The 57671-nt window shown below is 58.6% G+C and carries 47 protein-coding genes and 1 other RNA gene; 36 read left to right on the plus strand and 12 right to left on the minus strand.

The window, feature by feature from the left end:
- A partial coding sequence (locus tag HMPREF2971_RS01330; RefSeq protein ID WP_141755845.1) for an S-layer homology domain-containing protein occupies positions 1-821 on the plus strand: 821 nt, incomplete at its 5' end.
- Positions 822-941: 120 nt separating this feature from the next.
- Here HMPREF2971_RS01330 and HMPREF2971_RS01335 read toward each other — a convergent pair.
- From HMPREF2971_RS01335 to HMPREF2971_RS09285, 4 genes are all read right to left on the minus strand, one after another.
- Positions 942-1706 (minus strand): PspA/IM30 family protein, encoded by a 765-nt coding sequence (locus HMPREF2971_RS01335; protein ID WP_070507597.1) that lies wholly within the window; start codon positions 1704-1706, stop codon positions 942-944.
- Between the two features lie 281 nt (positions 1707-1987).
- Positions 1988-4054, minus strand: coding sequence for a TPM domain-containing protein (locus HMPREF2971_RS01340; RefSeq protein WP_070690784.1), 2067 nt, complete (start codon positions 4052-4054; stop codon positions 1988-1990).
- Between the two features lie 268 nt (positions 4055-4322).
- The gene (locus tag HMPREF2971_RS01345) at positions 4323-6746 is read right to left on the minus strand and encodes a non-ribosomal peptide synthetase subunit (protein WP_070690787.1); all 2424 of its coding nucleotides are present in this window, start codon (positions 6744-6746) and stop codon (positions 4323-4325) included.
- A gap of 302 nt (positions 6747-7048) precedes the next feature.
- A complete protein-coding gene (locus tag HMPREF2971_RS09285; RefSeq protein WP_162837313.1) occupies positions 7049-7216 on the minus strand; it encodes a hypothetical protein in 168 nt (55 codons plus the stop codon).
- A 375-nt stretch (positions 7217-7591) separates the two neighbouring features.
- Between HMPREF2971_RS09285 and HMPREF2971_RS01350 the strand changes: the two genes are divergently transcribed.
- A complete protein-coding gene (locus HMPREF2971_RS01350) occupies positions 7592-8920 on the plus strand; it encodes a S1C family serine protease (protein ID WP_012903198.1) in 1329 nt (442 codons plus the stop codon).
- Between the two features lie 201 nt (positions 8921-9121).
- On the opposite strand, the gene HMPREF2971_RS01355 is transcribed toward HMPREF2971_RS01350, so the two are convergent.
- Together HMPREF2971_RS01355 and HMPREF2971_RS01360 are read right to left on the minus strand one after the other, a co-directional pair.
- On the minus strand, positions 9122-9769 hold the full coding sequence (locus HMPREF2971_RS01355) for a uracil-DNA glycosylase family protein (protein ID WP_044150284.1): 648 nt from the start codon (positions 9767-9769) through the stop codon (positions 9122-9124).
- Position 9770: 1 nt separating this feature from the next.
- The gene (locus HMPREF2971_RS01360; protein ID WP_070507585.1) at positions 9771-10238 is read right to left on the minus strand and encodes a tRNA (cytidine(34)-2'-O)-methyltransferase; all 468 of its coding nucleotides are present in this window, start codon (positions 10236-10238) and stop codon (positions 9771-9773) included.
- Between the two features lie 179 nt (positions 10239-10417).
- Here HMPREF2971_RS01360 and HMPREF2971_RS01365 point away from each other — a divergent pair, with 179 nt between their 5' ends.
- From HMPREF2971_RS01365 to secA, 10 genes are all read left to right on the plus strand, one after another.
- Entirely contained in the window at positions 10418-11665 is a 1248-nt protein-coding gene (locus HMPREF2971_RS01365) for a cysteine desulfurase family protein (RefSeq protein WP_070690790.1), read from the plus strand.
- 188 nt (positions 11666-11853) lie between these two features.
- Positions 11854-13077 (plus strand): tRNA 2-thiouridine(34) synthase MnmA, encoded by a 1224-nt coding sequence (gene mnmA, locus HMPREF2971_RS01370; protein ID WP_049358409.1) that lies wholly within the window; start codon positions 11854-11856, stop codon positions 13075-13077.
- Between the two features lie 101 nt (positions 13078-13178).
- Entirely contained in the window at positions 13179-13568 is a 390-nt protein-coding gene (locus HMPREF2971_RS01375; RefSeq protein WP_049342203.1) for a chorismate mutase, read from the plus strand.
- A 150-nt stretch (positions 13569-13718) separates the two neighbouring features.
- The gene (locus HMPREF2971_RS01380) at positions 13719-15023 is read left to right on the plus strand and encodes a uroporphyrinogen decarboxylase/cobalamine-independent methonine synthase family protein (protein ID WP_049358411.1); all 1305 of its coding nucleotides are present in this window, start codon (positions 13719-13721) and stop codon (positions 15021-15023) included.
- Positions 15024-15078: 55 nt separating this feature from the next.
- Positions 15079-15780: an MtrAB system response regulator MtrA gene (gene mtrA, locus HMPREF2971_RS01385; protein ID WP_012903206.1), complete on the plus strand. Its 702-nt coding sequence runs from the start codon at positions 15079-15081 to the stop codon at positions 15778-15780.
- 34 nt (positions 15781-15814) lie between these two features.
- A complete protein-coding gene (mtrB, locus tag HMPREF2971_RS01390) occupies positions 15815-17566 on the plus strand; it encodes an MtrAB system histidine kinase MtrB (RefSeq protein WP_070676001.1) in 1752 nt (583 codons plus the stop codon).
- Positions 17567-17794: 228 nt separating this feature from the next.
- Positions 17795-19501: an LpqB family beta-propeller domain-containing protein gene (locus HMPREF2971_RS01395; RefSeq protein ID WP_070690792.1), complete on the plus strand. Its 1707-nt coding sequence runs from the start codon at positions 17795-17797 to the stop codon at positions 19499-19501.
- A 244-nt stretch (positions 19502-19745) separates the two neighbouring features.
- Positions 19746-20414 carry a ComF family protein gene (locus HMPREF2971_RS01400; RefSeq protein ID WP_246825010.1) on the plus strand — a complete coding sequence of 223 codons (669 nt, stop codon included), beginning with the start codon at positions 19746-19748 and terminating at the stop codon, positions 20412-20414.
- 209 nt (positions 20415-20623) lie between these two features.
- On the plus strand, positions 20624-21265 hold the full coding sequence (gene hpf / locus HMPREF2971_RS01405; RefSeq protein ID WP_239665130.1) for a ribosome hibernation-promoting factor, HPF/YfiA family: 642 nt from the start codon (positions 20624-20626) through the stop codon (positions 21263-21265).
- Positions 21266-21616: 351 nt separating this feature from the next.
- Positions 21617-24232, plus strand: a complete 2616-nt coding sequence (gene secA, locus HMPREF2971_RS01410; RefSeq protein WP_070690800.1) for a preprotein translocase subunit SecA — start codon at positions 21617-21619, stop codon at positions 24230-24232.
- 113 nt (positions 24233-24345) lie between these two features.
- Here secA and HMPREF2971_RS01415 read toward each other — a convergent pair whose 3' ends face one another.
- Positions 24346-24999, minus strand: coding sequence for an Rv3235 family protein (locus HMPREF2971_RS01415; protein WP_070690803.1), 654 nt, complete (start codon positions 24997-24999; stop codon positions 24346-24348).
- Positions 25000-25108: 109 nt separating this feature from the next.
- Positions 25109-26041, minus strand: coding sequence for a LysM peptidoglycan-binding domain-containing protein (locus tag HMPREF2971_RS01420; protein WP_070507664.1), 933 nt, complete (start codon positions 26039-26041; stop codon positions 25109-25111).
- Positions 26042-26249: 208 nt separating this feature from the next.
- Here HMPREF2971_RS01420 and HMPREF2971_RS01425 point away from each other — a divergent pair, with 208 nt between their 5' ends.
- On the plus strand, positions 26250-26918 hold the full coding sequence (locus HMPREF2971_RS01425) for a histidine kinase (RefSeq protein WP_070507572.1): 669 nt from the start codon (positions 26250-26252) through the stop codon (positions 26916-26918).
- Between the two features lie 191 nt (positions 26919-27109).
- Here HMPREF2971_RS01425 and HMPREF2971_RS01430 read toward each other — a convergent pair whose 3' ends face one another.
- A complete protein-coding gene (locus HMPREF2971_RS01430; RefSeq protein ID WP_044150292.1) occupies positions 27110-27343 on the minus strand; it encodes a helix-turn-helix domain-containing protein in 234 nt (77 codons plus the stop codon).
- A gap of 363 nt (positions 27344-27706) precedes the next feature.
- Between HMPREF2971_RS01430 and HMPREF2971_RS01435 the strand changes: the two genes are divergently transcribed.
- From HMPREF2971_RS01435 to HMPREF2971_RS01445, 3 genes are all read left to right on the plus strand, one after another.
- Positions 27707-28399, plus strand: a complete 693-nt coding sequence (locus tag HMPREF2971_RS01435) for an SAF domain-containing protein (protein WP_012903218.1) — start codon at positions 27707-27709, stop codon at positions 28397-28399.
- Entirely contained in the window at positions 28396-30084 is a 1689-nt protein-coding gene (locus tag HMPREF2971_RS01440) for a nucleotide-binding protein (protein ID WP_070690806.1), read from the plus strand. Before HMPREF2971_RS01435 ends, HMPREF2971_RS01440 begins: the two co-directional genes overlap by 4 nt.
- 381 nt (positions 30085-30465) lie before the next feature.
- Positions 30466-32040, plus strand: coding sequence for a sensor histidine kinase (locus HMPREF2971_RS01445; protein ID WP_070690809.1), 1575 nt, complete (start codon positions 30466-30468; stop codon positions 32038-32040).
- Between the two features lie 154 nt (positions 32041-32194).
- Here HMPREF2971_RS01445 and HMPREF2971_RS01450 read toward each other — a convergent pair whose 3' ends face one another.
- The gene (locus HMPREF2971_RS01450) at positions 32195-32443 is read right to left on the minus strand and encodes a WhiB family transcriptional regulator (RefSeq protein ID WP_005505386.1); all 249 of its coding nucleotides are present in this window, start codon (positions 32441-32443) and stop codon (positions 32195-32197) included.
- 472 nt (positions 32444-32915) lie between these two features.
- Between HMPREF2971_RS01450 and HMPREF2971_RS01455 the strand changes: the two genes are divergently transcribed.
- Positions 32916-33356: an alpha-N-acetylglucosamine transferase gene (locus tag HMPREF2971_RS01455; protein ID WP_070690813.1), complete on the plus strand. Its 441-nt coding sequence runs from the start codon at positions 32916-32918 to the stop codon at positions 33354-33356.
- A gap of 51 nt (positions 33357-33407) precedes the next feature.
- On the opposite strand, the gene HMPREF2971_RS01460 is transcribed toward HMPREF2971_RS01455, so the two are convergent.
- Positions 33408-37940, minus strand: coding sequence for an FtsK/SpoIIIE domain-containing protein (locus HMPREF2971_RS01460; RefSeq protein ID WP_246825011.1), 4533 nt, complete (start codon positions 37938-37940; stop codon positions 33408-33410).
- Positions 37941-38561: 621 nt separating this feature from the next.
- Between HMPREF2971_RS01460 and glf the strand changes: the two genes are divergently transcribed.
- From glf to ssrA, 16 genes are all read left to right on the plus strand, one after another.
- On the plus strand, positions 38562-39749 hold the full coding sequence (gene glf / locus HMPREF2971_RS01465) for a UDP-galactopyranose mutase (RefSeq protein ID WP_005508581.1): 1188 nt from the start codon (positions 38562-38564) through the stop codon (positions 39747-39749).
- A 2-nt stretch (positions 39750-39751) separates the two neighbouring features.
- On the plus strand, positions 39752-41758 hold the full coding sequence (locus HMPREF2971_RS01470) for a glycosyltransferase (RefSeq protein WP_070690820.1): 2007 nt from the start codon (positions 39752-39754) through the stop codon (positions 41756-41758).
- A complete protein-coding gene (locus tag HMPREF2971_RS01475) occupies positions 41755-42636 on the plus strand; it encodes an ABC transporter permease (protein WP_070690823.1) in 882 nt (293 codons plus the stop codon). Before HMPREF2971_RS01470 ends, HMPREF2971_RS01475 begins: the two co-directional genes overlap by 4 nt.
- A 4-nt stretch (positions 42637-42640) precedes the next feature.
- A complete protein-coding gene (locus HMPREF2971_RS01480) occupies positions 42641-43414 on the plus strand; it encodes an ABC transporter ATP-binding protein (protein ID WP_044150294.1) in 774 nt (257 codons plus the stop codon).
- A gap of 466 nt (positions 43415-43880) precedes the next feature.
- The gene (locus HMPREF2971_RS01485; protein WP_070642731.1) at positions 43881-45143 is read left to right on the plus strand and encodes a TadA family conjugal transfer-associated ATPase; all 1263 of its coding nucleotides are present in this window, start codon (positions 43881-43883) and stop codon (positions 45141-45143) included.
- A complete protein-coding gene (locus tag HMPREF2971_RS01490) occupies positions 45143-45997 on the plus strand; it encodes a type II secretion system F family protein (protein ID WP_049356545.1) in 855 nt (284 codons plus the stop codon). The genes HMPREF2971_RS01485 and HMPREF2971_RS01490 overlap by 1 nt, the downstream gene beginning before the upstream one ends.
- Positions 45994-46926, plus strand: a complete 933-nt coding sequence (locus tag HMPREF2971_RS01495) for a type II secretion system F family protein (RefSeq protein WP_049345773.1) — start codon at positions 45994-45996, stop codon at positions 46924-46926. Before HMPREF2971_RS01490 ends, HMPREF2971_RS01495 begins: the two co-directional genes overlap by 4 nt.
- A gap of 108 nt (positions 46927-47034) precedes the next feature.
- Complete coding sequence (locus tag HMPREF2971_RS01500) at positions 47035-47262, plus strand: hypothetical protein (protein WP_005505403.1); 228 nt, start codon at positions 47035-47037, stop codon at positions 47260-47262.
- The gene (locus HMPREF2971_RS01505) at positions 47262-47717 is read left to right on the plus strand and encodes a TadE family protein (RefSeq protein WP_049345771.1); all 456 of its coding nucleotides are present in this window, start codon (positions 47262-47264) and stop codon (positions 47715-47717) included. Before HMPREF2971_RS01500 ends, HMPREF2971_RS01505 begins: the two co-directional genes overlap by 1 nt.
- A 37-nt stretch (positions 47718-47754) precedes the next feature.
- Positions 47755-48204 carry a pilus assembly protein TadE gene (locus HMPREF2971_RS01510; RefSeq protein ID WP_239663307.1) on the plus strand — a complete coding sequence of 150 codons (450 nt, stop codon included), beginning with the start codon at positions 47755-47757 and terminating at the stop codon, positions 48202-48204.
- Positions 48167-48742 carry a pilus assembly protein TadG-related protein gene (locus HMPREF2971_RS01515; protein WP_083314068.1) on the plus strand — a complete coding sequence of 192 codons (576 nt, stop codon included), beginning with the start codon at positions 48167-48169 and terminating at the stop codon, positions 48740-48742. Before HMPREF2971_RS01510 ends, HMPREF2971_RS01515 begins: the two co-directional genes overlap by 38 nt.
- Before the next feature lie 261 nt (positions 48743-49003).
- Positions 49004-50131, plus strand: a complete 1128-nt coding sequence (prfB, locus tag HMPREF2971_RS01520; RefSeq protein WP_049362115.1) for a peptide chain release factor 2 — start codon at positions 49004-49006, stop codon at positions 50129-50131.
- 18 nt (positions 50132-50149) lie between these two features.
- Positions 50150-50644: an SsrA-binding protein SmpB gene (smpB, locus tag HMPREF2971_RS01525; protein WP_005508591.1), complete on the plus strand. Its 495-nt coding sequence runs from the start codon at positions 50150-50152 to the stop codon at positions 50642-50644.
- A 130-nt stretch (positions 50645-50774) separates the two neighbouring features.
- Positions 50775-51242 carry a DUF4190 domain-containing protein gene (locus tag HMPREF2971_RS01530; protein WP_060824559.1) on the plus strand — a complete coding sequence of 156 codons (468 nt, stop codon included), beginning with the start codon at positions 50775-50777 and terminating at the stop codon, positions 51240-51242.
- A 238-nt stretch (positions 51243-51480) separates the two neighbouring features.
- Positions 51481-52377: a DUF4190 domain-containing protein gene (locus tag HMPREF2971_RS01535; RefSeq protein WP_070690826.1), complete on the plus strand. Its 897-nt coding sequence runs from the start codon at positions 51481-51483 to the stop codon at positions 52375-52377.
- Positions 52378-52701: 324 nt separating this feature from the next.
- Positions 52702-53074, plus strand: a transfer-messenger RNA (tmRNA) gene (gene ssrA / locus HMPREF2971_RS01540).
- Between the two features lie 708 nt (positions 53075-53782).
- Here the strand turns inward: ssrA and HMPREF2971_RS01545 are convergent.
- Positions 53783-54058 carry a hypothetical protein gene (locus HMPREF2971_RS01545; protein WP_049342183.1) on the minus strand — a complete coding sequence of 92 codons (276 nt, stop codon included), beginning with the start codon at positions 54056-54058 and terminating at the stop codon, positions 53783-53785.
- A gap of 134 nt (positions 54059-54192) precedes the next feature.
- Here HMPREF2971_RS01545 and HMPREF2971_RS09290 point away from each other — a divergent pair, with 134 nt between their 5' ends.
- Genes HMPREF2971_RS09290 through HMPREF2971_RS01555 form a run of 3 tightly spaced genes read left to right on the plus strand, consistent with a single transcriptional unit; the run spans position 54193 to position 57408 of the window.
- Positions 54193-54369: a hypothetical protein gene (locus tag HMPREF2971_RS09290; RefSeq protein WP_161799357.1), complete on the plus strand. Its 177-nt coding sequence runs from the start codon at positions 54193-54195 to the stop codon at positions 54367-54369.
- Positions 54369-56333, plus strand: a complete 1965-nt coding sequence (locus HMPREF2971_RS01550; RefSeq protein WP_049342182.1) for an HsdM family class I SAM-dependent methyltransferase — start codon at positions 54369-54371, stop codon at positions 56331-56333. The genes HMPREF2971_RS09290 and HMPREF2971_RS01550 overlap by 1 nt, the downstream gene beginning before the upstream one ends.
- Positions 56314-57408 carry a restriction endonuclease subunit S gene (locus HMPREF2971_RS01555; protein ID WP_210398867.1) on the plus strand — a complete coding sequence of 365 codons (1095 nt, stop codon included), beginning with the start codon at positions 56314-56316 and terminating at the stop codon, positions 57406-57408. Before HMPREF2971_RS01550 ends, HMPREF2971_RS01555 begins: the two co-directional genes overlap by 20 nt.
- The last annotated feature ends 263 nt before the right edge of the window (positions 57409-57671 follow it).

Here is a 57671-nt window from a genome sequence, read left to right on the forward strand (position 1 = left end):
GTGGCGCTGAGTTCATCACCTACGAGCTGACCGACCACAACACCGCATGGCGTAACGGCGGCGGCTCCATCATGGTTGCAGGCGGTGACTCGGACGGCTCCGTGGACGCTGACGCAACCACCAAGGCATCCCCGATGTACTGGTGGGTTGGCGCGAACGACACCTCCGGTAACACCTACCCCGTCACCTGGAGCGCACGTGGCGCAGTCGAGTCTGGCTACAACGCATACCTGGGCGCTGGCTTCTCTGACGCCCGCGTGAAGCTGATTGACGGCTTCAGCCACCACGACTACGACCTGCCACACATCCTGGCGTCCTCCCTGGACTTCGCCGGTAAGACCCCCGCACTGGGCTACAGCGACCTGTCCGACTCGAACCCGAACTACAACGAGATCAGCTGGAACTCTGATCGCCGCATCATGCTCGGCTTCGCGGACGGCACCTTCCGCCCGAACGCATCGGTCAACCGTGCGCAGCTGGCAACCTATCTGTACCGCGTGGCTGGTCGCCCCGCCGTGAACGCACCGGCTGTTTCGCCGTTCAGCGACGTTCCGGCCAACCACCCCGCGTACAAGGAGATTTTCTGGCTGAGCCAGCAGGGCATCAACGGTAGCGACTTCCGCCCCCTGGAGGCCGTCACCGAGTCCACCATGGCTGAGTTCATGTACCGTGCAGCTGGCTCCCCGGCACAGGCTCAGGGCGGCTACGCATCCCAGGCTCTGGCATGGGCTGCCTCCAACGGCATCGGTACCGGCTCCACCTCTTCGGACGCGGTCACCCGCTCCGCGATGGCAGGCTACCTGTACATCTACGCTAACTAAGGCGCACGGCCCCTAACGCATAAAGATCCGCCCCGTTCCTGAAATTCAGGAACGGGGCGGTTCTTTCTATAGGTTTAGCTCAAGAAGCTATGCGCTAGACCAGGCTTGAGAATCCCCGGCTTAGAGAGTCTGGGTGGGGGTTTCCACAGCCAGGGGAGCCGGAGCTGCCGGAGCGTTCTTTGCCTTCAGAGCAGCCAGGCGAGCGTCCAGCTCGGTGTCGCGCTCCATCTGGTCCAGGGTGTTGAACTGTGCGTCCAGGGAGGAAGCTGCCAGCTCCTGCTGACCGATGACGCGTGCCTCTTCGCGGCGAACCTTCTCTTCGAAGCGGCTCATCTCGCTGGTCGGGTCCAGAACGTCGAACGCCTTCAGAGCGTCGTTCACCTGGGTCTGAGCTGCTGCAGTCTTCTGACGTGCGGTCAGCTCATCGCGCTTGTACTTGACCTCTTCAAGCTTGGAGCGCATCTTCTCCAGGCCGTCCTTGAGCTGGTTGACAACCTGAGTCTGGGAAGCCAGCTGAGGCTCAACAGCCTGTGCAGCCTTCTCAGCCAGCAGCTGCTTGTTCAGAGCAATCTTCGCGAGGTTATCGAACTTGTCAGCGTTGGCAACGTCGCCAGCTGCGCGGAACTCATCAGCCTTGTTAGAAGCTGCCAGAGCCTTGGTGCCCCACTCCTGAGCGGCCTTGACGTCCTCAGCGTGGTCCTTCTCGAGCAGACGCAGGTTGCCGATGGTCTGTGCTACTGCAGCCTCCGCCTCGCGGATGTTGTTGGTGTAGTCACGAACCATCTGGTCCAGCATCTTCTCCGGGTCCTCAGCTGCATCAATCAGAGCGTTGATGTTTGCCTTAGTGAGCTGTGCAATACGGCCGAAGATGGTCTGCTTAGCCATAATCTCCTACTTTCTGTTCACGGGCTGCGGGGGAGCACTACGCTCCTCGTGAGCCGTGCCCGTATAACTAATTATGTGGCAGATTTCTGGGTGCATGCTGTGAAAATGATGCACGCCTGATTTCTGTTACCTAAACTTTTGGTAAATTGCCTCGGGTGTTTTCCGACTGGGGAAAAACCGGTGAGGTAAGCTACGTGCCCCGCCGGTCAGACTGTAGAAAAATCTGCAGAAACCGACCGGCAGGATCGCCAGCACCGGCAGGACAGCCAGTGCGGAGGCGGTTAGAAGCTGCCGCCGTCACCGCCGCCGCTACCCCAGTCGCCACCGCCGCTGAAGCCGCCGCCCCAGCTGCCGCCGCTACTACCGCCACTGCTGTGGCCGCCGCTGCTACCCCAGCTGCTGGTGCCGGAGTTCATTGCGGTCATCAGAGCGCCCAGCAACAGACCCTTCGCCAGGTCGCCGCCGAAGCCGCTACCGCCGCGGTTGTTCTGGTTGTTGTAGTAGTTGCCGACCTCGCTCTGAGCGCGGTTCTGCGCGTCGGTTGCCTTCTGGATAGCCATATTGGCTTCCTTCATGGCGTTCAGCGGATCCGAAGAAGCCAGGCGCTGTGCCTGACCCAGGTGACGCTCCGCCTCAGAAACAGCGGTCAGGGTCATCGGGCCCACCGCAGCGCGGCGGTTATTGATGTAGCTACGCGCACCGTTCACGGCAGCGTAGGCAGAACGCATCGTACGGTCCAGGTTCTGCGACGCCGCACGAGAACGCTCGCGGGTAGCACGCATATTCGTCATGGCCTTATCCAGCTCAGCGGAGAGCTGATGTAGCTGGTTCGCCAGAGTCAGCGGGTCATTCGGGCGAGCCGAAGCACTCTGGTTGACCTGGTTGAGCACCGCCTCCATACCGGCGGCGACCGCACCCAAATCATCGCGACGCTGAGAAGCAGCGAGGCTCTTCGCCTCAGCCACGTCACGCTGAATGCTCAGCAGGTCGGTGCTCAGACCCAACTGAGCCTGCTCCAGCTCCTGTGAGCGGGTATTCACAGCCGCACCCAGCGCCTGAATTTGCGAGGCGGCTTCCTCCGCGGTGCGCAGGTGAGCAACCGCCTCCGAACGTGCCGTAGCAATGGTCGCCTGAGCCTTCTCAACCTCAGCAGCGCACAGCACCATGTTCGACTCCAACAGGGCAGGAGTCTTCGAAATGGGCTCCAGTGCGCTGGGCAGGTAACGTTCCCTCATCGCGTGGTACTGGGCGGTAATCTCTTCCACCGAAGCACGCAGCTGCGGCAGACGCTGAGCCAGAGCCTCAATAGCTTGGGGTGCCTCCTGCTCCAAGTTGCGCAACTGAGCCAGCTTAGCGTCCTGTTCCTGAGCGATACGGGTAACTTCCTGAGAGTTATCAATAATCTCAGTCAACCAGGCACGCTGCTCGGCCTCAGTGTCGGGAATGCTATCGGTCAGAAGCTGCTGACGCTGGAAGGACTTACGCATCAGATCCTCAGCGCGTGCAATCTCCTGAGCAAACTCGGCGACCTGCTGGTCGCTGTACTGTGCACGCGCAAAATCCAGTTCCTGCTTCGCATGGCTCATCGTCGTATCAGCCTGCAACAGGGCGCTACCGGCGCGAGTGCGCAGCTCCTCCAGCGGAACCTCCGGGATGGGGGAGTAGTTACGAGGCGCACCGTAGGAACGCTGAGGCTGCTGCTGAGCGTTCTTCTTCTTGCGGCGACGGTACATCGCGTAACCACCAGCACCAACAGCTGCCGCCGCACCCACACCGAGCACACCGGTCACCACACCAGAAGAGCTACCGCCCTTCTGAGCCTCAATACCCTCAACCGCAGCAAGAGCTGCACCCGAATAGTCGCTGTTCTGCAGCTTCGGCTTAATGTAGTTCTGGTACACCTTCGTCTGCTGATCGCTCGAAAGAGTCTTGGTGCTACCTGCCAAGAAATACGCCTGGCGGGACTCGGTCGCAATTACCAGCACCACATCGGCAGAACCCCAATTGTTCTTCGTGGCAAGCGCCTTCGTCCAGCTCGAAGAAGTAGACGGGTTCTCGAACTTATCAATGGTCACCACGTGCAAATCCACGTTGTACTTCTTCGACAGATTCGAAATCTTAGATTTCAGGGTAGCGGTATCACCCAAAGAGTTCGTGGAATCGTACACGGTGGTGCCCGTAATCTGCATCGGGTCAGCAGCCTGTGCCGACGTGCTCAAAAATGCAGAACCAGCCGGCAGAACCGCCGGGGCACAAGAAAGACCTGCCGCCAGCACTGTGGCACCCAGAATAGTGCGCAGGCGAGGGCGTGCGGGACGAATCTGACGCGCAAAGGCGTGCTCGGTCATGGTCTTTCCTCCGTTGTCGTGAAGTATGAACGGACCTGTACTTCACGGCGTGCTTGAACATCGCACGCCTTAGTGCTGGTCACATTATTAGTGTAGCGGTGGCTCAGCCACGCAAACACACAGATACGAGAATGTTGCGCCGCTGTTTGCCACCCGTTTACCGACTTCCCAGGCTTTATACAGGAAAGCCGGTATATAGGAAGCCGGTATACAGGAAAGCCGGGGTTTAGCCTCACGCCAGACCCCGGCCCACCGGCTATTCAGTTAGTTAGCGCCGACGCGCAATCTTTAGATTGCTCATCAGGTGCTCCACTACCTCCGCGGCATCAACATCGTGGATGCTCTGTGCCATGCCGTTCACCACCTGAACCCGCGAAGACGAGGCGAACATCCAACCCAAGAACTGCACAGTATTCAGCAGCCTAGAACTGCGTTCTGCCTGCTTTCGCATCTGTGACCACAAAAAGGGCGTAGTCGGCACACCACGGCCCTTATACACCTGGGAGTTAGAACGGGCGTCCAGAAGCTCAGCGAGGGCCTCAATATTTTCGGTCAGCTCCTTCAAGTCCTCATCCCCGGCAGAGGGGCCGACGTAATACCGCTCGACCAGGCTCAAAGGCATGTAGCCGCTACAGCTACTCACCCACGCCAGCTTCAACCGCAGATTCTGCAGGCGAAGCACCTGCCGCAGAAGCCGTGAATGAGTGCGCAACACCGACAGCGGCATGGAAGATAACCTCTTCTCCTCCGAAAGCAGACCCTCGGCGCCCTCCCCGGAAAACGCCTTATACGGATCCGAGACGCCCACCAGAAGCACCGGTCCCTCGTAGTGCACGAACGCCAGAACCTCGGGAACACTCGAGAGGGAACGGATGCGCTCGCCAATGGTCGGAAGATCCTCCCCATCCGGGGCGTACTGTTCGCGGCTGAACATCAACGTCTGGATAGGCTGCTCGGCAAGGTCGGGCGAGTCATGAGCAAGCGCCCGCAAATCGGTCACAACCTCCGCCAGAACGCCGTCCTGCTCAACCTGCAGAAGCTCCTCCAGAAGCTCAATGACAGAGCGCGCCTGCAAGCTCAAGACCGCAGCGCAGAACTCCGCATCCTGAAGCTCAAGACGCACCTTCTCCAGGCGCTCTTCCAGCGTGGACTGCACGCCCTTGAGCTCAAACTCGCTCAGCTGTTCTGGGCGGAGCATACGGTGCGTACCATCCTCGCCGGGACGGTAGAAAAGTTCGCTAAACTCCAACGTAGACTGAACGCCCTTCAACGCCTGCTTTCGCAACTCAGGTAGAACGTCAAAGGCAACTTCTGTCATCTCATTCCAGACCTTGACCTCATCGAGATTTGAGTCCTTACGAACAGTCTTCTTCCAGGTCTCGGCAAGCTGCATGGCGCGATCAAATTCGCTCAGCTCCACAAAAGCCGCCAGCTTCTGCGCGCTCTCACGCAGATAACGCACCGCGTAGAGGCGGTCGCTCAAAGAATCCGGGAGGGTATCCTCCAGCAGACGCCAACGGAAGGTACGCTCAAAGCACTCCTCGGTCAGGCTAATGACGGCGGCGCTCAAAGAGAGCGCATGATCACGGGCAAAAGCGAAAGAGCCCGGGGTATCCGCCAAACGGGGCAGGGACGAATAGAACTCCAACGCCCCGCTCAGCTTCAGCCGAGATACCCGGATGGTTTCTTCCAGCTCGGCGGCAAGCACCGCGCGGTCAGCCTGCGGGGTTTCTTTGAAACTGTGCAGCGGGGAAACCTGCGCACGCTTCAGCGTCTGCAGGTTCATGACCGCACGCATGAGGTAGTTCTCCAGAATATCGACCTGCTGCAGGCGCGGACGCTGATTCAGCGGAACATGATTCTCCTGCGTACCGACCAGCAGATGCTGTGGCACACCGCTAATCGACGGCAACGCAAAGACTTCATCCTCAGATTTACTGACAGAAAGCACCATGGGGTAGCGGCTACGCTGCGCGTTCTCTAGAGGGGGAATGAGCTTGAAGTTGGTGCTCAAAGAGAAATGGTCGGAGGGCGCCGGGTTACTCTGTGCCGGGTTACTCTTGGGAGCCTGCTGGGCGGCCTCCTGCTGCGGGCGCTCTTCAGGCTGCGCCGGGGTGTTCTGGGTCATGCTCTGCTGCACCTGGCTTTCTGCTGAATGGCTTTCTGCTGAATGGTTTTGCGTCGAATGGGTCTGTATCGAAGAACCGGAGATACCACCGGCCTGCATCGGCTCCAACGGCGAAGGTGCAGCCACCGGCTGAGGAGGCTGAGGTGAGGCAGTGTGAGGCGAAGGTGCCTGAGCCTGCTGACTCTGCTGAGTACTATGACCCGGCTGAGCACTATTACCCGGCTGCGCCTGTTGAGCACCATTACCCGGCTGTGCCGGCTTCGGCTGGTAGTGCATCGGGTAGCTCACCGCGCCCTGTACTTGCTGATTGGGTGCCTGGTGAGGGGGAACCTGCTGATTCATCGCCTGGTTCTGCTGTTGCTGCTGCTGTTGCAATACCTGCCGTCTAATCTCACGCGCACGACGGCGCGACGGGCTCAACGACGCAAACAACGCCACCACCGCGCAGATCAGTACAAACAAAAGTAGCGCGTACAGGCGGGTTGCGCCGTCCAGCGAAGATGCCACCGCCGGTAGGGTCGGCAGCGTGCCAAGAAGAGCGAAAACAGCAGAAATAATCCTCATGACTTCACCATAACCCAGCTAAATCCCGGGTGCTCGCAACGCCGTTGCCTTACCGCATACTAAAAGGGAAGTAGCCGGGGTACCGGGTGCTCTCCGCCAGTGCTTCCCGCATCCGCCTCACAATTAAAAGACGATGCGGCGTGCGCCCCATGTAGGGGCTCACGCCGCATCAATCATCACTCAACTCATTATCACACCCGGGCCGGTCCTCACACCGACCCTTCGGGACATACTGGGGATTCTCGCCCCTCCCGGTGCAGGGCTCTCATCTCCCGCCCCGGAAAACTATCAAACTCTATACGCTACCTACCGGCAGTCAGTGCGTGGGTAGCCATCTGCTGAGCCAGCTCGGAGGCCTTCTCCGCACGATGACGGCGGTACACCATTCCCGAGCAACACGCCACAATACCCGCACCAATACCGATGGAGCTTGCCAAGACCGCACAGAAAATCAGGGTTCCGATCATCATGGGCTTCTCCTTTACCTTTGTCCTTTGCCTTTGTTCTCTGCTCTATGTGCCTTCAACATTACGGACTGACCCTGTGTTCAAGCTGTGTACCAAGAAGCGTCATGCTGTGTAAACCGTGGAGAAAAACTGGGCGCTTTAAAAGAGAAACCTGAGAGTGAGTAGCGAACAAAGCCCCAAAATAAACTAGCCGTCGGGTGAATCGCCGGGTGCCTCAAGACCGGCTCATCAGCTGCCGATGAAAGGGCGCGAGGAAAATTCCCAGGGAACTCCCCGATAACCAACAGCAAAAAGATATAGAACGCAATGAAACACCCTCTACAGTAGAAAGATAGCGTGTGCCCAGGGTGACGCATACGCACGACTCTAGGAGAACTCATGACTCAAAACAATGGATGGTCCTACGGCGGCAATGACGGCGTCACGGATGCAACCCGTCCCCTGCAGAACGTGAACGGACAGGCAGGCTACCAGCCCGCAAACCAGCAGCAGGGTCAGAACGCATACCCGCAAGCATATGCTTCTCCCGGCTACACCTACCCCCAGGCTGCTGCCGCGCAGGTTGCGTCGGCGCAGTCTGCACCCCAGAACACCGACCATAACAAGCGTTACGGCGCAGGTGTTGTGCTCACCGCAGCTCTGCTCGCCGCCCTCGTTGGCGGTGGCGTTGGCGCGGGCGTCGGAGGCGGCATCGCAGCATCGAATAACAGCTCCTCCAGCTCCTCCTCGCGCGGCTCCGTGAGCTCCAATATCAGCAACTCTTCCACCGTGGCAGGCGTAGCAGAAACCGCGAAGAAGGTCCTGCCCTCCACCGTGACCATCATGGCCTCAAGCGGCTCCACCTCCGGCGGCGGTAGCGGTGTCGTCCTCGACAAGGACGGCCACATCCTCACCAACCACCACGTGGTTACCCTCGAATCTTCCAGAGAAGCATCCACCATTGAGGTTCGCCTGAGCGACGGTACCGTGCGCACCGCAACCGTGGTGGGCCTGGACGCTGCTGCTGACCTAGCGGTCCTGAAGATTAACCCCTCCGGTCTGGACCTGCAACCCATCACCTGGGGCGACTCCTCCAAGCTGGTCTCTGGCGAGGCAGTGGTTGCCCTCGGCGCGCCGTATCGTCGTAGCGAATCGGTGACCGCCGGCGTAGTCTCGAACGCAAACCGCGTGCAGCCCGCTGATGCGAAGGGCCAGAACTACATCCCCATGATTCAGGTTGATGTGCCCATCAACCACGGTAACTCCGGCGGTCCGCTGGTGAACCTCAAGGGCGAACTGGTCGGCATCAACGCGCAGGGCCAAGCAAGCCAGGACGGTGGTGCCGCCGACGGTATGGCGTTCTCCATTACCTCCAACTACGCCAAGCGCATCTCCTCCGAGATCATCGCCAAGGGTAAGGCAACCCACGGCTACCTGGGCGCGAGCGTAAAGAACAGCCCCGCGGACACCGGTTCGGGCTCGTCCAAGCTCATCCCCGGTGGCGTTGAAATTGCCTCGGTAGAATCTAACAGCCCCGCCGCGAAAGCAGGCCTGCGATCCGGCGACGTCGTGATTGAAGCCGACGGTCACGCCGTGACCAAGAGCGACGAGCTTAACGGTACCGTGCGTGCCGCGGCAGCAGGCTCTGATCTGAAGCTGAAGATTAAGCGCGGCTCCTCCACCCATGACATCACCGTGACCCTGGGCGACGCCGACAGCCAGAAGTAAACAGCCAGAAGTAAAACGCGCTATCGAACGTTGAGAGATACGGCTGCGAAACACCCGCTCAGCCGGCTCTACCGTTCAGCAAGAGCGCAGCCAAACATAAAACAGCCAAATATAAAAGCGAAAGCTCCCACCCCATATGCGGGGTGGGAGCTTTCTTTCGTTAGTACAGCAAAATGCATTGGTGCCGCAGAGCGGGGTGGGTCAGGCGCTCTCAAGAACCTCGCCCACGCGCTTCTGCAAAGCCGGGATAACCTCCTGCTCGAACCATGGGTTCTTCGCCTGCCACCTAAAATTCAGCGGCGAAGGGTGCACCAGCGGCAGGAACTTCGGAAGATAAGACTCCCACGCACGAACCGTCTCCGTCAGGTTCTTCTGTGCCTTCGGGGCGTGCACACCATCCAGGTAGTGCTTCTGAGAGTAAGCCCCCACCAGCAGAATCAGCTGAACATCTGGCATGAGCTCCAGTAGCTGCGGATGCCACTTCGGCGCGAAATCCTTACGCGGCGGGTTATCGCCGTGCGCGCCCTTACCCGGGTAATAGAAATCCATCGGCAACAGCGAAATCAGGTCGGGGTCATAGAACTGCTCATCCGTCACGCCCATCCACTCGCGCAACTTCACACCGCTCGGGTCATTCCACGGGATACGGCTCTCCTGCGCGGCACGCCCAGGCGCCTGACCAATCACCACAATACGGGCATGAGGCGACGCCGAATAGACCGGCTCCCAACCCCGCTCCGTGAACTCTCTATTCTGCGAATCCAGGCGAATCTGCTCAGCCAGGGGAGGGTCTGTCTCCAGAATCTGCTGAACCAGATGCTCCGGCAGATTATGGTGTGTTGCAGCCATGCTAGATGGCGCCTCCCTCAAAACCGTTCTGGCGCCACGCCTCAAAAATCGCAATGGACGCAGAATTAGCCAGGTTCAGCGAACGGCGGCCCGGCTTCATCGGAATCTTCACCCGCTCGCTCACGTGCGGGTCCTGCTGAACCTCAGCGGGCAGACCCACCGACTCCGGACCAAACATGAACACGTCACCGGGACGGTACTCAATATCCGCATACGAAGTCGAAGCAGTCGTCGTGAACGCAAAAACACGCTCCGGGGCGAGTGCCTCCCACGCATCCTCAAGGGTCTCATGCACCGTCACCACCGCCAGGTCGTGGTAGTCCAGACCCGCGCGGCGCAGATGCGCATCATCAAAGTTAAAGCCCAGCGGTTTCACCAGGTGCAACTCAGCGCCAGTAATCGCCGCCAAACGGATAGCGTTGCCGGTATTGCCGGGAATCTCAGGGGTATAGAAAAGAATCTTGAACACGTTCCTAAGTGTACCGCGCAGCCCCCGACCAGCCCGGAACAGCCCCCGACCAGCATTGAGCGTCCCGGGGCAGTAGCGCTCGCCGACCCAGCCGCAGATGAACACACCTAGAAGAGTGCGGATAGAGCGCGATAAAATAAGTGAGGCGAAAAACTGCCGACAACCCAGCAGGAGGAACCATGAGTGCAGAAACCAACCGTCAGAACGGCCGCGTCTACCTCGACCATGCCGCCACCACCGACGTACTGCCCGCCGCCATCGACGCTATGGTCGAACAGATGCGCAACGGTGGCAACCCCTCCTCCCTGCACGCCGTAGGCCGCGACGCCCGCGCCACCGTCGAATACGCCCGCGAACGCATCGCCCGCGCCGTCGGAGCCGACCCCGCCGAAATTATTTTCACCTCCGGCGGCACCGAAGCAGACAACCTCGCCGTCAAGGGCATCTACTGGAAACGCCGCGAAGAAAACCCGCAGCGCACCCGAATTCTCGTCTCCTCCATTGAACACCACGCCGTGGAAGAAACCTGCGAATGGCTCGAAAAGGCAGAAGGCGCGCAGCTCGAATGGATCCCCGTAGACGAGCACGGTAGCGTCAACCCGCAAACCGTCCGCGAACTCATCGAAAAGAACCCCGAAGACGTCGCGCTCGTGACCGTCATGTGGGCGAACAATGAGGTCGGTACCGTACAGCCCATCCCCGAGATCGCCGCTATCGCCGCCGAATACGGTATTCCCGTGCACTCGGATGCGGTGCAGGCTTTCGGTGCGGTGCCCATTGATTTTCACGCCAGCGGGGTAGCGACCCTCGCAATCTCGGGCCACAAGATCGGCGGCCCCATGGGCATCGGCGCGCTGGTTGCAACCCGTGCCGTGCAGATGACCCCCGTCCTACACGGAGGCGGCCAGGAACGCTCCGTACGCTCCGGCACCATCGACGCACCCGCCATTGCAGGTTTTGCAGAGGCCGCCGTGCACTCGGTTCAGCACCTTGACAAAGAATCCGCCCGCATCGCCGCGCTACGCAACGAACTCGTTGCGGCAATTAGCGCGCTCATCCCGCAGGCGCACCTGAGCGGCGAAAACCCGCTCACCGAAGAGTACCCCGGCCAGAAGCGACTGCCCGGCAACGCCCACTTCACCTTCGAAAACGCAGAAGGCGACACCCTGCTCTTCCTGCTGGACATGCAGGGCATCAGCAGCTCCACCGGCTCCGCCTGCAACGCCGGGGTGACCCGCCCTTCCCACGTGCTCATGGCAATGGGAATGGACGAAGACACCGCCCGCAGCGCCCAGCGCTTCACCCTCGGTCACTCGACCACCGGAGCCGATATTGCGCGCCTCATCGCGGCACTACCCGCTGCCTACGAACAGGCAGCAAAGGCGGGGCTGTCCTCGCAGCTGCCGGACGCCTCCCGCTGGTACTAAAAGACAGAAAAAAGGTACCGAACCGCCCTCAGCTTGCAATATCAGCGTTCGCTGAGGGCGGGCTGAGGGTGCACTGCCCAATATCCCGCCGAGCCCCTGCGTACAATGGGTAGCTACAGTAACGAAAAGTCCGCCCACACAAATAAGGCGTACCTTTCTAAAGGCTCAACACAACAGAAGGATAGGCAGTGAAAATTCTTGCAGCTATGAGTGGCGGCGTTGACTCCGCAGTCGCCGCAGCCCGCGCCGTAGAAGCAGGACACGAAGTAGTCGGCGTTCACCTCGCACTATCCCGCATGCCCGGCACCCTGCGCACCGGCTCCCGCGGCTGCTGCACCCTCGAAGACTCCATGGACGCCCGCCGCGTCTGCTCCCAGCTGGGCATCCCCTTCTTCGTCTGGGACTTCTCCGAACGCTTCAAGGAAGACGTCGTCGACGACTTCATCTCCGAATACGAAGCCGGACGAACCCCCAACCCCTGCATGCGCTGCAACGAAAAGATCAAGTTCGCCGCGCTCCTCGAACGCGCCCTCGCACTCGGCTTCGACGCCGTGGTGACCGGCCACTACGCCCGCGTCATCACCACCGAAGACGGCAACCGCGAACTGCACCGCGCCGCCGACTGGGCCAAGGACCAGTCCTACGTGCTCGGTGTGCTCACCCACGAACAGCTCAAGCACGCCTGGTTCCCCCTGGCGGACACCCCCTCCAAGGCGCAGGTACGTGCGGAGGCGGCAGAGCGCGGCTTCTCCGTGGCGAAGAAGCCCGACTCCTACGACATCTGCTTCATTCCCGAAGGCGATACCCGCGCCTGGCTGGGCGACCACATCACAATGCGCCCCGGCCTCATCAAAGACACCCACGGCGAGGTGCTCGGCGAGCACCCCGGCGCGCAGGCATACACCGTAGGCCAGCGCAAGGGCCTGGCACTGGGCCGCCCCGCCGCCGACGGCAAGCCCCGCTTCGTGCTGGAGGTGCGCCCCAAGGAAAACGAAGTTATCGTCGGCTCCCGCGAGCTGCTTGCCGTGCACGAAATCCGCGGTATCCGCGCCACCTGGGCGGGCGTACCCGTAGAACAGGCGGCACGCTTCCTGGAACAGCCCGCACAGCTGGGCGCCCGCAGCGAAGAGTTCGAGGTGACCGCACAGGTGCGCGCGCACGCCGACCCGGTCCGCGCCAAGGCGTACATGACCTGGGCACCCGACCCCGAAGCTGAAGAAGAAGGCGCACTGCGTCTGGAAACCGTAGTGCGCCTCCTGGATCCGCTCTCCGGCGTGGCACCGGGACAGACCATGGTGCTCTACCAGGGCACCCGCGTACTGGGTCAGTCCACGATCGCCCGCGCCTACTCGCTGGACCGCGAAGACATTCAGGAAACCCTGTCTGCTGGCGCCTCCACCAGCGCCGACTAGCCGCACAGAATAGCCGCGTACCCCGCTATTCGCAGCTGTTGCCGCAACAGCCTGCTCGAGCGCAACGCACAGAAGACCACAACCGGACTGAGGAGAGACCGATGACTGCCGAACACACTTCCTGCGAATTTGACCCCCACGCCACCTCCATGGGCGATGAAGTCGCGCCGGAGGTTTACGAGGAGCTCTTCGCCATGCGCCGCTCCATCGACAACTTCGATGCAGCGTTGGTGCACATCCTCGCGGAGCGTTTTCAGGCAACCAAGCGCGTGGGCGTCCTGAAGGCTAAGCACAACCTGCCCGCTGGCGACCCCGGTCGTGAAGAGGCGCAGATTGCTCGCCTGCGTGCCATGGCGAAGGAATCCAGCCTGGACCCGGAATTCGCGGAGAAGTTCCTGAACTTCATCATCTCTGAGGTGATTCGCCACCACGTGCGCATCGCGAACGAGCACGCTGACCAGGACGAAGAGACTGAAAAGTCTGAAAGCTAAGACTTTCTAAGATTTCACCCTCTTCGAGATCTCAGCCTCTCCGAAAAGCCCCGCTCTCATCCCTGCTGAGCATCCATCGTGCTGAGCGTCCAGCGGCAGAGCATCGACCCGCCCGCACTTTTCCCTAACCTGTCTTAACCTCACTCGTTTATGCCCCCTCAATCTTCCTCCCGCCAGAATGCCCGCACCGAGCCGGTGCCGGAGCGCCTGCTACTGCCCGGTGAGTACCGTGCCCCCGAAGGGGACGAACTGACCGAACAGGACCTCGCCGCGCTCGCTACGGAGCGTCCGCTGGTACGTGCTAGCGGTCTGGGCGATTTTCCCGGCGATGACCTGGCTGAGGCGATGTCCCGTGTGGAGGGCGAGCTGGGTTCCCCGCACTTGCCGTTCCTGCCGCATCTGCCTGCGCTGGGCTGGCGGAGTACCCCGCTGGCACGCACCCTGGCGGTGTGCGAGGGACTTGCCTTTGACGGTGCCTCGTTTGGGTGGCGCATGGTGCATAGCGGCGGCAGGGGAGCGCGCGAGTCTGCCCTGGCGCAGGACCGTCTGCTCTCCGATATCAATCTTCTCGCTGACCGCGTGGGCTCGCAGAAGAAACGTTTCGGTTCAGGGCAGGATACCGCCCCGGCGTATAAGATTCAGCTGGCCGGTCCGCTGACTCTTGCCGCCAGTATCTATTTGCCCGGCGGCGAGCGTGCCATTAGTGATGCAGGGGCGAGCCGTGACCTGCTGGAGTCGTTCCTGGAAGGCCTGGAACGCTGGATGGGTTCTCTGCGCGAGGCTCTGCAAGCTCCGCGGGCGCTGATTGCCGTGCAGCTGGATGAATCCGAATTTCAGCGTCTGATGGAGGGGGCCATCCCTACGGTGAGTGGTTTCCGCTCCCTGCCGGCTTTGCAACCTCACTACTATCAGCAGGTGTACCGCCGTATCTCGGAGCGTTTCGCCGAGCTGAATCTGCAGCTCATCCTGGATGTGGATGGCACCGCGCTCAAGCCTGTGCAGGAGCTGAAGCTGCTGAGCCAGTCCCGCCCCACCCTTGACGCGTTGGCTCTTGTGAAGGCGATGCGTGTTGAGGGCGGCGCTCCTTGCGCTTTGCTGTTGCATCCTGATCGTGCCCGCCTCAAGGGGCCGGGCACGCTGCAGGTTCCGCCGCTGAGCGACCCTCGTTCCTGGGAACCTGTGGCGCAACTTTTGGAGGCTCAGGCTCAGCTGTGGCTGCCGGTGGTGACCTCTGCGCGGGTTCCTGATCAGGTGCGCCGCCTGTACAGCCTGTGGCGCGAGGTTGGTCTTGAGCCGACCCAGTTGAGCGCGGTGGGTTTGATGCCTGATGAGCGTATTCAGAGCGGTTCCGTGCCTGCTGGGATGACTTCAGCCGCGGTAAGTATGCTGGATGCCACGGCTTCGCTGGCTCGGGTGACAGAGTGTGCCCGTGCATTGGCTGAGTGCGCGGTATGATTAGAGAATCAGCTTTTTTATGTAAGTATTTACGACAATTCTTTAGGGAGGTACTGTGAGCGCAAGCGACGCACACACCATTTTGGTGGTTGATGACGATGATGCTCTGGCGGAAATGATTGGCCTCGTGCTCGCGCAAGAGGGCTTTAACGCTGTTTTCTGTGAAAATGGTGCACGCGCTTTTGAAACTTTTATGCGTTCCACTCCCGATTTGGTGCTTTTGGATTTGATGCTTCCTGGCATGAACGGTATTGAAGTGTGCCAGCAAATTCGCCGTTCTTCTAATGTGCCGATTATTATGTTGACCGCTAAAAGCGACACTGAAGATGTTGTTAAGGGTCTTGAAGCTGGCGCTGATGATTACATTGCTAAGCCTTTTAAGCACGCTGAATTGTTGGCGCGTATTCGTACCCGTTTGCGTCCGCGTGAGAGCCGTCAGCTGGTGGTGTCCATTGGCGATATTGTCATGGATATGGACGGTCGTACCGTCAAGTACCACAGCACTGAGGTTCCGATGACTCCTCTGGAGTTTGACCTGTTGGCCGCGCTGGTTCGTCACCCGGGTCAGGCGTTGAGCCGCCAGGAACTGCTGGACATGGTCTGGGGTTACACTGATGTGAGCGATTCGCTGGTAAACGTGCACGTCCAGCGTTTGCGCGCTAAGTTTGATGAGCTGGGTGCGGATCGTTTTATCCAGACGGTCCGTGGCGTTGGCTATAAGATTCCGACCGAGCTGGTGGGATCTTCCGGTAGCTAATCGGAACCTATTCATAGGCGAAGGGATAACCTGATTGTCTGTTGCGAAGTCGAGCCATGAGCACGGCGCTTTGACGGCGGAGGCGGTAGCCTCCGCCTCTTCGCGTACCCGCACTTCCAAGCCGCGTAAGGCACAGAAGCAGCGTAGGAACCTGATGCAGCGCGCTCAGCGTCTGTGGAAGGAATCTCTGCAGTTCCGTGCTCTGGGAACCGCGGGCATCATGATGTTCCTGAGCTTCTTGATGGTGGGTTGGTCCTTGTCGAGCCAGATTGCATCGAGTCTTTTTGAGAATCAGAAGAGCCAGGCGTTGGCGGAATCAGAGAGTGGTTTCCGCAACGTTCAGAGCGTGCTGGACTCCTCTGAAGCCCGTAGTGACAGCGAGATTCGTCGTAATGTGAGCCGTACCCTGACCGTCTTGGACGCGGGTAGCTCGGGTAAGCGCAATTGGATTCTTGTGCCTTTGGAAGGTCAAGGTAAGCAGGGTTTTATTCCTGAGCAGAGCAGTAATAATTCTTTGAATTCTTCGAGTATTCCGAATGATTTTAAAAAAACTGTTCGTGATAAGGACGGTATTTTCTGGCAGACGTCTACGGTGACTACTGTCGAAAATAATCGTGAGCGCACCTATCCGGTGCTTATCGTTGGTACACATATTTCTATTTCTCAGAACCCTAATTACGGTTTGTTCCTTGTGTACGATATGACGGATTCTTCCGCCACGATTGCGCATATTAACTTTGTTCTTTTTGGTGGTTTCTGTGCACTGCTTACTGTGGTGCTTTCTGTGGTGTGGATTGTGACTCGTTTTGTGGTCCGCCCGATTACGCAGACCGCTATTACGGCGGAGAAGCTGGCTGCTGGCGACCTGGATCAGCGTGTGTCTGTACACGGCGAGCATCAGGCGGCGCGTCTGGGCTATTCCTTCAACCTGATGGCTGACTCGCTGCAGGAGAAAATTGTTCAGCTGGAGCGCCTGTCGACTTTGCAGCAGCGCTTCGTATCTGACGTTTCTCATGAGTTGCGCACTCCGCTGTCGACGGTGCGTTTGGGTACTGAGCTGCTGTACGATTCGCGTGAGAATATGAACCCGATGCAGGTCCGTAGCGTGGAGCTTCTGCATGAGCAGGTGGACCGTTTCCAGTCAATGCTTTCTGATCTGCTCGAGATTTCGCGCTTCGATGCTGGTAGCGCAATGCTGACCATTGACACGGAAGACTTCATCCGTGTTCTCTCGAATATTTTGCAGGAGGCTCTGCCTCATCTGGAACGTACGCATACGAAGCTGAACGTGCATACGAGCCATGAGAGCATCATGGTGGATATGGACCGTATACGTATTGAGCGTGTGCTCCGTAACCTGCTGTACAACGCGATTGAGCACGGCGAATCCCGACCGATTGACGTGTACGTGGATGCAAACGCCACGAATCTGGGTATTGCGGTGCGCGACCACGGTATCGGCTTGTCTGAGGATGAAGCCGTTCAGGTGTTCAACCGTTTCTGGCGTGCTGATACTTCGCGTAAGCGTACCCTGGGCGGTACGGGCCTGGGTCTGTCGATTGCTGCTGAGGATGTGCGTCTGCACGGTGGCACGATTGAGGCGTGGGGCGAGAAAGGCCGCGGTGCTTGCTTCACGGTGAACCTGCCCCTGGTTCATGGCGCTCCGTTGGGTGAGTCGCCGGTTTTGGTGACGGGTGAGCCTGAGTCAAGCTCGCATCGTTCGGCGCCGGCTAAGGATACGCTGCCCAATATCGCTCCTCGTACGGCTGCTGGGGGCGACCTCTAGAAGAGGCGCGGGGCCCTGGTCCTTGTCATGAAACGGGGGATTGGGGTCGGTGCGGTTGTATTTGCACTTATCCTTGCGTATTTGCACTGTTTACCCAGTACAATCAATGCAGATATATTTTCACGGTGTTGCTATTTCGCTGTGTTGATTCTTTCGCCGCGCTGCGATGGCCTGCAGTGGTAGCTGGTGATTGTTTGTCTTTGTTCGTAGAGGAAGGTTAAGACCTCCATGTCTCACAGGGGTATTGTTTCTCGACGCGCCGCGCTGTCTTGGTGCGCGGTGTCTTTGGCGACGCTGATGAGCTCTTGCGCGGGTCTTCCTTCGAACGACCGAGTGACTCAGCACAGCAGTGGTCTGGACGTGAAGAGCGTTAATACTTCTCCGGCGCGTGCGCCGGGACCGCTGGCGGGCGCTACCCCCGAGGCGATTATTGAAGGCTTCGTGCGTGCTGGCGTGGATAGTATCGAAAATTATGCTGTGGCGCGCCAGTATTTGAGCTCTTCTTTTGCGGGCCGTTGGAATCCCTACGGTACGACTCGTGTGTACCGTAATACGGTGCAGCCGCGCAGTGATGATAGCGGAAACGCTGAGGGTACGTACCATGTGCGTTTTCAGCAGACTGCGACCGTGAATAGTCAGGGTATTACGAGTACCTTCCCTGAGGCTCAGACTGAGACTCAGGATTTCACCGTGGTCATGGAAGATAACCAGTGGCGTATTAGCTCCTGCCCGGATGGCTTGTGGCTGGATGGCACTGAGTTTGAGCGTGTGTTTAGCCCGTGTCGCCTGTATTTCTACGATCGTGCGTTCCGTTATGCTGTGCCGGATATCCGTTGGTTCCCGCATACGGATCGCTATTTTGAGTTGCTGGTGCGTACTCTGATGATTGGTCCGGCGTCCTATTTGAAGGATGTCGCGTTTTCGGCGTTGAATGAGTCGATGAGCCTTGAGACCGCCAACATGAGCGATAACCAGGATGTTCTGGTTCGCCTTTCGGGCGAGCAACTAGACGACAACCGTTTGGCGCGCGTGCGTGAGCAGATTATGCACGGCTTGGAGAACTTCTCCGGTCTGGGTAAGACTGAGGTGTTCTATAACGGAACCTTGATTCCGGAGAGCTCACCGAACGGTTTCTCGGTTGTGAAGCTGAACCCGGGTGTTCCTGCCCGCACGGTTGCTATTAACTCGAATGGTCAGATGGTGGCGCGCGATGACTATATGAGTAATGCGGGCGAGCAGCTGCTTCTGCGCGGTGTGAGCCAGTTGAGCTCCCCGGCGATGGGTTATTCTGCGGATGTGTTCGCTTGTTTGGCGAATGATGCTGCGAGCCTGTACACGGTGTACCAGGGCACTGCCCGCCGTGTGTGGCAGAGTACCGCTCTGACTGCCCCTAGTTTTGATGCGTACGGCTGGGTGTGGGCTGCTGACGGTGAGGGCGTTGTACGTGCGTTCAAGCCGGATTCTGAGGACGCGAACGAGCGTGAGCGCGGCGTGGATATTGGTTTGTCCTGGCAGCGTAATTTGATTTTTACGAGCGTGAACGTTTCGCACGATGGTGCGCGCATGGCGATTGTAGCGGCTACTGAGGGCGCGTCGGCGGTGATTATTTCCGGTATTGTGCGTGATGAGGCAGGTAAGCCTCTGCGCTTGACGGAGATGGTGCGTCTGAGCTCTTCTGTGACTCCGCGTAATGCCCGTTGGGCTGGCGACCAGAGCGTCGTGGTGGTGAACGTGAAGAACGGTGAGTCTGAGGTGATTTCCCTCAGTGGTGAAGAGACGAAGCTGGACCGTCTGGATGGTGTGATGAGCATTTCCACCGCAGATAATACGTCGAATATTATTGCCCACCGTTCTGATGGTTCGTGCTATCTGATGGAGGAGCGCGGCTGGATCCGTTTGGATACGACCCTGCACGAGATTAGTTACGCCGGTTAGCCTCGGGTACCGGGTATAGCGCGCGGAAAGGTTGCTTTCGGTGAGTTCAGAACAGCGTGGTTTGAACGGGTCTCTGAGCAGGTCTCTGACCGGGCTCGCTGGCGCTCTCAAGAGTGCCGGCGGGTCTTTGGGCGAGGTGCTGATGCCGCGTACTTGCCCGTGCTGTGCGGTGCCGGTCACTTATGGGGCAGGCTCGCCACTGTGTGAGGCTTGCTTGCCGCAGTTGCGTTCGGCGTTAGCTAAGGTGGAGCGAGTATATGCTCTGCAACCTCTTGATGGCGCGGCTGCTCCCGAGGTGCGTGCGGCATCCCGTTATGAGGGGATCATGCCGCGTGCCCTGTTGGCGTTGAAGAATGCGGGCCGTACCGACCTGCTGCCCCTGTTGGGAGAGGGTTTGGCGCGTAGCGTGTATGAGCTTCTTCGGGTTCACCGGGAGGGGCTTCAGCCGGAGTCTGCTTCTTCAGTCCCGGTTGAGGTTCTGCTGGTTCCGGCACCGTCCTCTGCGCAGAGTGTGCGCCGCCGCGGCTATGCGCCGGCGAATCTTTTGGTGCAGGAGGCGGCGCGTCAGCTTAATAAGCGTCTGCCTGCCTCGGTGCGGGTGCGCGCTGTGGACGTTATCGGGTACGTTCCTCACAACCGGCGGGGGAGCGGCGCCTCCATTATTTCTGATGCGATTTCCGGTGCGCAGAATGAGCAGAAGAGCCTGGGCGCTGTGGGGCGTGCCGAGCGGATGCACGGTGCCTTGCGTGTTATGGAACCTGCCCTGTGCGCGGGTCGGGTGAGCATTATTTGTGATGATGTGGTGACCACCGGTGCGACCGCCTCTGAGATGGTGCGTGTGCTGCAGGAATCCGGTTCGCGGGTGCTGGGCGTGTGTGCGGTGGCGGCGGTACCGAAAAAGGCTCAGACATAGCGTTTCTTGTAGTTAGTTGCAAGAGATACACGATTTTTGGCGAATAAAGTTCGCAGACGGACGAATAGCTATTATTTAGGCTAAATATTTGTCATATCTAGTGATATGAAACATGTTTCGTACTAGAATATAGACAAGGGAACGGCATTGGAGTCGAACCCCCGTACCGGGTCCAGCCGGACGCGGTATAAGCCCCCAACCTGGAGGGAATGATCGTGGAAGTCAACATCTACGGCCGCAATATCAAGGTCACCGAACGCCTGGAAGAGTACGTGAGCGAGAAGGTTCAGAAGTTCGCTCAGCTCGGCGATAACGTGAAGGACATCGACGTCAAGTTCAGCAAGGACGGTCACCTGGGTGGCGAGTCCATCCGCGTTGAGATTACCGTTGTTGGTACTGGTCCTGTCCTCCGTTCCGAAGCCCAGGGTCACGACAAGTTCGCGGTCTTCGATGAAACCTACGGCAAGCTCCTGGAGCGTCTGCGCCGTGCACGTGACCGCCGCAAGCTGCACAAGCGCGGTGGCAAGCACCCCGTCTCCGTGGCGGACGCTACCGGCTCGATTCCCGTGGTTACCGAAGCAATTACCGAGATTCTGCTGCCGGATGTTCCGGTTGAAGAAGCAGCATTCGATAACAGCGAGGTCACCCTCGCCGACGAAGCCGCATCTCCCATCGAGATTCGCCACAAGAGCTTCAAGGGCGAGCGTCTGACTCCCGCAGAAGCTGTTGACCGTATGGAACTGGTCGGCCACGACTTCTACCTGTACATTGACAGCGAGACCGGCGCACCGGCTGCGGCATACCGCCGTAAGGGCTGGAGCTACGGCATCATTACTCTGGACAACGAGTAAAACTAACGTACCTGCTGGCTGCTGAGGCGTAAGGCTCTTTAGGGGTCGTACTCAGCGAGCAGGCTCAAGACCCGGGCGGTCTGGGAACACACACCGTGTTTCTCCAGGCCCCCGGGTTTTTCTTTGCCCTCCACACAGCCGTTCCTTTAGGCGGACGGGTCGGCTCTGCCTCAACCGGAGGGTGAAAGATTCGAGTGTCACCAAATGTCACCTCGTGGGCGCACAGCGTAAAAAAGAGCTCGGACGGGCGAATTAGGCGGCTCTGCCATACAATATGTAGGAAGGCCTCACCGCGCGCACTTTCGCGCGCCCTTGGTGAGGGTACCGAAACAAGCAAGGAGTAGAAGCTCAGTGGCATCTTTCTTGGAGAAAATCCTCCGAACCGGCGATAAGAGGGTTCTGCGACAGCTCGAAGCGTACACAAAGGCGGTGAACTCGCTCGAGGACAGCTTCTCATCGATGACCGATGAGGAACTGCGAGCAGAGACCGACAAGTTCCGCGAGCGCGTCAAGGACGGCGAATCCCTCGACATTATGCTGCCGGAGGCCTTTGCGGTGGTCCGTGAAGCATCCAAGCGTACCCTGGGCAAGCGCCACTACGACGTGCAGCTCATGGGTGGTGCAGCGCTGCACCTGGGCAACATTGCCGAAATGAAGACCGGTGAGGGTAAGACCCTCGTTGCGACCCTGCCCGCGTACCTGAACGCCCTGAGCGGCAAGGGCGTGCACATTGTGACCGTGAACGACTACCTGGCTGAGTACCAGGCGAACCTCATGGGTCGCGTGTTCCGCTTCCTCGGCATGGAGTGCGGTGTGATTCTGTCCTCCATGGAGCCGGACGAGCGTCGTAAGCAGTACGCCGCAGACATCACTTACGGTACGAACAACGAGTTCGGCTTCGACTACCTGCGTGACAACATGGCGTGGACCGTGGAGGAGCAGGTTCAGCGCGGCCACAACTTCGCCATTATCGATGAGGTCGACTCCATCCTGATTGATGAGGCACGTACCCCTCTGATCATTTCCGGCCCCGCAGCCGGTGAGGCGAACCGCTGGTACGCAGAGTTCGCGCGCATTGCTGCGACCCTGCTTAAGCGCGGTGAAGACTACGAAGTAGACGAGAAGAAACGCACCGTCGGCATCCTTGAACCCGGCATTGACAAGGTGGAAGACCACCTGGGTGTGAAGAACCTCTACGAATCCAAGAACACCCCGCTCATTGGCTTCCTGAACAACTCCATTAAGGCGAAGGAGCTGTTCACCAACAACAAGGACTACGTGGTCATTGACGGCGAGGTCCTGATTGTTGACGAGCACACCGGTCGTATTCTGCCGGGCCGCCGCTACAATGACGGCATCCACCAGGCGATTGAGGCGAAGGAAGGCGTCGAAATCAAGCCTGAGAACCAGACCATGGCGACCGTGACTCTGCAGAACTACTTCCGCATGTACGACAAGCTGTCCGGTATGACCGGTACCGCAGAAACCGAAGCGGCAGAGTTCATGAACACCTACGAGCTCGGCGTGGTGCCCATCCCCACCAACAAGGGTGTGCAGCGCATCGACAACCCCGATAAGGTGTACCGCGACGAAATCGCCAAGTTCAAGGCGGTCGTCAAGGACATTAAGGAACGCCACGAAAAGGGCCAGCCGATTCTGGTGGGTACCGCAAGCGTGGAGAACTCCGAGTACCTTTCCCGCCAGCTGGCGAAGGCAGGCGTGCGCCACGAGGTGCTGAACGCAAAGAACAACGAGCGTGAGGCTGCTATTGTTGCGCAGGCGGGCCGTAAGGGCGCCGTCACCGTGGCAACCAACATGGCTGGTCGCGGTACCGACATTATGCTCGGCGGTAACCCCGAATTTGAGGCCGTCGAGAAGATGCGTGAGCTCGGCCTGGACCCGAACACCAACTCCGAGGCGTACGAGGCACGTTGGCCCGAGGTCCTGAAGGCCTGCGAAGACGCCGCTAAAGAAGAGCACGATGAAGTCACCAAGCTCGGTGGCCTGTACGTGCTCGGCACTGAGCGTCACGAGTCCCGCCGTATCGACAACCAGCTGCGCGGTCGTTCCGGCCGTCAGGGTGACCCGGGTGAGTCCCGCTTCTACCTGTCGCTGACCGACGAACTGATGCGCCTGTTCAACACCGGCATGGCAACCCGCCTCATGGCGGCAGCCCCCGAGGACTCCGCATTGGACTCCAAGATCGTCAGCCGCGCTATCGCTACCGCCCAGTCAAACGTTGAAGGCCGTAACGCTGAACAGCGTAAGAACGTGCTCAAGTATGACGACGTGCTCAACCGCCAGCGCGAAGCGATCTACAAGGACCGCGGCCGCATCCTGCACGGTGACGACCTGAAGGAACAGATTTCTGGCTTCGTGGACGAGGTGCTGACCACCATCATCGACGCGCGCGTCGCTGAAGGCCACGCCGAGGACTGGGACTTCGACGAGCTCTGGAGCGCCCTCAAGCAGGTGTACCCCATCTCCATCACCGTGGACGACCTCGCTGAAGACGCTGGAGACCGCACCAAGATTACTCGCGACCAGATCGTGAAGGAAGTCCTGGCGGACGCACACCTCATCTACGATGAGCGTGAAAAGAGCGTCGGCGAAGAGAGCATGCGCGAAATCGAACGCCGTGTCATGCTGTCCGTCATCGGCGAGCGCTGGCCCGAGCACCTGTACGAGATGGAATACCTCAAGGAAGGTATCGGTCTGCGTGCGATGGCTCAGCGTGACCCGCTGGTCGAGTACCAGCGTGAAGGCTACGACATGTACCAGTCGATGCTCGGCGCGATCCGTGAAGAGACCGTGACCTACCTGTTCAACCTTGACCTGTCCAAGCAGCGCACTCAGGCTTCTGCCGTGCGCCTGGCTGAGCCTTCGCGCCCGAAGTTCCTGCAGTACTCCGCCCCGGATGAGGACGGCCACGAGCAGGTTCACGTGGAACGCTCGAAGGACAAGTAGCCTCAGCGTAAAAGCTGAAATGCTATAGACCTAGCAGAGAGGGTGCGAATCCAACACTGGATTCGCACCCTCTCTGTTTGTCTGTGTGTTTTGTAGGGGAAGCCGGGGAAGCCTTAGTCTTCGTCCAAGCGGCTCTGCGGCTGCTCAATTGCGGTAATCAGCCACATGCCGTGAATCAGGCGCATCTGCATGGTCACCACGCGCACCTTATCCGCACAACGCAGTAGCGCCACCACCTCGTAGAGCTCCTCGTGTACCTTCTGCGCTCGCACCCGCAACAGAACCGGCGGAAGGGTCAACAGCATCTCCTTGCGCACCTGACGCGGGTTCTTCGGGAAGAATGGCAACAGACGGTGGAAACAATCCGCTGACACCCACTGCGCCAGCTGCTGACGCGAACGACGAGCCGACATGATCTCCAGGTAAGCAATCGCCACACCCGCGCAACGACCCTCCAACTGGCGAGCTAGTGCATCCGCAGGACGCAGCGGGCGGCCCCTCTTCACTACCTTCGGGCGCTGAGCCGAATGCTGCTCATAACGCGGCAGAGGAAGCAGCGAATAAACCGAGGGACTGTTGCGCCTCTGCACCAGAGTCATCGTGCCCTGCCCCTGCTCGGGGAGCGGAGCCACCTGCTGCTGAATCACCGGCTGGGAGGCGCGTGCCGCCTGACGCTTCGAGTACGGGCTGGCAGACTGGTTGTCGCGGGAGGCAGGCTGATGCGGCGGGGTCCACGGGGAACGGGGGAGAAGGTTGGAGAAGCTCATGACGGCTCCTTTCGGTGCAGAGGCTTTCGGTGTAGGGGTATGTGAGGTGAGTTGAGCGAACGAAAGACTGTTGGGATGAGGTGGAATGGGGTGGAAGACGCGGGTGAGGTTAGTGAACGGGCTGTTCGGGGATCTGTAGAACCTGCCCCTCGTAGAGCAGCTCAGCGTTCTGACCCAGAGCGTCCTTGTTCGCCTCGTAAATGTCGAGGGTGTAGTCGTAAATGGTGGAGGCGTCGGTGCCTTCGCCCAGCTGGTCGGCGGCAATCGACCAGAGCGTATCGCCCGCCTGAACCGTGTAAGAGTAGGTGCCCGCCTCGGTGCGGGGAGGAGAAAAGAAAGGGCTACGGTCCTGCAAGTAGCCTGCCGCCTCCGAAGGCTCGGGAGCCAGGGGAATATTGGGAACCTCAGCAGAAAGGGTCAGGGGAGTAGCGGACTGATTCGGGGCGGTATCGGAGAGAACCGCATCTGAGCTGGCGTCTGCCGCCGCGGTAATCGATGAATCTGCTGCCATAACTGCTGAAATGGTTGTCTGCGGTATGCCCTCCGCGCCGTTCAGCCCCGCGTTGCTGGGCGTAGCCACCGTAGCTTGCGCGGGAGCCAGAACCGCCCCCACTCCGAGCGCCGTGCCGCCGAGCGTCAGAACGATGCGGCGCATAAAACGCGGACGGAAAATCGCCGGAACCTGCAGCACAGCGCGGTCAGCGTTGCGGCTCGAAACTCGCAGGGAACGAGCGTAGAAGAGCGCGTAGATAAAACTGATGAACCACCAGGCGGTAATGAGGATTGCCGCCGCGCCAGCGCAGAGCAACGAAGCGTCAGCAAGAGGGTGCGCCGAGGGGATGCGGTGCAGGTTCACGCTCAACGCGCCCAGGACCGCCGCGGAAAGCAGGGGAGGGGCGATGAAGAGCAGAGCGTCCTGGTAGTTAGCCTTGGTGCTGGTTTCATGACCTGCGTCAGCGCCAGATGCCAGAGGAGTAACGGACGCAAGGGGATGCGAAGCGAAGGCTGCGGGGGTTGAACCCGGCGTGGAAAGATGGTCCACAATGACCTCCAAATGGTGTGTTTGATGTGTTTTGATGTTGCTTCATTTATACAGGAAGTCGTGTTAAAAATGAAGCAAAACGCATCAAAATGTATAAAAAACATGTAATTTGGTGGAATTTGCTTCAAAAATTAGGCTCAAGAATCATTGCCCGACCAGAAAAACACCCCGGTTCGTATCCGCATCCATCCTCAGGTAGGGTCATAGCATGAGCATGGAAAAGTTCCTACGAGACATTGAGGCGCGCCTCGCCTCCGAACGCGCCTGGGATATGGAACAAGACGCCCGCCAAGTCGCCCGCGTCCACTATTCAACCATCACCCTCGACGACCGCCTCCTCGCACAAGTTGGCGGCCCCATCCGTATCTGCGCCACCGACATGCAAACCTACGAAGGTAAGCTCGAAATGGTCGGCGAAGAATGGGTCAGCATCGAAGCGCGCGGCGAGAACATCATCATCCCCTTGCGCGGAATGCTTTGGTGGGAAGGCGGCATAGCTCCCGGACGCGCTGATGTTCGCCCCGAACGCTACCGCATGAAAATCCAGCTAGCCCTGCGCTCCCTCGCCATGGCACGCGAGCCCGTCCGCCTCTCCCTCGAAGGCGGCACCGTCAGTTACGATGGCGTGATTGAGCGAGTTGGCGCCGACTTCCTCGAATTGCGCCTGCTCAACGGTGGACAGTACCCGCGCATCCACGAACGCGACCAGTACGCGCGTGCAGCCTACGGTGCGCAGGGAGCCTACGAGCAGGGCGGTTACGGGCATGGTGGTTACGGGCAGGGCGCCTCCGGCTACTCCCGTGCACCTCGCGGCGCTGGCGTGCGCACCATTCCGCTGGCTCGTATTAGCGCAGTTATCGCCCGTATCTCACGCTAAAAGCACGGGGTAAATAGTGGGCAGTTCAATTTGTGGGAACGCCCATAAAAACGCCTCGACAAGTATAAATTCCCTTATAAAAGCAACAATAAACACAAAAAGGTCCGCCCCTCTCCATTGAAATCTCAATGAGAGGAGCGGACCTTTCTAAAACCACTCGAGCGTTGCGCCCGCGAGGTGCATGTCGAATGCTACTCAGCCTTAGCCTTTGCAGTGAGCTTGCCGGAAGCAATCGCCTCCAGAGTCTGCTCGTGGCGCTCAGTAATGTACTCTTCAAAACGAGAGCGTTCAATGCGCCACTGGTTACGTCCACCAATCTGAATGGCGGGAAGTTCGCCGCTACGCACCAGAGCACGCACCTGCGAAAGCGAAACCTGCAGCTCCTCGGCAACGTCGCTCAGAGTGAGGAAACGAGGTGCAGTCATCGAATTATTCCTTTCCGTGAGTGAAATCCTGGGCCCCTTAGCCACCGTTAGCGGCCTTATACATAGAGTCCATACGGAACATCTATTGAGTACTTTCAGTATATGTCATCACCATGAAATTTGCGCACAAAAAGCCTTATATGAGCTGAAAAGTTATCTAATTACCCATTCAAAAGGGGCAAGACTCAAAAATATTTCATAAACGCGACTCTTGTTGAGAGCGAGTACTAAATGAAATATGCTGTTAGGGTTAGTGCCAGAATCCAGTCAAAGCACTATCGAAAACACACCACTCGCTCATCGGTCAGTTGAACAACACCCGGAATCACCGCCGGCTTCCGCACCGAAAGGCACAACCACATCATGCGCATACGACAGAACGCGACGAAGCGTTCCACCCTCACCGAGCCCCACGCCAGGCGCCTCAAAAGGCCCACCGTCAAGGACTGGCGATTCATCCTCGGTGTACTTCTCGTGCTCGTCTCCATCACTGGCGTGCAGCTCTACGTGCAAGCCAACAACAGCAAAACCGAGTACTACACCGCCAAAAGCGAGATTCGCCTCGGCGAGAAGATCACCGAAGACAAACTAGCCCGAGTCGAAGCGAACATCGACTCCGCCAACGATAAGTACTTTACCCGCGCCGACGCCGCCCAGATGAACGGCAAAATCGCGATTCAGCGCATCCCCGCCGGTAACCTCATCAGCAAGGAATCCGTAGGCACCGAAACCTCCCCGGGCCGCCGTCTCGCCACCGTCAGCATTGACCGTGCGGCAGCCTCCGCGCTGAAGGCGGGCGAGCGCGTGGACGTGTGGACCTCCGGCCCGCGCAACCCCGACACCAAGAGCGATAACCGCACTGAAAACGGCGCCCGCGCCATCGTCACCAACGCTGAAATCGTTGCTGTAACGGTCGACGAAGGCGTGCTTGGCGCCAACGGCAAGGCAACCGTGCAGCTGTGGGTCAAGGAAGAAGCCCTCGCCGCCCTCGTCAAGGAAAGCAACAGCGACTCCAAGATCAGCCTCATCCCCGGCACCTATGGGGAGGGTCAGTGAACATCCCCGTCATCCTCTACGGCGATGACGGCTCGCTCCTGAACCGCATCGAATCCCAACGCGGCCGCGTCTCCGTGGCGCGCACCGTGCAGGACTTCAGCGAAGCCGTCGGAATGGCGCACACCGGCATTGCCCGCGTGCTGCTCTGTGCCCACGTGCCCGCCGAAATAAGCGCCTCCACCGTGGATGCGCTCGCCGCCTCCGAGGTGCTCCTGGCGGTCATCGCCCCGGACAACCTGCATCTGCCCACGCAGGCTCACCGTATCCGCCCCGAAGCTGCCCTCGACGAGATTCTGGGCTCGCTCGAACAAGCGGTGGATGCGGCGCTCGCCCGACCCGCCGCCGGCTACGGCATTCCCGCACAGACCCCGAATCAGGCTCCCGCGCAGGCGGTGCATCAGCCGGAGGCGCACGCCGCCTACGGTCAGGACGCAGGCTACGGATACGATGCAGGGTACGGCTACGACAGCGGATACAACGGCTACGGTTACGATAACGGAGCTGCTGGCTATGGCGTTGATGGATATGGGGCGGGCGGCTACGGCTACGACCCCGCCGCGGGCGCTGGCTCAAACACCGCCGCGCCCTACGGAGCCGACTACGGAAGCTACGGAATCGACCCCGCGGTGCCCGCCGGAAACGCACCCGGTGCGCCTGAGCCGGCGGAAGCCTCCTCGACCGCCCCCAGCAACGAGGAATCCGTGCTCAGTCAGGCCGCTGCCATCGTTGACTCTTTCGCGCCCGGCAGCGACTACGCCCTGCACGTGCAGAACGAGAATAACGACGGCACCCTGCCGCAGCACCCTGACATCAACCAGGACCCCGCCGCGCCTTCCCGCTACCAGCCGGGCCACCGCCTCGGCACAATTGTGACCGTCTGGGGCACTCACGGCGCGCCCGGTCGAAGCACCATCGCCTTCAACCTTGCCGCCCTCGCGGCGCAGCAGGGGCAGCAGGTCTGCCTCATCGATGCAGACACCTACGCGCCCAGCCTGGATGCGCTCATGGCGCTCGAGGACACCGGCTCCGGTCTGGCAATTCTCTGCTCGGACGCCGACCGCGCCCAGCTCGACGAGAAGAAAGCCGGAGCCATCATGGAGCGCGTGCCCCTCAAAAACGGCACCTTCGACTTCTTGAGCGGCATCACTTCCTCCTCGCGTTGGCCCGAGGTGCGCGCCCGCGCCTTCGCCGAAGTACTCGAATGGCTCAAACACCGCTACGACCTGGTCATCTGCGATGTTGCCGCCCCCATCGAGGTCGACGAGGAACTGACCTTTGACGGCCCGGCACCGCGCCGTAACGCCGCGACCCTCACCGCGCTCGCCTGCGCCGACCGCGTAATTGCGCTCGGTGAAGCGGACGTCATCGGCCTGCCGCGCCTGATTAACCTTGCCCGCGAGGTGCAGTCGCGACCGGATCTTTTCGCCCCCGAAACGGATGTGCAGTACTGGCTCAACCGCAGCCGCCGCGAAGCCGCCGGATTCAACCCCGAGGCGAAGATGCGCGATAACTGGGCACGCTACCTGTCGGTTCCGCTCACAGGCGTGATCCCGTACGAGCGTAAGGTCATGGACCGTTTGCGCCGTAACGGTGAAGCGCTGCTGGAGGTCGCACCCCGCCACGCGGTCGTGCAGTCCTTGGAAGCGATGCTTGAAGGTATGTACACGGTACGCGCCGGCGCATAGCGTCAACCTCAGCGCCCGACATCAAGCCGGGTGCATAGCGTCAAGCCCGGCGCGTAGCGTGAGGCCAGAGCGCTAACATTATTGTCTGCCAGAAATGGACACAAGAAGACCCGACCTGCCGGTATACGGTCCCGACATTGGGAGCGCCGGCAGGTCGGGTTTTCTGCACCTCAAGCATAGTGAGGGCGGGGGAGTAGCACGAATATTTCATCTCAAAATTGAGGGTTTCATCTCATCTCACAGCGTCATATTTGGGAATAAAAGCCTGCTTCAAGAAATGCTCTGTAAACTATTCCACGTATTGCCGTTTGAATGGGAATTGCGGCGAGCAAACCGTAAAATAGTTGAACCTACCCGAACTCATGGGAAGCACGCAAACATATGTCTTTTACTGAAGCGACTCTGAGCGCCTACGACTTCGGTCCTGGCGATACTGAACGTATTCACCTCATCAAGGGTGAATGGCAGATCATCTCTGACATCGCCCAGAGCGACCTGGTTTTATGGTTCCCCACCGACTACATTGTTGCCGACGGCAGCTCCCCGGATGCCGTATCCGGCCCCAGCGCAACCAGTACTTTCCGTGCCATCGCGCACGTGCGCCCTTCCAACGTTCGAACCCTCTTCCACCGCGACATCATTCAGCGCGAGATGGACGAGGGAATCCGCGACGAAGCATACCGCGTCTGGATTGACCAGAACATCAGCACCTACACCGACGAAGGAAGCGGTGAAGGCGTCGGTGCTCGACCGCGTGTACACGTGACTTTTGTGCCCATTGTGCGCAATAACCGCACCATCGCACTGCTGACCAGCCACAAGATTGCCACCCCCAATGGTTACCCCTCCATCAGCGACGAGGTCTACGAATATACTGCTGACACCATGCTCTCCATGGTGCACTCCGGCCTGTGGCCCGACCCCCTCGCCCAGGGAAATAACACCCAGGGCAACCCCCGCGTGATCGACGGCATTATTGTGCTTGACCCCGCCGGCCGCGTGGTGGTTGCCTCCCCGAATGCGAACTCCATGTACAACCGCATGGGCATGACCGGCTACCTCGAAAAGCGAAACCTTGCCGATGTCACCCGTGCGATGCTTCCTGCCGGTGAGCAGGCGGATGAAACTCTGCAGTTGGTCCTTGCCGGACGCAGCGACCTGCGCACCGAATTGGTTATTGCTCGTGCCCGTGTGACCATGCGATCCATCCCGCTGCTGGCACAGAGGCGTGCTCACATCGAGCGTGAGGGCGCCGTGATCCTTTGCCGTGACGTGACCGAGTTGCGCCGCCGCGAACTGGAACTTATGACCAAGGACGCGACCATCCGCGAAATTCACCACCGCGTGAAGAACAACCTGCAGACCGTGTCCGCTCTACTGCGCCTGCAGTCGCGCCGTATGACCACTGATGAGGCACGTCAGGGCCTGGAGCAGGCGATGCGCCGCGTGGCAACGATCGCTACCGTGCACGAGGCGCTCTCGCAGGGTCTGACTCAGAACGTCGACTTTGATGAGCTGATTGAGCGTCAGTTCCACCTTGCCGCTGAGCTTGCTTCCCCCGGTCAGCACGTGTCTACCAAGCTGATTGGCTCCTTTGGGTCTTTGCCGAGCCAGTTCGCTACCCCTCTGGCACTGGTTATCAACGAGGTTGTCGCGAACGCTGTGGAGCACGGCCTGGACGGCGAGACCGGCACCGTGACCCTTGAGGGTATTCGCGGCATCAACGATGAGGGTGAGAACATCCTCACCGTCGTGATTACTGATGACGGTAAGGGCATGGGTGATAAGAAGATCGAAGAGTCCGGCCCGAACGCCTACCGCCCGGTGACCGGTAAGGAAGGCCTGGGCATGCAGATTGTGCGTACCCTGGTGGCGAGCGAGCTGAACGGCTCGATCCGCTGGGAGGCTAACGAACCGACCGGTACCCGCGTGGTCATCACCGCGGTGCTCGTCTAAGCCCTTCTCGTATGACATGTAGAACTGCCGCCGCCCCGAGTACGGGGTGGCGGCAGTTTGCTGTCTAGATAGGTTCTGTATATGGCAAAAGCGTGGTGCAGCGACATAAAGTCACTGCACCACGCTTTTGATGCCCTATTGAATACTCCGGAAGTTAGGATGCACGGCGGGCACGAGCTGCGCGACGCTTCATCGCACGACGCTCGTCTTCACTGGTGCCACCCCATACGCCGGAGTCCTGGCCGGTCTCGATGGCCCACTTCAGGCAGACGTCTACAACCTCGCAAGAGCGGCAGACAGTCTTAGCCTCTTCAATTTGCAACAGGGCAGGTCCGGTGTTTCCTACGGGGAAGAACAGCTCCGGATCCTTGTCCAAACAAGCTGCACGACTACGCCAATCCACGGTGGACCTCCTTCATGATTTACGGTCTCACGCGGTGGCAAGACACATCTATTTTCCTGTGCGCGTGTCAAATACATCCGCTGACGGGATGCTCACCCAGCGTTAGGGTGAAAATTGACTTATCAACTTTCGCATGTTGGAGCGGATGTGACAAGTACTTTTCTCTAAAAACTTCAGTATTACACTGAGGCATCTATCACTTAGGCAAACCTTTGTCTAATTGAGAGGGTGGGGAATCGCATGCTGACACACATATCCTGCGTCTCGTCTCATGGGCGAGACGCAGGCGGCTGGGTGAGCGGCGCCTCAGGCATAATATAAAGCGGTACCTACCCCTGAAATACCGCACCGACGACGAGGCGGTGAACCCGAGGCGAACCCGAGGCAGGGGAGCACCCACCCGCTAACGCACCAGCACATCGGACTGAGTACATCCCGGTCTGCCGCCGACACTACCCCTGAGGAGCCCACCGTGCCGTCACGCCCGTTCAACGTCATCTACGCATTCGCCCTGACCGAAACCTTCGCGGCATACATTCTGATTCGCGGTATCCTCTACCCCTTTATCGTCAGTGGATTGTCCACCGCCCAGGCAATTGTGGGCGGCGTACTCCAGGTGCTCATTGCAGCGGGCATGACCTACTTTGGGCTGCGTTTTTACCGCGGCCGCTTCGGTTCGCGCCTGCCCATGATTCTGATTACCCTCTGCACCCTGTGGGTCACCGCAAGCACCCTCATCATGAACGTGAGTGCTTATGGCCTGAACATTAGCCAGTCCATCACGATTGCGGGTGTTATTGGCGCGGCGGTTGCCTTCGTCTTCGTGCTCATGCCCAGTAGCCGCCGCTATATTGAGGCGGTCACCGAAGCATCGGGCGAAGAAGCAGAGAAGTACAGCCGCCGACGCCGCTAAACCCCTTAACGCCGCTAAGCCCTAGACGGCTCGGCTCTAGAGTGCTCAGCTCTAGACCGCTACCGGCACCTTCTGCACAGCTGTTACAGCCTGCGCTGCCGTGCTCAGCGCCAGGGGAACCTGCGCCGCGCACACGGAGGCGCCATCCACCACCACAAGACGGCCGGCGGGCTGCTCACCCTGCGTGAATCGATCCAGAGGTAGCGCGGTCACCGTGCACATGTCGGCATCCGCTAGGGACGCGGGCGCGAGCAGAAGCGCACGCGAGCATCCCATGAGCGCAGCCAGCAGGGGTGAGGAAGCGCGCCTCGGCCAGGGCGTGTAGGCGACCAGCATGGCACGGAACTCACCGCGACGCTCCAGAAGTAGCTGCTGAACGGCGGGCTGCAGGTACTGCAGATCATCAATGAGCACGAGTGTGCGCGCGGGGTTTGTCACCGAGTCCAGGAGCGCGCGGGTACGCTCCACGCTCGGCGGCTCACCCGACGCGCCGCCAGAACCCGTGGTGCCGCCAGAACCCTCAAGGACGAGGGTATCCAGCTGCGGGTTGAGATGAGCAATGCTCTCCAGCAGGGTGGTTTTACCCGCCGAACGGGAACCCTGCACCGGAACTACCGCGCCAGCCGGGGCGCTCAACCACACCGGCATCTGCCGGCGGTCAAACGCGACCAACAGCTTAGCGCCCTGCGGATTGCACGCGGCGTGGGCGGCGGTCACGTACTCGGTCGAGGGCATGCGATAGTACTCGGGGAACTGCCGCAGAAGAGTGCCGGGGCGAGTGTTTGACCCGCTCGAAGCGCTCGCGGCGTTGCGTCGCAGAACCTGAACCAGCTCCTGGAAACCCGCAACGCAGGGCGAAAGAATCGAAGCGCTCAGCGGCTGATCCCCGATTAACTCCTCATTGATGGCACCCTCCACGCAGTAGTGGCTCTGCGCCGGGGTCGGGTAGTCCTTGCTCGTCGAACGCATCAGATCGGCCTCCAAGAAGCGGCGGCTCAACAGCGTGGAATGTGCTGCCGCAGCGAAACGGCCGCGCGGGTTCAACGTGGAGGTGAACACCACCGAATAGCCGCGACGGCACCCCTGCGAGAGCAGATCGTAGAGCAGGTTCTCCGTATCGGGTTGGCGAACCAGTGCCTCCAGCCAACTGTCCAGACCGTCCACGACAATGAGCGGGCGGGTGGAAGCCTCGGTACCCCACAGGTTCGGGGTGCGCAGCTCCTCCAAGCAGAACCGCAGATGCGAAAGCTCCTGTGCACCCACGAGCGACTCAAAGGCACCGGCGTAGGGTTCCAGGTCGCGGTAGAGCGCACCGTCAGAGGTCAGCAGAACAACCGGCGTGCGGGCGGCGAATGCCTGAGCTAAAAGCCCGTAAAGCATCGGGGCTCGTTCGGCGCTCTGCGCCAGCAATGCCAGCGTCTGCTGACCCGACCAGCTGATCGGGCGGCGCACACCGTAGCGGGCAATCTCCAGCTCACCCAATAGATACCCTTCGGAGGCAACGCCAGAGTCTGCAGGCTCCTGCGGGGTAGCCGCCGGGTCAGTGCCGTACGCTACCGGTTTGCTAACCGGCGCCTCCACCACGGGCAGCGGGGTGTTCTCGGGAAGCTCCGGCGGAATCGGGCAGTACTCATCCTGAACCGTTGCATTCTTCTGAAGACTCCTCGGCGCGTACTCGCGTTCATAGAGCGCACGAATCTGCTGCGCCGAACGAATCAGCAGCTCATCCTCATTACCGCCGCCCTTCTGAACGGCAGAAGCGGCAGTCAGCTCACGCCAGCCGCCCTCCTCAAGACCCAACACCTGCACCGGACGGGCATCGCTGCTCGAGGGGACCGCATCCACCAGCGGGGCGCGGAACGGCAGGGAACGACCATCCGGCAGGCGCACATACCCGGCACCCGGATGCGCCGCCGAAATATACGCCGCAGACTCATGCTCCAGCAGGTTATAGGAATCCTGAGCGCTCGCCACGCGCAGGCAAATGCTCGTGGCAATATTGGCGCGAATATCCTGCGAAATAGCACCCTGCGGACGCTGAGTCGCCAACACCAGATGCAGACCCAGCGAGCGACCAATCGTGGCGATGCGCATCAGCTCAGCCATAGCATCCGGCATGGAATCGATGAGCATGCGGAACTCATCCACCACAATCAGCAGCTCGGGGTAGCGCGGAGTCGTGCCCGCCGCCTGGCAGGAAGCCAGGTAGTCGCGGTAGGAGTTCACGCCGAGTGCCTGCAGATCCACCTCGCGGCGGTGAATATCGGCGCGCAAAAATTCGAGCGCACGCTCCACCGCCGACACATCAAAATTACTCAACACGCTGAGTGCATGCGGCAGCTGAGCCAGAGGACCCAAACCAGCAGAGCCCTTGAAATCCACCAGAATCAGGCCCAGACGCTCGGGCGGGTAACGTAGCGCAGCGCTGAGTACCAGCGAACGCAGCAGCTGCGATTTGCCAGCACCGGTCGTGCCACCGAGCAACCAGTGCGGACCGTGCTCAGATAAACCAATATTCAGCGAACCGCCCGAAGAAACACCCAGGTAGCAGCGAATATCGGAGGCGTAACGCTGAGCGGACCAGCGCTGCAGAACAGACTCCACCGCCATGTCATCGGCGCGGTTCTGCTGCTGAAGAGATGAGAACAGATGCGCCGACTGGTGCACCTGCCCCTCACTGAGCGCGCCCTGCTCCTGCTCGCACCCGGCGCGGTACAGGTTCTCAAGAGCGGTACAGAACGCCTCGAGGCTGAGCCCATCGGCGTGCTGGCACAGACCCTCACACGCCAGAGGATGCACCTGGTAGACACCCTCGGTGGGCTGCACCGGAGGCATCGCATAGCCCTGCGCGCGGTAACGGATGCTTTGACGGTGGCTACCCTCACTCGCGCACTCAACCCAGGCGGCACCAAAAAGCGCACCGGGTGCATGTGCGGAATTATCACCCTCAGCACTGCCCAGCACGCAGAGCGCAGGGGCGTTCATCTTCTGCTCACGCGGGGAGGAGAGCGCGCGGGATTGCGAACCCTCAGCGATAGCACCGGAGGTTAGTGCGGTCAGCAGGGGAGCGTAAACCGCGCTCGCATGCTGCGGCATGAGAATCAGCGGCGGAACCGAGGAAGAAAGCTCCGACTGCAAGCTGCTCTGCAGAGCCTGCAGATACTTCTCCTGCTGCGTACCCGGCAGACAATGCACACTCACGCCCGGCACCACAGCCAGAGTTTGTAGCAGGGCGTTCATACGTTTCTGCGCACTATTGTGAGCTTCGGCCAGCAGAACGTGCACCGAACCCGGATAGCCCGCCACCAGCTGCACCAGGTAGGCGCGCAGATGCGCCTCCTCCAACTTAAGGTAGTGACCGAGAACCGGGGTGGGCAGCGGTAGATAGTGGGGTGCATCCTGCTTCTCCAGAGCGCCCAGCGGGAGGTTGCGGCCGCGCAGGTAGGGCTGGCGGGGACCGCACCCGAGCACAATAGCCGGGTAGTCATGCAGGGCAGAGGGACCCGAAATCGCCAGGTCGCCCGCGGTCGGCAGGGCGAGAGCACGTTCCTTCTCCTGCAGTGCCGCCTGATGAGTCTGCTGCGATGCGGCACGGTTCTCCGCCCGACCGCCAAAGAAATGCAGAAGCATCAGCAGCGAAGACGCCGCAGACATCAGCAGAAGGAACCACATGCCGGTCACCAGCGCAATAATCAGACCCACCACAATGGGCAGGCACACGCTCAACAGAATCTGCTTGAGCTTACGCGGCGTGGGAGGGTTCACCACCACTGGCTCAAAGGGGTTGCCAGCATCGCCCAGGGGAGCGAGCGTCTGCGCGGGCTCGCCACTGGAAGAGCCAGAAGAAGAACCGAGAGAAGAACCGGGGGGAGCGGTGGCGCTCGCCTTCTTAGTGGTGTGTTCGCGGTCGGCGCTGGGTGAGGTGAGCATGCAGAGTGAGGAGCCGAGGCGGAAAGGCTCGTCCCAGCGCAGGATGCGCGGCTCGGCGCCCTGCGCCTTCATACTGCCATGTGCCTTCTCGCTGCCCTCGCTTGCGGCGGGGCGTTTCTCGATCCAGCGGATGCCGGAGCTATCGGCGTAGAAGCTGCCGTGCACCGGCTTGAGGAAGGGGTCCTGCAGGTGAATGTGGTGCGGCTGTTCTCCTCCACGGGCAGGTAGTGCCGCCCTGCCGAGGCTGGTGCGGCCGCGGCTGATGGGGAAGGTTGCGCCCGCTTCGGGTCCGCGCAGAATGTGCAGGAGGCTGACGGCGGGCGCGTTCAGCGATTGAGAATCTTGGGGCTGAGAATTTAGGGGCTGAGATTCGTTCGGAATGTGGATATTTAGCGCATCCGAGGTGTTGAGGGGGTCCTTATCGTGCGCGGGGCGTAGCTGGAACGTTGTATCCCGCGCCTGAGCGTGCGCGCCGGGTGTAGAGCGTTGCAGAGCGTGGTTGAGTGCCTGCTCTAGAGCCTGCTGGTTTGTGCTACCTGTGCTACCGGGGTGCAGCTGTATTCCGTTGGGTGCCGCCTCGCCGTCGAGTCGGAGTACGCGGGGGTAGGGGAGCGCGTTGGTGGTGTTGTGGTGGTCGAGAAAGAAGAGAGTCATACCCTCAGAAAACATTAAAAAGCATTAAAGCTCAATGAATTACCTGTATATAAACTAAGACGTTCGTATTTTTTGAATTTTTCGCCCCATTTTTCAAAAAGCTGTGGATAAACCGCCCCAATCACCTCTCGCGTGCACCGGCGCGCATCCCCAAATATGCCGGCAGGGGTGCTTTCTTGTAGCGCGTGAGAGCACTTAAAATGCCCGCTTCGACCTGTCCCTTGTATCTGCGGCTCTATGCGACGGCTAATTATCGCAGTAAATAGAGCGGGGTGAATATTTACCCGTAAATAAAATTCCTTCACCGTGAGCGGGCCGTAAAAATACACAGAAGAAAGAACTGTCTCAGACCCGCTTGACCTCGGGGTTCGCGAAGAATATTCACACAGAGAAAGAGTGTGCGAACAATAGTCCAAAAGCCCCTAAAAGCACGTCATAAGTATGCGTAGTGCTTGATAAACAGGTATCTTAGATTATGACTATATCCATCACGGGAGGGGCTTTTTGTACCCACCCGTGCGGATTGCGGCGCGACTGAGAACCCTCGGATGTGTCCAATCTGGTAGGTGAATACCGCCCTCGCAGAAGCGGCGGTGCGCCGTGATAATACAGGAGAAAACATTGACCGCTGACCTCGTAGTAGTCGGTTCGGGCCTCTTTGGTCTGACCATCGCAGAACAGGCTGCCACTGAGCTGGGCCTGAAGGTTGCCCTGCTGGACCGCCGTTCCCACATCGGTGGTAACGCATACAGCGAGAAGGAGAAGCAGACCGGTATTGAGGTGCACCGCTACGGTGCGCACCTGTTCCACACCTCCAACGAGCGTGTCTGGGAGTACGTGAACCGTTTTACCGAGTTCACCAACTACGTACACCGCGTGTACACCCGCCACAACGGCATCGTCTACCCCATGCCGATTAACCTGGGTACCATCAACCAGTTCTTCAACGCAGCTTACTCTCCCGCAGAGGCAAAGGCGCTCATCGCTGAGCAGGCTGGCGAGCTGGCTGGTACCGACCCGCAGAACCTGAATGACAAGGGTATCTCCCTGATTGGTCGCCCCCTGTACGAGGCGTTCATCAAGCACTACACCGCTAAGCAGTGGCAGACCCCGCCGGAAGAGCTGCCCGCATCCATCATTTCCCGTCTGCCGGTTCGCTACAACTATGACAACCGCTACTTCAACGACAAGTACGAGGGTCTGCCCGTTGACGGCTACGCAGCATGGCTGGAGCGTATGGCGGCGCACCCGAACATTGAGGTGCACCTGAACACTGACTTCTTCGAGCCCGGTCACCAGTACTCTCGCGAGAACGTCCTGGGTCAGATTCCCGTGGTCTACACCGGCCCGGTTGACCGCTACTTCGACTACGCTGAGGGCGACCTGTCCTGGCGTACCATCGACCTGGAAGAAGAAGTCCTGCCGATTGAGGACTTCCAGGGCTGCTCCGTGATGAACTACCCCGATGCTGATGTTCCCTTCACCCGCATCCACGAGTTCCGTCACTTCCACCCCGAGCGTGACTACACCAAGGACGCAACCGTCATCATGCGCGAGTACTCTCGCTTCGCGAACAAGGGCGACGAGCCGTACTACCCGGTCAACACCTCCGTGGACCGTGAGAAGCTGCTGGCGTACCGCGACCTGGCTAAGGGCGAGAACAACGTGCTGTTCGGTGGCCGCCTGGGTACCTACAAGTACCTGGATATGCACATGGCTATCGGCGCTGCACTGTCCATGTTCGACAACAAGATCCGCCCGCACTTCGCTAACGGTGCGAAGATCGAGTCCGGTGGTGTTGACGCATAACCATGGCTGATAAGACTTTGAAGAACCTGCAGCGGGTTATTTTCCCGAGCGCGGTTGAGACTGACGTCGTGCCCCTGTACGTGGACGCGAGTGTCGCAACCGGCGTTCAGCTGCCCACCCGTATTGACGGTGACGCTTCCACCTCCATTGCGGAGGCGATGAACACCTCCGGTCAGTCTGTGTCGAGCGCCAGCGCGAACCGTGATGCCGCGAACAGCCTGAACAGCCGCCGCTCCATCACCGTGAACGCGGGCCAGAGCCTGTCTTTCGGCACGTACTTCAATGCGTTCCCCGCCTCGTACTGGCGCCGCTGGACTGACCTGCAGAAGGTCGTTCTGAGCGTTCAGACTCGCGGCGAGGGCATGGTCATTGTGTACAAGTCCAACGGCCGTGGCGTGATTCAGCGCGTGGATGCGAAGCTGCTCTCCGGCGAGGAAACCAACACCTTCACGCTGCCCCTGGCACCGTTCGGTGACGGCGGCTGGTACTGGTTCGACCTGGCAGGCACCACCGACCTTGAGCTGGTTGAGGCGAACTGGCTGGGCGACATTGAGCCCCGCGCAGACGTGAAGGCTGGTCAGGCGACCGTGCAGATTACCACCATGAACAAGGTGGAGTACTGCATCAATAACATTCGTGCTCTGGGTGAGAGCCCCGAGATTTTCGATGCTGTGCACGAGTTCCTGATTGTGGACCAGGGTACCCAGAAGGTGCAGGACCACGAGGACTTCGAAGAGGTCGTCAAGCCCCTCTCCGGTAAGTTCCGCATTATCAACCAGGGCAACCTGGGTGGTTCCGGTGGCTTCTCGCGCGGCATGTTCGAGGCTGTCAACAACGGTTCCGATTACGTGCTGCTGCTCGATGACGACGTTATCGTTGAGCCCGAGTCGATTCTGCGTATGGTGACCTTCGCGAACTACTGCAAGGAACCCACCATCGTGGGTGCGCACATGTTCGACATGTTCGACCGTTCGGTTCTGCACGCGTTCGGTGAGGTTGTTGACCCGTGGCGTAACTTCTACGCTAAGCCGCACGATGACATGGCGATGGGCCACAACCTGGGTCACCACAACCTGCGTAACACCCCGTGGCTGCACCGCCGCGTGGACGTGGACTACAACGGCTGGTGGATGTGCCTCATCCCGACCACCGTCATCAAGGAAATCGGTCTGTCCCTGCCTCTGTTCCTGAAGTGGGATGACGCTGAGTACGGTCTGCGCGCTAAGGCCGCGGGCTTCGCTACCGTGTCCTTCCCCGGTGCGGGCGTGTGGCACGTGTCCTGGACCGATAAGGATGACTCCGTCGGCTGGCAGGCGTACTACCACGAGCGCAACCGCCTCATTACGGCGCTGCTGCACTCGCCCTTCGATAAGGGTGGCCGCGTGCTGCTGGAGTCCCTGTTCTTGGACGTCAAGCACACCCTGTCCATGCAGTACTACACCGAGGCTGGCCGCCTGATGGCGCTGGAGGATCTGCTCTCCGGCCCCGAGCACCTGCACCCCTCGCTCTCGCAGCGTCTGCCGGTGATTCGTGCGATGGCTAAGGAGTACCCGGAGTCTCAGGTGAAGCCGAATGTGGATGACTTCCCGGCTATTCAGACGAAGAAGCCTCCGTTCCGTGGCCGCCGTTCCTTCGCGTCCCCCGGTTACAAGAAGCTTGCTTCCTGGACCGCGAAGACTGTTGCTCGTCAGCTGTTCAAGCCGGTGAGCGAAGAGGCGAAGGCTCACCCGCAGATTCAGCTGAACTACGGTGAGACTAACTGGTGGACCTTGTCGAAGTTCGATTCGGCTCTGGCGACTAACGCTGAGGGTACCGGCCTGTTCTGGTACCGCCGCGACCCCGAGCAGCTCAAGTCGAAGCTGGCTCAGGCAGCTAAACTGCACGTCCAGCTGGTGACCGGCTGGGAGCAGCTGCGTGAGCAGTACCGTTCGAAGGCTGCAGAGGTTGCGTCCTACGATGCGTGGGCTAAGACCTTTGCTGAGCATACGGATTCTGAGCTGACCCGATGAGCGATTTGAAGTCTGTTCCCCTGAAGGCGCCCGGCCGTGGGCGCGGCATCCTGGATGCGGTGAAGAACCGCTACCTGCTTCGACTGCTGGTCGATAAGGAAATCCAGGTCCGCTACCGCGGCTCGGTGCTGGGCATTTTGTGGTCGTACATTAAGCCGGGTGTGCAGTTCCTGGTGTTCTACATTGCCATGGGTATGTTCCTTGGCTTGGAACGCGGTATGCACAACTATGCGGTGTACCTGTTCTCGGGCATGATTGCCATTAACTTCTTCTCGGAGGGTTTTGGTAATGGTGCTCGCGCCATGGTGGTTAACAGCGCGCTGATTCGTAAGATTTACCTGCCGCGTGAGCTGTTCTCGCTGTCGACGGTGTGGGTGGCTCTGGTGCATTTTGTGCCTCAGATCGCTGTGATGCTGCTGGCCTGCTTCTTGGTGGGTTGGTCCCCGACCTTCCTGGCGTTTGGGTCGATTCTGGCGGGCATGCTGATTGTGATGATGCTGTCCTATGGTCTGGGTCTGATTTTCGGTGTGGCGAACGTGTTCTTCCGCGATTCGGAGAACATTGTGGACATGCTACTGATGGTGGCTACCTGGTTCTCGCCGGTGCTGTACTCCTGGACCATGGTGCGTGACACCCTGTACCCGTGGGTGTTCAACGTGTTCATGATTAACCCGCTGACCGTTGCGGTGGAGCTGTTCCACTATGGCTTCTGGCATCCGACGCTCCGTCCTGAGGATTTGGCACTTCCTGCTTCGCAGGTGGTTCCGCATCTCTTCAGCTTCTGGACTCCGATTGCCATTGGTATTTCTCTGCTGACCGTTTTGATTGGTGATTTGCTCTTCCGTAAGTTTGAGGGCAACTTCGCCCAGGAGCTCTGATTCTGTGGATATTAAGAAGCTTGAGTTCCCGCCGGTGAGCCCGGACGCTCCCGTGGTGATTCACGTGGAGAATTTGGTGAAGCGCTTCGTTCTGCGCCACACCCGTTCGATGAAGGAAGCTTTTGTGTGGCTGATTAAGGGCCGCAAGGGTGATCTTTCGGAGAAGTTCAATGCGCTCAACGGCGTGAGCCTGGACATTCGTCAGGGTGAGCGTGTGGCTCTTCTGGGTCTGAACGGCTCGGGTAAGTCCACGCTGCTGAAGATGATTTCTGGCGTGATGCGCGCCGATGAGGGTGAGGTTCTCACTCGCGGCAATATTGCGGGTCTGATTGAGGTGGGCGCTGGTTTCCACCCGGATCTGACCGGCCGCGATAACGTGTACCTCAACGGCGCGATCTTGGGTATGTCCAAGGAGGAGATTGAGGCTTCCTTCGATTCGATTGTGGATTTCGCTGAGATTCACGACTTTATCGATACCGAGGTGAAGTTCTACTCTTCGGGTATGTACCTGCGTCTGGCGTTCTCGGTTGCGGTTCATACGAACCCGGATATCTTCCTGGTGGATGAGATTCTTGCGGTGGGCGATGAGCCGTTCCAGAAGAAGTGTATTGCGAAGATTCAGGAGCTGTGCTCTGCCGGTAAGACTCTTGCCGTGGTGAGCCATGACCTGGATTTGGTTTCTAAGATTTGTGACCGCGGCGTGGTGCTGGAGCACGGTAACCTGCGTTTTGACGGTCCGATTAAGGAAGCTGTGAAGGTGATTCGTGGTGGCGACTAGCCGTTAGGTGATTGCTTGTGATGGGGCGTGTATTCCCGATGGGGGAGTGCACGCCCCTTTGCTATATCCGAATGCTATGCCCGAATGCTGCGCCCGAGAAGCTGTTGTTGCTCGATAGGGTTCTAGCGTTTTAGCAGGGGCTGCTGCGGGGTATTTAAGACGAAATATTACGTGTGCACTAAGTGCAATATGGTGGTGCTCAACGGTGAGCGGTTCGGGAGGCGCACGTGCAATTGTTCTGCAAGTCACAGCTGACTAGGCACTTTGAATTTTGATGCACGTTAGGTAATGATATGTGCGATTCCATGCATCAAAAATACTCAAATACTATACTCGTAAATATTAAGGGGCGTTTTATTACATTTTGATAAATTTGATGCACTGAGGGTAGGGTGATGATGGCATTGATGTATCAATGCTTCACCGTATTCCACACAACCACACCACACAGCATCGGATCATTTCAATGGAGAACACCGTACTGGATACCCGGGCGGAGCATCTAACTCTGCTCGAGGAAAATATCCGTGAGGCAATGCGCCACCGCAGCCTGGACCCGCACGAGGACCAGCGCGCCGTTCGCGGGCTCATTGACGAGCACCTGAACGATTACGAACAGCGCCGCACCCGCATCTCCCTGCCCGATTTGGGCGACCGCGAATCCGTGATTCAGCGCCTGCACGATGAAATCTGCGGCTTCGGCGTGATCCAGCCGTTCCTCGATGATGAGAGCGTTGAAGAAATCTGGATCAACTCGCCCGACGAAATCTTTATCGCCCGCAACGGCGAAAGCGAATTGACCGGCCTGCACCTGAGCGCCGAGGCGATCAATAGCCTGCTGGAGCGCATGCTCAAGCCTTCGGGTCGCCGTGTGGATCTTTCCTCCCCGTTTGTTGATGCATCCCTGCCGGATGGATCCCGCTTGCACGCGGTGATTCCGGATATTACCCGCAGGCACACGAGCATCAACATCCGTAAGTTCGTGGTGCGTGCCCGCCGCCTGCCCGATCTGGTGCGCATGAACTCGCTGAGTGCTGGCGCGGCGTCCCTGCTGCATGCGGCAGTGGAGAGCGGCATGAACATCCTCGTTTCGGGTGCGACTCAGGCGGGTAAGACTACGATGCTGAACTGTCTGTCGGCATCTATTCCGCCGCGTGAGCGCGTGATTACGTGCGAAGAAATCTTTGAGCTCGCGGTTCCGCTCCGCGATGTGGTGGGTCTGCAGTGCCGCCAGCCGAACCTTGAGGGCACCGGCGCGATTGAGTTGCGCCGCCTGGTCAAGGAGGCTCTGCGTATGCGCCCGGACCGCATCCTCATTGGTGAGGTGCGCGAGGCGGAATCCCTGGACATGCTCATTGCGCTCAACGCGGGTCTGCCTGGCATGTGCACGATTCACGCGAACTCGGCACGTGACGCGGTGACCAAGATTTGTACCCTGCCGCTGCTGGCAGGCGAGAATATCTCCTCGGCGTTCGTGGTGCCGACCGTGGCGTCCTGCTTTGACATTGTGGTGCATTGCGGCCGCGATTCGCGCGGTCAGCGCCAGGTCGAAGAGATCAGCATGCTGGGCGGCCGCGTTGAGGACGGCGTGATTGAGATGTCCCCGCTGTTTGTGCGCCGTGACGGTCAGATGGTGTGCGTGGCGTTGGAGCTGCCGAACCCGGACCGTTGGATTCGTGCCGGTCACCGCCCCGAGCAGGTGCTGGCTGCGGCGAAGGCGGGTCAGTAATGCCCCTGTTTCTGAGCCTGATTTTGGGGTTGGGCGTCTGCCTGATTTACCTTTCCTGCTTTCCTGATAACGGCAAGCCGCCGAAGCCGAGTAATGACCCGGCGCTGGTTGTGGCGTTGCGTAAGGCGGGTATGCATTCGCTGACTCCTCGCACGTTCATGTGGGTGAGCGTTGCCAGCGGCGTGACTGCCTCGGTGTTGTTGCTGATGGTCACTCAGCTGCTACCGTTGGGTCTGCTGGGCCTGATTGGTGGTTTTGTGGCGCCTCGTGTGGTCGTGAATCATCGTGCTCGCGCGGCGGATGCCCGTATTTGGCAGTTGTGGCCGGATGCGGTGGACCACCTGCGTTCGGCGATTCGTGCGGGCCTGTCCCTGCCGGAGGCGCTGATTCAGCTTTCATACCGCGGCCCGGAAGAGTTGCGTGATGCCTTTGCCCATTTCTCGCGTGATTACCGTGCGTCGGGTGAGTTCGTGCCGTCGCTGAACCGTTTGAAGGAGTATCTCTCTGACCCGGTGGCGGACACCATTATTGAGGCGTTGAAAATTGCCCGCGAGGTGGGTGGTTCGGACCTGGGTAAGCTGCTGGGTACGCTGAGTGATTTTCTGCGTGAGAATGCGCGTACCCGTTCGGAGCTTCTGGCGCGTCAGTCGTGGACTGTGAATGCGGCTCGCCTTTCCTGCGTGGCGCCCTGGTTTGTGTTGTGCCTGATGGCGACTCAGCCTGCCGCGCGCATGGTGTATAACTCGTTTGCCGGTGCGATGCTGATGATTGCCGGTGCCGCTATTTCTTTGGCGGCGTACCGTCTGATGCTGCGTATTGGTGAGTTGCCGCGTGAACGGAGGGTTTTCGGATGAATCTGCCTCTGATTTTTGGTCTGCTGCTGGCGACCGGCGTGGGTCTGATTCTCTCATCGGTGCTGAATACTCGCAGTATTTCGTTCTCTGATCGTGTGGCGTCGCAGCTGCGCGGTGAGACTCTACGTGAGTCGCTTTTGAAGGAGCAGGAGCGCCGCGAGCCAAGCCTGTTGGAGGCGATTTCGGCGTTCTGTGCGCCGCTTCTGCGTTCGCTGTCTTCGTCGTTGAGCGGCTCGTCGCTGAGTGATAGTTCGGTGCAGGAGCGTTTGCGCCGTGCTGGCTCTTCGCAGAGTGTGAGTGCGTTTCGTGCTGAGCAGCTGCTGTGGGCTCTTGCCGGTGTGACCGTTATGAGTGCCCTAACTGTCATCGGCGTGGTGCAGGAGCGTTTCTCCATCCTGGTGGCTCTTGTTCTGGTGCTGGTGAGCGGTTTGAGCGGCTTTCTGGCGCGTGACTGGTGGCTGGGCGAGGCGGTGACTAAGCGTGAAAAGCAGCTGGTTGCTGAGTTCCCGGCGCTGGCGGAGATGATGGCTCTGTCGGTGACGGCGGGCGAGTCAGCACTGGCGGCTTTGGAGCGTATCTGTTTGACTTCTCGCGGCGAGTTGGCTCGCGAGTTTTCGGAGATTTTGGCGCAGACCCGTACCGGCGTTTCTCTGCTGAGCGCGCTGCAGGAGTTTGCGGAGCGTACTCGCGTTCCGGCGCTGAGCCGCTTCGTTGAGGGTATTGCTGTTGCGATTGAGCGCGGCACCCCTCTGGCTGATGTGTTGCGTGCGCAGGCTCAGGATGTGCGCGATAACGCTAAGCGTGAGCTGATGGAAACAGCCGGCAAGAAGGAGATTGCGATGCTTGCCCCGGTGGTGTTTTTCATCCTGCCGCTGACCGTAATTTTTGCGGTCTTCCCGGGCCTGTCGCTCATGCGTTTGAACTTTTAGATTTTGCGGCGGGTACACGCTGTACCGGCCGCGCCGCGGTGGGCTGGGCTGATTGCCCGGTGCGCCGCACCAACCACACACTACACCCTTTGATAGAAGGAGAAAATCATGTTCCGTCGTTTCCGCACCACCCTCACCGTGCTGATCGCCCTGGCTATCGCATCCGTGCTGGCTCTGCGCCTGAAGAACAAGCAGGATGACCCCGAGCGCGGCGACGTGCCCGGCTGGGTCATGATTACCATGATGAGCGCCGTGCTGGTTGCCGCTATCCTGGCGATTGCTCAGCCCGCTCTGACCAAGATGTTCAACGACGCGATTGCTCTGGTTCACCAGTAATGCGTAAGCCCCGCATCGCTTCTGAGCTGACTGCCGCTGAGCTATTCTCCGCGGAATATTCTGTGGAGGATAGCGAGCGCGGTGACGCCAGCACGGAATTCGTCATGGTCGGTGCGCTGCTGGTGTTGCTGACCATGGCGATTCTGCAGGTTTCTTTCGCCCTGTATGCACGAACCATGTTGGTGGATGCTGCGGCGGCTGGGGCACGTTACGGTACGATGCGTGACCGCACTCCGCAGGAGGGCATGGAGCGTACCCGTCAGATGATTGAGGGGGTTCTTCCGTCTTCGTATGCTGAGAATATTTCGTACCGTCAGAGTAGTGATTCTACGGGCGTGCGCACTTTGGAGGTGACGGTGAAGTCTCCGTTACCGGTGCTGGGCCCGTGGGGTTTTCCGGATTCTATTGAGGTGAAGGGGCATGCGATTTATGCGGAGCATCGTTCCGGTGATTAGTGGCTTTTCGCTTCGGCAGCGGGTGAAGGAACGCCTGATGAGCCGCTCTGACCGGCCTCTTTCTAACCAGCACAATCCTGAAGAGGGTAGCGCCATTGTGGAGTTCCTGGGTTTGGGTATTACTCTGCTCATCCCGGTGCTCTACGGCATTCTGACGATTTTTAGCCTGCAGTCTTCGGTGATGGCGGCTCATGCGGCGAGCGCCCAGGTGGTGCTGTATGTGCAGGAGCAGCCGCAGGATTCGTCGGTGGGCCCGGATTTGGCTAAGCGTCTGGCGGTGCACGCCGCAGCGGATTACGGGGTTGACCCGTCCGATGTGAGCGTGTCGTTGAGCTGTTCGTCGGGGGAGTGCGTCTCGGGTACGAAGGCGTACGCCACGGTGACGGTTCAGGCGCGTCTGCCGCTGCTGCCTTCGTTTATGGGTGGCGGCGTGATTCCGGTGAGTTCTCATGCGACGAGTTGGGGGTCTGGTCATGCTGATTCCTAATGGTTCGTCGGCTCGCCTGCTTTCCTCGGTGCGGGAGCGCTACGCTAACGCATGCCGTCGTACCCGTCTACAGGCTCGTGCCCGTGCGCAGAGCCGGGCGCTCGCCTCAGACCCGTTTGCCTCAGACCCGGAAGAGGGCAGTATTGCCCCGCTGATTGTGGGCATGTTGGCGTTGCTTCTGCTCATCGGTTCGGTGACAGTGGCGATTACGGGTGCGTATCTGCAGACTCAGCATCTGCAGGATATGGCGGACGCTCAGGCGAACTCGATTACCCGCACGATGCGCACTCCGGATGAGGCGAGTGGTTCGGCGGCGTGGGAGTATGCGAGTGCGTACTTGGCTGAGGTTCAGCCGGGGCAGGATTTTCAGGCGTTGCGTCTGGAGAATGTGTCCGTGGATTCTGATCAGAGCGTGCACGTGTACCTGTCGGCTCGTATTCGTCCGCCGCTGCTGTCGATTCTGGTGCCTGATGGTATTGAGGTGACCGCTCATGGTTCGTCGCGTTTGAAGACGAGCCAGGGCCCGTCCACCGATTAGTGCGTCCATCAACGGCGCACGGGCGTAACGGCGCACGGGCGTAACGGCGCACTCGCTTATTGGTGTGTTGTGAGCCCCATAGACTGCGAGGGCGCATCCGCAAGGTAGTGTAACGGCTAGCGGATGCGCCCTCGTTTTATGCCTTTTTATGTCTTCGTTGCGCGGCTTCTGCCCTCTAACCACTCTGTCCTTCTGCGCTGTGGGCTGTTGCGGGCTGTAACGGCGGGACTTTCTGGCAGTTTCGCGATAGTGTTAAAAGCTATGGCATCCTTCGACTTTTCTGCTGAGATTAAAGAGCTTCGCGCGATCTTCGACTCTATTGCTGCTGTGAGCGATATTGAGGGGATTGAGCGCGCCATTGAGGACCTGTCTGCGCAGGCTGCCGCACCCGATTTGTGGGATGACGTGGAGAACGCGCAGAAGGTCACGAGCGCACTGTCGTATAAGCAGTCAGAGCTGAACCGTTTGCGTTCGCTGTCTTCTCGCATTGATGATGTTGAGGTGATGGTGGAGCTTGCCGAAGCGGAGGATGAGGAGACTGCCGCCGAGCTGCTCGCTGATGCTGAACGTGAGTGCGGTGAGATCCGCGCCAAGCTGGAAGAGCTTGAGGTGCTGGTGCTGCTGTCGGGTGAGTACGATCAGCGTGAGGCTGTGGTGACGATCCGTTCGGGCGCCGGCGGCGTGGATGCTGCTGATTTCGCGGAGATGCTGCTGCGCATGTACCTGCGTTGGGCGGAGAAGAACGGCTACCCGACGAAGGTTCTGGACACCTCCTACGCTGAGGAGGCGGGCCTGAAGTCGGTGACCTTCGAGGTGAACGCACCGTACGCTTTTGGTCGCCTGTCGGTGGAGGCGGGTACTCACCGCCTGGTGCGTATTTCGCCGTTCGATAATCAGGGCCGCCGCCAGACCTCGTTCGCGGCGGTTGAGGTGATCCCTCTGATTGAGCAGACGGATGCTATTGAGATTCCCGAGTCTGAGATTAAGGTGGATGTGTTCCGCTCCTCGGGCCCGGGTGGTCAGTCGGTGAATACGACGGATTCGGCGGTGCGTATGACTCACTTGCCGACCGGTATTGTGGTGTCGATGCAGAATGAGAAGTCGCAGTTGCAGAACCGTGCGGCGGCTTTGCGTGTGTTGCAGTCTCGCCTGTTGCTGTTGCGTAAGGAGCAGGAGGATGCGAAGAAGAAGGAGCTTGCCGGTGATATTAAGGCAAGCTGGGGTGATCAGATGCGCTCCTATGTTCTGCATCCGTACCAGATGGTGAAGGATCTGCGTACCGGCTATGAGGAGGGTAATACCTCTAATGTTTTGGATGGCGGTTTGAACGCCTTTATTGATGCTGGTATTCGCTGGCGTGCTTCGGGGCGCGCGGCTGAAGAGAGCTAAGACGTGAAGGATTGAGTAATGGCTCAGAAAAAGAAGAAAGACGCGAAGAAGGACCCGAATAACGCGATTATTGCCCAGAATAAGAAGGCTCGCCACAACTACAACATTGTGGATACCTATGAGGCGGGTATTGTTCTGCTGGGTACTGAGGTGAAGTCTCTGCGTGATGGTGGGGCGTCCATTGTGGATGGTTTCTGTCAGGTGACCGATAACGAGTTGTGGCTCGAGGGCATTCATATTGCGGAGTACGGTTACGGTACGTGGACGAACCATGCGGCTCGTCGTCGCCGTAAGCTGCTGCTGCATCGTTCTGAGATTAATAAGTTGGCGCAGAAGCTGAAGGAGACCGGTTACACGGTGGTTCCGTTGAAGCTGTACTTCTCGAATGGTCGTGCGAAGGTTGAGATTGCTTTGGCGACCGGTAAGCGTGAGTACGATAAGCGTCAGGCTTTGCGCGAGCGTCAGGATGACCTGGAGGCGCGCCGCGCGATGCGTTACCGCAACCTCGGCTAAAGCTGAGGCAACGGCCGGGGTGCACGGTTGCTCTAGGAACTTGCCGGTAGGGGCGGGGCGCGGTTCCTCACGTATAATGGTTAAAAATTCGTGGCGTACCGCGAGCACCATTCATTCTTTGAGGAGACATATGTCTGAGAACCCGAACTACCAGCAGAACCCGGGCGAGTTCATTCCCGCACCGCAGCAGGCACCCGCATACAACATGCAGGGCGGCTACCCCGGCTACCAGCCGAAACCGGGCTCGGGGCTGGCTATCGCCTCCTTGGTCTGCGGTATTTTGGGTGTTCTGACCGGTATTTTTATCTTTAGTGGACTTTCTCTTGGCCTGGCGGGTATCGTGCTGGGTATTGTTGCGCTGGTGAAGGTGAAGAACGGTACCGCTTCCGGTAAGGGCATGGCGATTGGTGGCATTGTCACCGGTGCGCTGGGCATGATTGTTGCTGTTGTCGTGCTGGTTCTGGGCATGATTGGCCTTAGCATGCTCGGCGACTGCGCTGAGCAGGCCGTGCAGGATTCGAACGGCAACTACGTGTGCACCATCGAGGGTAAAACCATGACGATGAGCCCCGATGAGTACAAGGTGTACCGCCGTTAAATCGCGTTGAGTCTTTGAAGCGTTGAGGGACCGAATAGTGTTGAACTATTCGGTCCCTTGCTCTTTTTCTGCGCTGATTCTGCCCGATTGGTGGATTCTGGGGGATGATTCTGGAATCTTGGACTTCATAGATGACCCCAATGACGGCTTATTTATATAATGGAACCGAACTCAGCGCGCAACGGTGCGTTGGGCGAGTATAAATTGTTCGCTGCAACTGTGAAGGAAAGAACGACGGATGTCTGAGAATAACTACGGAAACAACCAGGGGAACGCACAGAACCCCTACGCTGCTCAGCAGCCTAATTCTTCCGCCCAGAGCTCGTACGGTCAGGATTACGGCCAGGCTCCTTCGGCACAGAACACCTACGGCCAGGATTACGGTCAGAGCGCATCCGCTCAGAACACCTACGGCCAGGCACAGCAGCAGAACGCTACTCCGCAGAACTCGACCCAGCAGAACCAGTACGGTCAGTTCGGTGCGCAGCCTTCTTCGCAGAATGCTTACGGCCAGAACGCTGCTCAGGGTACCTCTGCCCAGGGCGTTGCTGCTCAGGGCGCTTCGGCTCAGAACACCTACGGCCAGCAGCAGTACGGCTACGGTCAGGACGCTTCCTACCAGGCGCAGCCCGCTCAGCAGAATCAGTACGGTTACGGCCAGGACGCCTCCTACCAGGCGCAGCCCGCTGACTACAACTACCAGCAGAACTCTTACCAGCAGCAGCCTCAGCAGGATGCTTACGGTTACGGTCAGCCCGCAGGTTACCCGTATGCGGCTCCCGTGACGAAGAAGGCTCCCGGCATGGCGCTGGCGGCGATGATTCTCGGTATTGCGGCTGTGCTGACCGGTTTCTTCGTGTTTGGCGCTCTGCTGGGTATTGCCGCAATCATTCTGGGTGTGCTGTCCCTGAAGAAGGTCAAGGAAGCTGGTGCAGGTAAGGCATTCGCGCTGACCGGTATTATCACCGGTGCGGTGTCTGTCCTGATTTCGATTTGCATGCTTTTCGTATTCATTTCTTTCTATCAGACCACTCAGAAGTGCCTTGAGGTTGGTACCGAGGACGGTCACGGTAACGTGGTCTGCCAGATTGGTGACAACCCGAACAACCGCATGACTGTTTCTGCGCGCCACTAAGGTTTGACCGCCTAGCACGGTACACGAACGGGGTGAGGCTCCCAGAATATCTGGGGTGCCTCACACCCCGTTTGCTGTGCCCGTCGTTGAGCCGGGTGTGTGCGGTGGAGGAGCGCTCGCCGGGTTCTCTGCAGGTGTTCTCTGTAAGTATCCGCCGGCTGTGTTCTCTGTCAGTGAGAGCGTCGTGTGTGCGGGGTGGGGGACTTGCACACCGTTAAACACCTCCGATATACTGAATCTCTACCGTGTTTGAATGGCACCGCGGCATCAAGGTATGTTGAGGAAAACTTTCAGAAGACGGTGGGCTTTTTGATAAAAGCATAGGGGGATGATCGGTTTCGACGATGTGAGTTGAGATGGGTGAAGCGTGCCGAGGATGCAGGGTTATCTCGTTAACGCCCTCTGCAAAAAATTAAGTGCAGAATCTAAGCGCACTGACTTCGCACTCGCTGCCTAAGCGCGAGTTGCCGTCTGTCGGCCTGAGCATGCCTTTGGCTCAGTTACCGGCATCGACTTAAAAGGCCACTGCTGCTAGCCCTTGTTGCGGGGGTTAGTGGGACTTTTACGTAACTAGGTTCGTCGGTATATGTGTTTATGCAAGTACCGGAGCCGAAAAGTAGCGTTCGCATAAACTGCGCACGGAGAAGCCCCGTTGACGCCACATCGGACCGGGGTTCGATTCCCCGCATCTCCACGATCTCCCAACCGCCCGCTCACCTTCACGGGTGTGCGGCGGTGATTATCGGTTCCAATCCAGAGGAAGAACCGCGGTAGGTTTCTACCACCCGGCAGGACGCCCCACGGCGTCACCTGCCGGGTATTTTTATGCCCAATTTTCGGGGACGCTCGGGGCGTGCCTGAGCGCTCGTGGGTTGGGCGTCAAAAGGTTTGAGCTAACGTCAAAAAGTATGGGCTGGCGTCGAAAGGTTCTATTTATCAGGACTGCCAAGGCCCAGCCGATAGAGTGTGCTGCGATGGCAAATTTTTTGGTTTTGTGACGCAGGGTGGCTGGGTACCTCACCCTCCACCGAGCATGGCTGGAAGCCTAGTAATTAGTTAAAACTTTTATATGACTTGGAGCTGAGTTTGTCGGTGATTTTTCTGAGCGGAGAGTGTCGGGCATGGCTTGGGCATTGGTGATTTTTGTTATGCAATTTTTGCATGGTAACCCTTAGCTGCACGCTGTTTTAACACAATTTTTTCCAAAAAAGTGAGTGGCGCTGAGAGAAAATGTAAGCCAAAATCTCGGGTGCTTGGCGCCTGAGTGGCGACATTTTCTGAGACGCTTTTTACTCTCTTTGGCATTGCTCTGAGTGTGATTTTCACTCAGCTTTTTGGGTTGGTCTGTCTGTGTGCGATAGGGGTTTTGCGGGGTGTGTTCTTGCGCAGATATGAGATTTGCGTCTTAGTGAAGCTCAGGGACTGGGACACCAGACCATGCCGTCCCGAAATGGTCTATCCCCCAGACGTACAGGTCTAACTCCTCGTCATGGAAGACCGCCTCATCAGTGTGCTTTAGCAAGAAATCAGGGTCAGAGATGATGAAGCACTGGAATATCTCGGTGTACAAATCGCCGTTTATCAGCTCTAACGGACGGCTTGTAATGTCGTTGGTGAGCACCATCCCTCCAACCTGCCTTGATAGGTCTTCGTAAGTCTCGATGTAATCGTTGAAATCCATGGAATCCTCCTTTGTCTAGTGCAATCTTGACCGTCTTTAGACGGTCTTTGAGGCACGTAAAAGGTTGATTTATCTGGTAGATTGTTGCACGCTGATACGTAGTTACGTGAATACGTATCATAGGAGGGTATGATATGGACAAGAAAGGCGAAAAGAAGACGTCAGGAAGCGTCAGGCGAACGAAGCTGACGCTTTCCATGACGGTGGAGGATAAGAAGAGATTGAAAATTATTGCAGCCAAGAGGGAGAAATCCATCTCAGCGATGCTGCATGAATGGATTGAGGAAAATGGAGAGGAAGCCGAGGAGTAATGGCAAAGAAAGAAGTTGAGATTGACCTGTGGGTCGCAAAGCAGCTTGATGAATGTGACATCAAATTTGATGCTCAGGGTAGCAATACGAAGGAGATTAACGACGCCCTTAAGACGGCGTCGAAGCGAGGAACTGGTAAAGCAGGATATCCTGAGTACGTCGCCGTCATCGGTGATTTTGTGCTGGTTATCGAGGATAAGGCAGCGCTTGACAAGCACATCAATCTGACTGATAAGGGCGTGATTGATACGGAAGTCAAGTCAGTGACCGGCTATGCGGTCAACGGCGCTTACTTCTACGGGAAGCATATTGCCCAGAATAGCAACTTCAAGAAGGTGTTTGCTGTTGGTGTGTCGGGTGATGAGAAGCACCGCAAGATTACGCCGCTTTGGGTCGATGACCGTGAGGGTTACAAGCAGTTGCCGGATATTGAATCGTTCGTCTGGTTCTCACCGGGAAACATCAACGAGTACTACACGAGATACGTTCTGGAAGAGGCTACTGATGTTGAAAAGACAACGGAGCAGATTCTTAAGGACGCTGCTAATCTTCACGAGTATCTGCGTACATACGGCACACTGAAAGACCAGGATAAGCCGCTGGTCGTCGCTGGTATCCTGCTGGCGCTGGATGAAATCGAGTACGGCGGGTTCAGTATTGCCTCTCTGACGGGCGACCAAATTGCGGGCAACCGCGACGGTGACAAGCTGATGAACGCCATCAGGACGCGCCTGACACGCTCCAACGTGGGGCCTGACGCGAAGAAGGACAAGCTCCTTGCAGAGTTTGACATCTTGCAGACCAGCTTTAGGTTGAACGAAATCAACGAGACGCTGAGCAAGAAACACGGCAAGACGCAGGGCAAGACGCTCGGCAAGACGCCGCTCAAGTTCTACACGGAGTTCCTGTATGAGCACGTGTTCAAGAACATCAAGTACCAGAAGACTTCCGAGGACTTCATCGGGCGCTTCTATGGTGAGTTCATGAGCTATTCTGGCGGCGACGGACAGACGCTGGGCATCATCCTGACGCCTCATCACATCACGGATTTGATGTGTGATTTGGTGGACATCCAGCCTGACGACGTGGTACTCGACCCGACGTGCGGCACGGCAGGATTCCTGATTTCCGCGATGCACAAGATGCTTTCCATGGCCGACAGCGACCAGCAGAGAAAGAGCATCAAGAAAAAGCAGCTTCACGGCTTCGAACTTCAGAGCAACATGTTCGCGGTTGCTGCTGCGAATATGATTCTGCGCCGTGACGGCAATAGCAACCTTGAGTGCAGTGACTTTCTGGGCAAGATCCCGGCACAGGTGCAGATGAAGGGCGCGACGGTCGGGCTAATGAACCCTCCGTACTCGCAGGGTACGAAAGCAGACCCGAGCCAGTACGAGCTGTCGTTTATCAAGCGTATGCTGGATTCTCTGACGGAAGGAGCGCGTGCGGCTGTCATCGTTCCTCAGTCATCCATGACTGGTAAGTCAAAGGCCGAGCAGGCGTTCAAAGACGCCATCATGAAACATCACACACTTGAGGGTGTTATCACTTGCAATACGGACACGTTCTACGGTGTGGGCACGAACCCGGTCATCGCCGTGTTTACGGCGCATGAGCCGCATCCGAAGGACAGGGTCTGCAAGTTCATCGACTTCCGTGATGATGGCTACGAGGTTAGTGCGCACGTAGGACTCGTTGAGGGCAACTCTGCTAAGGACAAGCGCCAGCATCTGCTGGACGTTTGGTTCGGGCGCGTTGAGGCACCGTCGAAGTTCTGCGTCGAATCAACGGTTGAACCGGATGACGAGTGGCTGCACAGCTTTTACTACTTTAACGACGAGATTCCGACCGATGCCGACTTCGAGAAGTCTATCGGCGACTATCTGACGTTCGAGTTCTCCATGGTCATGCAGAACCGCGAGTATTTGTTTGAGGAAGGTGCTGATGATGAAAAGACTAACTGAGAAGGAATGGAAGCCGATTAAAATCATCGACATTTTCGAGACAGTAAAGCCTGGAAAAATTTCTCGAGCAAATCAGTTCGAGAAAGTATCAAATGGTGGAGTAAATTATATTGCAGCTACAAATCGCAATAATGGTGTCTTGTACTATTTAGAACCATCTGAAGATTTAAAGAAAAAGGTTCAAGCTGGAAATTGTATTGGATTTATTAAAGATGGTGATGGCTCAGCAGGTTATGCGATTTATAAGCATGAACCATTTGCCTCAACTGTAAATGTTATCTATGGGTATGCCGATTGGCTCAATCGCGAAAATGGTCTATTTTTCGTTGCTGCCCAGGACATGATAGAAGACAAATACAGCCACGGTTATAAACGCAATCTGCAGCATCTTCGCGGGGATAAGGTCATGCTTCCTGTCGATGACAAGGGCAATCCTGACTATGCCTACATGACGCTTTACTCCACTGAAGTGAGGGGGGGGATGCTCATGCGGTATAAGAATTTCATTGCTGGGCAGCTCTCCCAGTTGGAGCACAAGGATATTCCGGCTCTTGATGAGAAGGAGTGGAAGAAATTTAAGGCTTTTGGCGATGATGGGATTCTGGACATTGCTACGACAAGTAGCAGTATTGATGGCATCCGCTTGAAAGACGGTCAGACTAAGACTTTGCCTTATGTCACGCGTACAGACAACAGTAATGGAATTGCGCGTTTTGTAAGCTCAGATAATCTGTCATATGGCTATGATGATGCGGGATGCATCACTGTCGGTCTTGATACGCAGACAGCATTTTGGCAGCCACATGATTTTGTGACTGGACAGAACATACAAATCATTTCAGGGAAGAGGCTGAATCAATACTTAGCTCAATTTATCGTTCCTTTGCTACGAAGTCAGATGACAGCTAAGTTTAACTGGGGTGGCAACGGGGCGACACTAGGTCGTATGAAACGACTTGAGATTATGCTTCCAGTTACTGATGCTGGCATGCCTGATTACAAGTACATGGAGCAGTATACGAAGAACATGATGCTCAAGAAGTATGAGCAGTATCTGGCGTTCATTGACCGCTAAAGCTCAGCTGAGGAGGTGAATGTATAGGTGGAAAGACTGAATTTGTCCAGAACGACAACAACCTAGCTATCGCCTACTACCGCTTTTTGAGGACAAGCACAGCATCAAGGTGTATTTCATGAAGTTCGCAAACGCGGACTTTGAAAATCCAGAGACGCGCAGGAGGCTATTCGAGTACTTCGTAGATAAAATCTATCTGTATGAGGACAGGCTCGTATTCATATCGTGGTACTCAGAAGAGAATCGCGAGGTGCCTTACGAGG

The organism is Rothia sp. HMSC066G07, assembly GCF_001814485.1.
GTDB lineage: Bacteria > Actinomycetota > Actinomycetes > Actinomycetales > Micrococcaceae > Rothia.

Bases quoted from the DNA above. Each gene is read 5' to 3' on its own strand.
- HMPREF2971_RS01415 (WP_070690803.1), bottom strand. From the start codon at position 24,999: ATGAGCTTCTCCAACCTTCTCCCCCGTTCCCCGTGGACCCCGCCGCAT.
- HMPREF2971_RS01550 (WP_049342182.1), top strand. From the start codon at position 54,369: ATGGCAAAGAAAGAAGTTGAGATTGACCTGTGGGTCGCAAAGCAGCTT.
- HMPREF2971_RS01355 (WP_044150284.1), bottom strand. From the start codon at position 9,769: ATGGCTGCAACACACCATAATCTGCCGGAGCATCTGGTTCAGCAGATT.
- HMPREF2971_RS01375 (WP_049342203.1), top strand. From the start codon at position 13,179: ATGACTGCCGAACACACTTCCTGCGAATTTGACCCCCACGCCACCTCC.
- HMPREF2971_RS01430 (WP_044150292.1), bottom strand. From the start codon at position 27,343: ATGACTGCACCTCGTTTCCTCACTCTGAGCGACGTTGCCGAGGAGCTG.
- HMPREF2971_RS01475 (WP_070690823.1), top strand. From the start codon at position 41,755: ATGAGCGATTTGAAGTCTGTTCCCCTGAAGGCGCCCGGCCGTGGGCGC.
- HMPREF2971_RS01495 (WP_049345773.1), top strand. From the start codon at position 45,994: ATGAATCTGCCTCTGATTTTTGGTCTGCTGCTGGCGACCGGCGTGGGT.
- hpf (WP_239665130.1), top strand. From the start codon at position 20,624: ATGATCGTGGAAGTCAACATCTACGGCCGCAATATCAAGGTCACCGAA.
- HMPREF2971_RS01470 (WP_070690820.1), top strand. From the start codon at position 39,752: ATGGCTGATAAGACTTTGAAGAACCTGCAGCGGGTTATTTTCCCGAGC.
- HMPREF2971_RS01515 (WP_083314068.1), top strand. From the start codon at position 48,167: ATGCGACGAGTTGGGGGTCTGGTCATGCTGATTCCTAATGGTTCGTCG.
- HMPREF2971_RS01380 (WP_049358411.1), top strand. From the start codon at position 13,719: ATGCCCCCTCAATCTTCCTCCCGCCAGAATGCCCGCACCGAGCCGGTG.
- HMPREF2971_RS01510 (WP_239663307.1), top strand. From the start codon at position 47,755: ATGAGCCGCTCTGACCGGCCTCTTTCTAACCAGCACAATCCTGAAGAG.
- prfB (WP_049362115.1), top strand. From the start codon at position 49,004: ATGGCATCCTTCGACTTTTCTGCTGAGATTAAAGAGCTTCGCGCGATC.
- HMPREF2971_RS01365 (WP_070690790.1), top strand. From the start codon at position 10,418: ATGAGTGCAGAAACCAACCGTCAGAACGGCCGCGTCTACCTCGACCAT.
- HMPREF2971_RS09285 (WP_162837313.1), bottom strand. From the start codon at position 7,216: ATGATGATCGGAACCCTGATTTTCTGTGCGGTCTTGGCAAGCTCCATC.
- HMPREF2971_RS01340 (WP_070690784.1), bottom strand. From the start codon at position 4,054: ATGACCGAGCACGCCTTTGCGCGTCAGATTCGTCCCGCACGCCCTCGC.
- HMPREF2971_RS01485 (WP_070642731.1), top strand. From the start codon at position 43,881: ATGGAGAACACCGTACTGGATACCCGGGCGGAGCATCTAACTCTGCTC.
- HMPREF2971_RS01555 (WP_210398867.1), top strand. From the start codon at position 56,314: ATGATGAAAAGACTAACTGAGAAGGAATGGAAGCCGATTAAAATCATC.
- HMPREF2971_RS01530 (WP_060824559.1), top strand. From the start codon at position 50,775: ATGTCTGAGAACCCGAACTACCAGCAGAACCCGGGCGAGTTCATTCCC.
- HMPREF2971_RS01435 (WP_012903218.1), top strand. From the start codon at position 27,707: ATGCGCATACGACAGAACGCGACGAAGCGTTCCACCCTCACCGAGCCC.
- HMPREF2971_RS01395 (WP_070690792.1), top strand. From the start codon at position 17,795: ATGTCTCACAGGGGTATTGTTTCTCGACGCGCCGCGCTGTCTTGGTGC.
- HMPREF2971_RS01500 (WP_005505403.1), top strand. From the start codon at position 47,035: ATGTTCCGTCGTTTCCGCACCACCCTCACCGTGCTGATCGCCCTGGCT.
- HMPREF2971_RS09290 (WP_161799357.1), top strand. From the start codon at position 54,193: ATGGACAAGAAAGGCGAAAAGAAGACGTCAGGAAGCGTCAGGCGAACG.
- smpB (WP_005508591.1), top strand. From the start codon at position 50,150: ATGGCTCAGAAAAAGAAGAAAGACGCGAAGAAGGACCCGAATAACGCG.
- HMPREF2971_RS01335 (WP_070507597.1), bottom strand. From the start codon at position 1,706: ATGGCTAAGCAGACCATCTTCGGCCGTATTGCACAGCTCACTAAGGCA.
- HMPREF2971_RS01425 (WP_070507572.1), top strand. From the start codon at position 26,250: ATGAGCATGGAAAAGTTCCTACGAGACATTGAGGCGCGCCTCGCCTCC.
- HMPREF2971_RS01350 (WP_012903198.1), top strand. From the start codon at position 7,592: ATGACTCAAAACAATGGATGGTCCTACGGCGGCAATGACGGCGTCACG.
- HMPREF2971_RS01490 (WP_049356545.1), top strand. From the start codon at position 45,143: ATGCCCCTGTTTCTGAGCCTGATTTTGGGGTTGGGCGTCTGCCTGATT.
- HMPREF2971_RS01535 (WP_070690826.1), top strand. From the start codon at position 51,481: ATGTCTGAGAATAACTACGGAAACAACCAGGGGAACGCACAGAACCCC.
- HMPREF2971_RS01445 (WP_070690809.1), top strand. From the start codon at position 30,466: ATGTCTTTTACTGAAGCGACTCTGAGCGCCTACGACTTCGGTCCTGGC.
- HMPREF2971_RS01545 (WP_049342183.1), bottom strand. From the start codon at position 54,058: ATGGATTTCAACGATTACATCGAGACTTACGAAGACCTATCAAGGCAG.
- HMPREF2971_RS01505 (WP_049345771.1), top strand. From the start codon at position 47,262: ATGCGTAAGCCCCGCATCGCTTCTGAGCTGACTGCCGCTGAGCTATTC.
- HMPREF2971_RS01345 (WP_070690787.1), bottom strand. From the start codon at position 6,746: ATGAGGATTATTTCTGCTGTTTTCGCTCTTCTTGGCACGCTGCCGACC.
- HMPREF2971_RS01460 (WP_246825011.1), bottom strand. From the start codon at position 37,940: ATGACTCTCTTCTTTCTCGACCACCACAACACCACCAACGCGCTCCCC.